Annotated in this window: 47 protein-coding genes and 1 tRNA gene (1 of these 48 running past the window's edge); 34 read left to right on the top strand and 14 right to left on the bottom strand. The window is 66.2% G+C overall.

Features of this window, described 5'->3' with window-relative positions; genetic code table 11:
* From G481_RS0120350 to G481_RS0120360, 3 genes are all read left to right on the top strand, one after another.
* Window positions 1-405: the 3' portion of a DUF192 domain-containing protein gene (locus G481_RS0120350; RefSeq protein WP_028031631.1), read on the top strand. 87 nt of this gene lie to the left of the window's left edge; only the last 405 of its 492 coding nucleotides appear in the window; the start codon falls outside the window, past its left edge; it ends in the stop codon at window positions 403-405.
* 40 nt (window positions 406-445) lie between these two features.
* Window positions 446-522 (top strand) — tRNA-Pro (locus G481_RS0120355).
* A 35-nt stretch (window positions 523-557) separates the two neighbouring features.
* Window positions 558-911: a YigZ family protein gene (locus G481_RS0120360; protein ID WP_028031632.1), complete on the top strand. Its 354-nt coding sequence runs from the start codon at window positions 558-560 to the stop codon at window positions 909-911.
* 11 nt (window positions 912-922) lie between these two features.
* Here the strand turns inward: G481_RS0120360 and G481_RS0120365 are convergent, their stop codons facing one another.
* On the bottom strand, window positions 923-1,306 hold the full coding sequence (locus G481_RS0120365; RefSeq protein WP_028031633.1) for a hypothetical protein: 384 nt from the start codon (window positions 1,304-1,306) through the stop codon (window positions 923-925).
* A 163-nt stretch (window positions 1,307-1,469) separates the two neighbouring features.
* On the opposite strand from G481_RS0120365, the gene glpD reads away from it, so the two are divergent.
* Together glpD and glpK are read left to right on the top strand one after the other, a co-directional pair.
* The gene (glpD, locus tag G481_RS0120370) at window positions 1,470-3,035 is read left to right on the top strand and encodes a glycerol-3-phosphate dehydrogenase (RefSeq protein ID WP_425402485.1); all 1,566 of its coding nucleotides are present in this window, start codon (window positions 1,470-1,472) and stop codon (window positions 3,033-3,035) included.
* Between the two features lie 58 nt (window positions 3,036-3,093).
* Window positions 3,094-4,578, top strand: coding sequence for a glycerol kinase GlpK (glpK, locus tag G481_RS0120375; RefSeq protein WP_028031635.1), 1,485 nt, complete (start codon window positions 3,094-3,096; stop codon window positions 4,576-4,578).
* A gap of 54 nt (window positions 4,579-4,632) precedes the next feature.
* On the opposite strand, the gene G481_RS0120380 is transcribed toward glpK, so the two are convergent.
* Window positions 4,633-5,697, bottom strand: a complete 1,065-nt coding sequence (locus G481_RS0120380) for an LLM class flavin-dependent oxidoreductase (RefSeq protein ID WP_028031636.1) — start codon at window positions 5,695-5,697, stop codon at window positions 4,633-4,635.
* Between G481_RS0120380 and G481_RS26175 the strand changes: the two genes are divergently transcribed.
* From G481_RS26175 to G481_RS0120420, 9 genes are all read left to right on the top strand, one after another.
* Window positions 5,696-6,046, top strand: coding sequence for a hypothetical protein (locus G481_RS26175; RefSeq protein ID WP_154664701.1), 351 nt, complete (start codon window positions 5,696-5,698; stop codon window positions 6,044-6,046). The genes G481_RS0120380 and G481_RS26175 overlap by 2 nt on opposite strands.
* A gap of 184 nt (window positions 6,047-6,230) precedes the next feature.
* On the top strand, window positions 6,231-7,865 hold the full coding sequence (locus G481_RS0120385) for a long-chain-fatty-acid--CoA ligase (protein ID WP_342666610.1): 1,635 nt from the start codon (window positions 6,231-6,233) through the stop codon (window positions 7,863-7,865).
* Between the two features lie 48 nt (window positions 7,866-7,913).
* Window positions 7,914-9,029, top strand: a complete 1,116-nt coding sequence (locus G481_RS0120390) for an acyl-CoA dehydrogenase family protein (RefSeq protein ID WP_028031638.1) — start codon at window positions 7,914-7,916, stop codon at window positions 9,027-9,029.
* 11 nt (window positions 9,030-9,040) lie between these two features.
* Entirely contained in the window at window positions 9,041-9,817 is a 777-nt protein-coding gene (locus tag G481_RS0120395) for an enoyl-CoA hydratase/isomerase family protein (protein ID WP_028031639.1), read from the top strand.
* Window positions 9,814-10,971: an acyl-CoA dehydrogenase family protein gene (locus tag G481_RS0120400; RefSeq protein ID WP_245595019.1), complete on the top strand. Its 1,158-nt coding sequence runs from the start codon at window positions 9,814-9,816 to the stop codon at window positions 10,969-10,971. Before G481_RS0120395 ends, G481_RS0120400 begins: the two co-directional genes overlap by 4 nt.
* A gap of 24 nt (window positions 10,972-10,995) precedes the next feature.
* Window positions 10,996-11,772, top strand: a complete 777-nt coding sequence (locus G481_RS0120405; protein ID WP_035026852.1) for an ABC transporter ATP-binding protein — start codon at window positions 10,996-10,998, stop codon at window positions 11,770-11,772.
* Window positions 11,762-12,475 (top strand): ABC transporter ATP-binding protein, encoded by a 714-nt coding sequence (locus tag G481_RS0120410; RefSeq protein ID WP_028031642.1) that lies wholly within the window; start codon window positions 11,762-11,764, stop codon window positions 12,473-12,475. Before G481_RS0120405 ends, G481_RS0120410 begins: the two co-directional genes overlap by 11 nt.
* Before the next feature lie 2 nt (window positions 12,476-12,477).
* Window positions 12,478-13,362 (top strand): branched-chain amino acid ABC transporter permease, encoded by an 885-nt coding sequence (locus tag G481_RS0120415; protein WP_154664702.1) that lies wholly within the window; start codon window positions 12,478-12,480, stop codon window positions 13,360-13,362.
* Entirely contained in the window at window positions 13,359-14,285 is a 927-nt protein-coding gene (locus tag G481_RS0120420) for a branched-chain amino acid ABC transporter permease (RefSeq protein WP_051294675.1), read from the top strand. Before G481_RS0120415 ends, G481_RS0120420 begins: the two co-directional genes overlap by 4 nt.
* Before the next feature lie 65 nt (window positions 14,286-14,350).
* Here G481_RS0120420 and G481_RS0120425 read toward each other — a convergent pair whose 3' ends face one another.
* A complete protein-coding gene (locus tag G481_RS0120425) occupies window positions 14,351-15,220 on the bottom strand; it encodes a hypothetical protein (protein ID WP_028031645.1) in 870 nt (289 codons plus the stop codon).
* Between the two features lie 115 nt (window positions 15,221-15,335).
* Here G481_RS0120425 and miaB point away from each other — a divergent pair, with 115 nt between their 5' ends.
* The 6 genes from miaB to G481_RS0120455 all read left to right on the top strand — a co-directional run bounded on the left by miaB (window position 15,336) and on the right by G481_RS0120455 (window position 20,398).
* A complete protein-coding gene (gene miaB, locus G481_RS0120430; protein ID WP_028031646.1) occupies window positions 15,336-16,652 on the top strand; it encodes a tRNA (N6-isopentenyl adenosine(37)-C2)-methylthiotransferase MiaB in 1,317 nt (438 codons plus the stop codon).
* 124 nt (window positions 16,653-16,776) lie between these two features.
* Window positions 16,777-17,352 (top strand): OmpA family protein, encoded by a 576-nt coding sequence (locus G481_RS0120435; protein ID WP_028031647.1) that lies wholly within the window; start codon window positions 16,777-16,779, stop codon window positions 17,350-17,352.
* 5 nt (window positions 17,353-17,357) lie between these two features.
* Entirely contained in the window at window positions 17,358-17,714 is a 357-nt protein-coding gene (locus G481_RS0120440) for a hypothetical protein (protein WP_245595020.1), read from the top strand.
* Window positions 17,715-17,880: 166 nt separating this feature from the next.
* Window positions 17,881-18,936, top strand: coding sequence for a PhoH family protein (locus tag G481_RS0120445; RefSeq protein ID WP_035026856.1), 1,056 nt, complete (start codon window positions 17,881-17,883; stop codon window positions 18,934-18,936).
* Window positions 18,920-19,423 (top strand): rRNA maturation RNase YbeY, encoded by a 504-nt coding sequence (gene ybeY / locus G481_RS0120450; protein WP_028031650.1) that lies wholly within the window; start codon window positions 18,920-18,922, stop codon window positions 19,421-19,423. The genes G481_RS0120445 and ybeY overlap by 17 nt, the downstream gene beginning before the upstream one ends.
* 39 nt (window positions 19,424-19,462) lie before the next feature.
* On the top strand, window positions 19,463-20,398 hold the full coding sequence (locus G481_RS0120455) for a CBS domain-containing protein (protein WP_028031651.1): 936 nt from the start codon (window positions 19,463-19,465) through the stop codon (window positions 20,396-20,398).
* A 97-nt stretch (window positions 20,399-20,495) separates the two neighbouring features.
* On the opposite strand, the gene G481_RS0120460 is transcribed toward G481_RS0120455, so the two are convergent.
* The 4 genes from G481_RS0120460 to aroC all read right to left on the bottom strand — a co-directional run bounded on the left by G481_RS0120460 (window position 20,496) and on the right by aroC (window position 24,070).
* Window positions 20,496-21,512, bottom strand: coding sequence for a threonine aldolase family protein (locus G481_RS0120460; RefSeq protein ID WP_028031652.1), 1,017 nt, complete (start codon window positions 21,510-21,512; stop codon window positions 20,496-20,498).
* Window positions 21,512-21,964: a YcgN family cysteine cluster protein gene (locus G481_RS0120465; RefSeq protein WP_028031653.1), complete on the bottom strand. Its 453-nt coding sequence runs from the start codon at window positions 21,962-21,964 to the stop codon at window positions 21,512-21,514. Before G481_RS0120465 ends, G481_RS0120460 begins: the two co-directional genes overlap by 1 nt.
* Before the next feature lie 281 nt (window positions 21,965-22,245).
* Entirely contained in the window at window positions 22,246-22,863 is a 618-nt protein-coding gene (locus G481_RS0120470; RefSeq protein WP_035026858.1) for a queuosine precursor transporter, read from the bottom strand.
* Between the two features lie 106 nt (window positions 22,864-22,969).
* Window positions 22,970-24,070 (bottom strand): chorismate synthase, encoded by a 1,101-nt coding sequence (gene aroC / locus G481_RS0120475; protein ID WP_028031655.1) that lies wholly within the window; start codon window positions 24,068-24,070, stop codon window positions 22,970-22,972.
* 210 nt (window positions 24,071-24,280) lie between these two features.
* Here aroC and G481_RS0120480 point away from each other — a divergent pair, with 210 nt between their 5' ends.
* From G481_RS0120480 to uvrC, 4 genes are all read left to right on the top strand, one after another.
* Window positions 24,281-25,090 (top strand): S49 family peptidase, encoded by an 810-nt coding sequence (locus tag G481_RS0120480; RefSeq protein WP_028031656.1) that lies wholly within the window; start codon window positions 24,281-24,283, stop codon window positions 25,088-25,090.
* Window positions 25,091-25,093: 3 nt separating this feature from the next.
* On the top strand, window positions 25,094-25,264 hold the full coding sequence (locus tag G481_RS26430; RefSeq protein ID WP_169728725.1) for a hypothetical protein: 171 nt from the start codon (window positions 25,094-25,096) through the stop codon (window positions 25,262-25,264).
* Window positions 25,265-25,266: 2 nt separating this feature from the next.
* The gene (locus tag G481_RS0120490) at window positions 25,267-25,815 is read left to right on the top strand and encodes a Rossmann fold domain-containing protein (protein WP_035026860.1); all 549 of its coding nucleotides are present in this window, start codon (window positions 25,267-25,269) and stop codon (window positions 25,813-25,815) included.
* A gap of 324 nt (window positions 25,816-26,139) precedes the next feature.
* Window positions 26,140-28,029 carry an excinuclease ABC subunit UvrC gene (gene uvrC / locus G481_RS0120495; protein WP_028031659.1) on the top strand — a complete coding sequence of 630 codons (1,890 nt, stop codon included), beginning with the start codon at window positions 26,140-26,142 and terminating at the stop codon, window positions 28,027-28,029.
* Between the two features lie 105 nt (window positions 28,030-28,134).
* Here uvrC and G481_RS0120500 read toward each other — a convergent pair whose 3' ends face one another.
* The 3 genes from G481_RS0120500 to carB all read right to left on the bottom strand — a co-directional run bounded on the left by G481_RS0120500 (window position 28,135) and on the right by carB (window position 32,962).
* Entirely contained in the window at window positions 28,135-28,791 is a 657-nt protein-coding gene (locus G481_RS0120500) for an RluA family pseudouridine synthase (protein WP_028031660.1), read from the bottom strand.
* Between the two features lie 18 nt (window positions 28,792-28,809).
* Window positions 28,810-29,433 (bottom strand): LysE family translocator, encoded by a 624-nt coding sequence (locus G481_RS0120505; RefSeq protein WP_035026863.1) that lies wholly within the window; start codon window positions 29,431-29,433, stop codon window positions 28,810-28,812.
* A gap of 199 nt (window positions 29,434-29,632) precedes the next feature.
* The gene (gene carB / locus G481_RS0120510; RefSeq protein WP_028031662.1) at window positions 29,633-32,962 is read right to left on the bottom strand and encodes a carbamoyl-phosphate synthase large subunit; all 3,330 of its coding nucleotides are present in this window, start codon (window positions 32,960-32,962) and stop codon (window positions 29,633-29,635) included.
* Window positions 32,963-33,133: 171 nt separating this feature from the next.
* On the opposite strand from carB, the gene G481_RS0120515 reads away from it, so the two are divergent.
* The 4 genes from G481_RS0120515 (at window position 33,134) to G481_RS0120530 (ending at window position 37,372) form a co-directional block, all read left to right on the top strand.
* Window positions 33,134-34,138: a hypothetical protein gene (locus G481_RS0120515; RefSeq protein WP_028031663.1), complete on the top strand. Its 1,005-nt coding sequence runs from the start codon at window positions 33,134-33,136 to the stop codon at window positions 34,136-34,138.
* A 209-nt stretch (window positions 34,139-34,347) separates the two neighbouring features.
* Window positions 34,348-34,995 (top strand): DUF1007 family protein, encoded by a 648-nt coding sequence (locus G481_RS0120520; protein ID WP_161630551.1) that lies wholly within the window; start codon window positions 34,348-34,350, stop codon window positions 34,993-34,995.
* The gene (locus tag G481_RS0120525) at window positions 34,980-35,918 is read left to right on the top strand and encodes a nickel/cobalt transporter (RefSeq protein ID WP_028031665.1); all 939 of its coding nucleotides are present in this window, start codon (window positions 34,980-34,982) and stop codon (window positions 35,916-35,918) included. The genes G481_RS0120520 and G481_RS0120525 overlap by 16 nt, the downstream gene beginning before the upstream one ends.
* A gap of 101 nt (window positions 35,919-36,019) precedes the next feature.
* Window positions 36,020-37,372, top strand: coding sequence for an MATE family efflux transporter (locus tag G481_RS0120530; RefSeq protein ID WP_028031666.1), 1,353 nt, complete (start codon window positions 36,020-36,022; stop codon window positions 37,370-37,372).
* A 357-nt stretch (window positions 37,373-37,729) separates the two neighbouring features.
* Here the strand turns inward: G481_RS0120530 and lipA are convergent, their stop codons facing one another.
* Complete coding sequence (gene lipA / locus G481_RS0120535; protein ID WP_154664703.1) at window positions 37,730-38,701, bottom strand: lipoyl synthase; 972 nt, start codon at window positions 38,699-38,701, stop codon at window positions 37,730-37,732.
* A gap of 181 nt (window positions 38,702-38,882) precedes the next feature.
* A complete protein-coding gene (locus G481_RS0120540; RefSeq protein WP_028031668.1) occupies window positions 38,883-40,619 on the bottom strand; it encodes a serine protease in 1,737 nt (578 codons plus the stop codon).
* Window positions 40,620-40,741: 122 nt separating this feature from the next.
* On the opposite strand from G481_RS0120540, the gene G481_RS0120545 reads away from it, so the two are divergent.
* The 3 genes from G481_RS0120545 to glyS are packed head-to-tail and all read left to right on the top strand — an operon-like array spanning window position 40,742 to window position 44,259.
* Window positions 40,742-41,674 (top strand): glycine--tRNA ligase subunit alpha, encoded by a 933-nt coding sequence (locus G481_RS0120545; protein WP_028031669.1) that lies wholly within the window; start codon window positions 40,742-40,744, stop codon window positions 41,672-41,674.
* Window positions 41,671-42,126 carry a DUF6446 family protein gene (locus G481_RS0120550; RefSeq protein ID WP_028031670.1) on the top strand — a complete coding sequence of 152 codons (456 nt, stop codon included), beginning with the start codon at window positions 41,671-41,673 and terminating at the stop codon, window positions 42,124-42,126. Before G481_RS0120545 ends, G481_RS0120550 begins: the two co-directional genes overlap by 4 nt.
* 3 nt (window positions 42,127-42,129) lie before the next feature.
* Complete coding sequence (glyS, locus tag G481_RS0120555) at window positions 42,130-44,259, top strand: glycine--tRNA ligase subunit beta (protein WP_028031671.1); 2,130 nt, start codon at window positions 42,130-42,132, stop codon at window positions 44,257-44,259.
* 175 nt (window positions 44,260-44,434) lie between these two features.
* On the opposite strand, the gene G481_RS0120560 is transcribed toward glyS, so the two are convergent.
* A complete protein-coding gene (locus G481_RS0120560; protein ID WP_028031672.1) occupies window positions 44,435-45,064 on the bottom strand; it encodes a DsbA family protein in 630 nt (209 codons plus the stop codon).
* Between the two features lie 13 nt (window positions 45,065-45,077).
* The gene (locus G481_RS0120565) at window positions 45,078-45,608 is read right to left on the bottom strand and encodes a DUF721 domain-containing protein (protein WP_028031673.1); all 531 of its coding nucleotides are present in this window, start codon (window positions 45,606-45,608) and stop codon (window positions 45,078-45,080) included.
* Between the two features lie 87 nt (window positions 45,609-45,695).
* Here G481_RS0120565 and mutY point away from each other — a divergent pair, with 87 nt between their 5' ends.
* The 3 genes from mutY to G481_RS26550 all read left to right on the top strand — a co-directional run.
* Window positions 45,696-46,733 (top strand): A/G-specific adenine glycosylase, encoded by a 1,038-nt coding sequence (gene mutY / locus G481_RS0120570; RefSeq protein WP_028031674.1) that lies wholly within the window; start codon window positions 45,696-45,698, stop codon window positions 46,731-46,733.
* A 104-nt stretch (window positions 46,734-46,837) separates the two neighbouring features.
* Complete coding sequence (locus tag G481_RS0120575) at window positions 46,838-47,995, top strand: alkane 1-monooxygenase (protein ID WP_051294677.1); 1,158 nt, start codon at window positions 46,838-46,840, stop codon at window positions 47,993-47,995.
* A gap of 310 nt (window positions 47,996-48,305) precedes the next feature.
* On the top strand, window positions 48,306-48,955 hold a 650-nt coding region (locus tag G481_RS26550; RefSeq protein ID WP_035026869.1), incomplete at its 3' end, for a BapA/Bap/LapF family prefix-like domain-containing protein.

The raw sequence follows: 48,955 nt of genomic DNA on the forward strand, positions 1-48,955 counted from the left end.
TGTGCGCCCGATGTGGCAGAGCTGCGCGGACCGCATGGGATCGCGCGGTTTTCGGTGGAACTGGCCGATACCGACGCCGAGCGGATGCAGGGCCTGATGTTTCGCGAAAAGCTGGCCAGCTCTGCCGGAATGCTGTTCGTCTATGACCGCCCTGGCCGCGCGATGTTCTGGATGAAGAACACGCTGATCCCGCTGGACATGATCTTTGCCGACCAGACCGGCACGGTGCAGCGCGTGCATGAAAATGCGATCCCCCATGATGAAACGCCCATTGATGGTGGGGACGGCATCTTTGCCGTGCTGGAAATCAACGGCGGCCTTGCGAAACGGCTTGGGATCGCGCCCGGTTCCGTGATGCGCCATCCGGCATTTTCGTCCGGTTCGCCCGCCTGGCCGTGCGAGTGACCTTTTCATCCGCGAAACCCTTCGTTAAAGAGAGCGCAGTCGGGGCGTAGCGCAGCCTGGTAGCGCGACGGTTTTGGGTACCGTAGGTCGCGAGTTCGAATCCCGCCGCCCCGACCATTTTGCCCGCCATCTGCCTGCTGGTCGGGGACCCGATGCGAATCATCGAGAACATCATCTCTGACCGCGGGTCGCGCTATGCTGTCTTGGGCGGCCCCTGCGCTTCCGAGACCGAAGCACGCGAGTTCCTCAAGGCCCTGAAGCGGAACAAGAAATTCGCCAAAGCCACCCATAACAGCTGGGGCCTGCTGACAGCGGACGGGCCGGTCAAGAACGACGATGGCGAATCCGGAGCCGGGGCAATCATCCTGCGGATGCTGGTATCGGCCGGTCTGGCGGACCATATCGTCGTCGTGACCCGGTGGTATGGTGGCAAGCACCTGGGCGGCGACCGTTTTCGCCATGTGCAGGATGCGGTGCGGATATACCTGGACGCCGCGCAGGACTAGGCCGCGCCCGTTCACCCGGCAGGCGGCGCCTTGCGAAACTCGATCCCGCAGTTCTTGCGGATGCTGGCCTGTTCCAGCGCATCCAGCTCCCCCTTGAGGCGCGCAAGTTCGCCGGCATTTTCGCCATTGCCCCGCACGAAGAACGCCGCCGGCCAGAACAGCACCAGCGCCACCCCCGTAGCGACCGCATCGTCCTGCGCCTTCTTGTCCTGCACGCCGGTCAGTCTGCTCGCCTGACCAGAGACGCGCTGCGCCTCTTCGGTGATCTGGCGGCAGGAAAATGACTGATATTGCAAGGGCGAGACATAGTGCGGCGCAATCTCTGTCGATTTCTGCGCACAGCCTGCAAGTGCCATACCACCTGTGGCAACCAACCCGACAAATCCCGAACGCATTTCACCCCCCTTGTAACATGTCATGTCATAGGGGTGACATGAATCCATGAACAAATGGCAAACATCGAAGCACGAGCCCGGGCAAAAATCGCGCAAAAACGAATGTCAACGTTGACAAAACGAACACTCGCCTGCTAGCTGAGAGCCAGCAACGGGGGATGATGTGGCGATTGCAACCGGGTCAGGGGTGGCGGACCTGTTCGTCATCGGCGGCGGCATCAATGGCTGTGGCATCGCACGCGATGCCGCAGGGCGCGGGCTTTCGGTCGTGCTGGCCGAACAGGGCGATCTGGCGCAGGCGACCTCGTCGGCCTCGACCAAGCTGTTTCATGGCGGGCTGCGCTATCTGGAATATTTCGAATTCCGCCTGGTCCGCGAGGCCCTGGAAGAGCGCGAGACCCTGCTGGCCGCGATGCCCCATATCAGCTGGCCGATGCGATTCGTGCTGCCGCTGCATCCGGGCATGCGATTCGATTCCGAAACGCCGGCCAGCCGCCTGCTGGCCCGTCTGATGCCCTGGATGCGCGGGCGCAGGCCCGACTGGATGATCCGCCTGGGGCTGTTTCTTTATGACACGATGGGCGGGCGCAAGATCCTGCCCCCGACGCGCAGGCTGGATCTGCGCACCGATCCGGCCGGGCGCGCGCTGAAACCCGAATTCACCCGCGCCTTCGAATATTCGGACTGCTGGGTGCAGGATTCGCGCCTTGTCGTGCTGAACGCCCGCGATGCCGCAGCGCGCGGGGCCACCATCCTGACCGGCACCCGCGTCACCAGGGCGAGCGCCGAAAACGGCCTTTGGCACGTCGAGACTCAGGGCGCCCGCGGGCGACAGACCTTTCGGGCGCGCGCTCTGGTCAATGCGGCGGGGCCCTGGGTTCAGCAGGTGATCCAGAACGTGGCCCATGCCGACAGCCATGCAGGGATCCGTCTGGTGCGCGGCAGCCATATCGTCACGAAACGGCTGTTCGATCACGACCGGTGCTATTTCCTGCAAGGCCGCGACGGGCGCATCGTCTTTGCCATTCCTTATGAGCAGGACTTTACCCTGATCGGCACGACGGATCAGGATTTCAGCGGCGATCCGGCCGAGGCCCGCTGTTCCGAGGCCGAGCGCGATTACCTGCTGGCCTTTGTCTCGGACTATCTGGCCCGTCCCGTGACGGCCAAGGATGTGATCTGGTCCTATTCCGGCGTTCGCCCGCTTTACAACGACGGGTCCAGTTCGGCGACGGCAGCGACCCGCGATTATGTGCTGCAGCTGGAACATCCGGACGGCGCGCCAATGCTGAACGTGTTCGGGGGCAAGATCACCACCTATCGCCGGCTTGCCGAATCGGCCATGGCGAAGCTGGCGCCGCTGTTTCCTGGCCTCGGCGGCGACTGGACGGCGCGGGTGCCGCTGCCCGGCGGGGATTTTCCGGTCGACGGGGTTGCGGCGCTGACATCGCGGCTGCGGGCAAGCTATCCGTGGCTGAGCGCCGATCATGCGGCGCGGCTGATCCGGCATTATGGCACCGACACCTTTGCGATATTGGGTGACGCGGCGGCGATGACCGATCTGGGCCGCGATTTCGGCGCCACCCTGACCGAGGCCGAAGTGCGCTGGCAGATGCAGCACGAATGGGCGCGCAAGGCCGAAGATGTGGTCTGGCGCCGCAGCCGGCTGGGCCTGCGCCTGACCCCGGGCCAGATTGCGGCACTGGATGCGTGGATGCAGCAGGCCTGACCCGGTTTACCCGCGCCGACCAAGCCGTCACAGTGCGCCCAGCGGAAGGGAGGATCCGATGCCGCATATCCTTGCCATAGATCAGGGCACCACCTCGACGCGGGCCATCGTGTTTGACGCGGCCTTGCGGCCGGTGGCATCAGCGCAGCAGGAATTTGCCCAGCACTTCCCTGCCCCCGGCTGGGTCGAACATGACCCGCTGGATCTGTGGTCCAGCGCTGCGGCAACGGCCCGGGCCGCGATCGAACGCGCGGGGCTGAGCGCCGGGGACATTTCCGCCATCGGCATCACCAACCAGCGCGAAACCACCCTGCTGTGGGACCGCGCGACCGGCAAGCCCCTGCACAACGCCATCGTCTGGCAGGATCGGCGCACCGCAGACGCCTGCGCCGCATTGGAGGGGGCCGGGCACGGGCCGATGATCGCCGCGCGCACCGGGCTGTTGCTGGACCCCTATTTCTCGGGCACCAAACTGGCGTGGCTGCTGGACACCATTCCCGGCGCGCGCGAACGGGCGGCGCGGGGCGAGCTGGCCTTTGGCACCGTGGACAGCTGGCTGATCTGGAACCTGACGGGCGGCACCGTCCACGCGACCGATGCCACCAACGCCGCGCGCACGATGCTCTATGACATCGGCGCCGGCCGCTGGGACGCCGACATCTGTGATCTGCTGCGCATTCCCATGGCCATCCTGCCCGAGGTGAGCGACTGCGCCGACGATTTCGGCAGCACCCGGCCCGACCTGTTCGGCCGGCCCATCCCGATCCGCGGCGTTGCAGGCGATCAGCAGGCGGCGACGATCGGGCAGGCCTGCTTTGAGCCAGGCATGATGAAATCGACCTATGGCACAGGGTGTTTCGCGCTGCTGAACACCGGCGGGCAGATGGTCATCTCGCAGCACCGTTTGCTGACGACCATCGCCTATCGGCTGGACGGGCAGACCACCTATGCGCTGGAAGGGTCGATCTTCATTGCCGGGGCCGTGGTGCAATGGCTGCGCGACGGGCTGCGGATCATCCGCGAGGCCGGCGAATCCCAAGCGCTGGCGCAGGCCGCCGACCCTGCACAAGGCGTGGTGCTGGTGCCGGCCTTCACGGGGCTTGGGGCGCCCTATTGGCGGCCCGACTGCCGCGGCGCGATCTATGGCCTGACGCGCAATTCGGGCCCGGCAGAGCTGAGCCGCGCCGCGCTGGAAAGCGTCGGCTATCAGACGCGCGATCTGCTTGAAGCGATGCGGGCCGACTGGGGCGCAGCAGCGCAGGGTGTGTTGCGGGTGGATGGCGGCATGACGGCCAGCGACTGGACCATGCAGTTCCTGTCCGACATCATCGGAGCCCCGGTGGACCGGCCCAGCGTCACCGAGACCACCGCGCTGGGTGCCGCCTGGCTGGCCGGTCACCGCGCCGGCCTTTATGGCGGCCCCGACGACTTTGCCCGGCAATGGGCGCTGGAGCGTCGATTTGAGCCGTCCATGGACGCTACGGCGCGCGAGGCGGCTTATGCCCGCTGGCAGCGCGCCGTGGCCGCCACCATGGCGTTCTGAAGAAGGGCGGGCCGCCCACCAGGGGCCGACCCGCCACAGGAAGCAACCCTTGCCTTATTGCGCCGCAACCAGCCGGGCGCCGGTTTCCTTTTGCAGCGCGGGGATGATCTTGTCGCCCCACAGCTCGATCTGTTTCAGCATGGTCTTCTGATCGAAGTTGCCCAGCTGGGTCTGGATCGCGACCTGATCGGGCTTGAGGATGCTGATTTCCTCGAGCATCCGGTCGATCACCTGATTGACGCTGCCCACCGGAAGGTTCTTGCGCAGCTGGTCCAGCGGCACGTCCTTTTCGGTCGGGGTTTCGGTCAGCAGATAGCCATCGGGCATCTGCTGGCGGCGCTTGTGCAGGGCCTCGGACAGGCGGCGCTGAAAACGGGCGCAATCCAGGTAATGTTCGATCTCGGCATCGTTGTCGCTGGCATAGGCGCAGCGCAGGAAGGCCACCTTGGCGTCCGTCACCTGCTTGCCGGCCGCCTCGGCCGATTGTTCCAGCTGGCCGCGCAGGTTGCGGATGGTGTCCAGCCCGTCCTGCAAGGCCGTGACGAACAGGTTGTGCCCGGCCCGATAGGCCCGGCCCATGCTGCGCGGGCTGCCCGCCGCGATCCAGATCGGCACATGCGGCTTTTGCACGTTGCGCACCGCAATGGCGGTGGGCGGGATGTCGATATGCTTGCCGTGATGTTCGAAAATGGTCTGCTTCAGACCCTTTTCGATGATCTCCAGATGTTCAAGGAACACCTCGGGCGCATCATCGACATCGACGCCGAACCGCTCGAATTCGAACTGCTGATAGCCAGAGCCGACCCCCAGATCCAGCCGCCCGCCCGTCACCACATCGGCAAAGCCGATCTCGCCCAGCAGGCGCTGCGGCTGATACAGCGGCAGAACGCAGACCGCCGTGCCAAGACGGATGCGGCTGGTGCGCCCCGAACAGGCCGCCACCATCTGCAGCGGCGAGGGGACCAGCGAATAGTTGTTGAAGTGATGTTCGGCAAACCACGCCGAGGCAAAGCCCGCCGCCTCGCAGGCCTGGGTCTGTTCGATCGAATTCAGGATGACCTGCTCTGACGGCTGATCGTAGCTGCGCTGCTGGGCCAGGATAAAGGCGCCGATTTCCATGTTCCGTTTCCTTTCGCTCGCCGTCGCCGGACGAGCCGAGCCGCCGCGCCGGCTGCCGGATGGCATCACGCGGCACGCCTCGAACCCTGCGGGCGAGACGCCGGGCCAGACAGTGCCGGACCGGACAGATTGGGGTTTCCTCCTGCAGCAAGGCCGCCGGCCCCGCACACCCGTCGAGAAGATCGTCAAGCCCGCCCGCAATCAAGGGCCACATCAATCCGAAGCGAAATTTCACATCTGTGATGCTTCTTCCATTTTCCGCCCCGCCAGATCGGGGGAAATCCACCCGCAAGGCACTGGGAAAATTCAGGAAAACCTCGACTCAACGCTTTGCATGCCATGCCGCTGACCATGGCGGCGCCCCCGGCCCCCGATCCGCCCCCAAGGGCCGGGCAGACCCGGGGCGCCAAATTCCTCATGAATGTGAAACTAAACTTCCACATACAGATTTGCTGGACAGCAACCGCCCCCTGCGCAGACTTTAGTTCATCGCGGCCCGCCGGGGAGGGCATGGCCGTGCGAGGGAGGATACCATGATGTTCGGTCTGATGCAGGATCGCCCCCTGCTCATTTCCAGCCTGCTCGACCATGCCGAGCAGTATCACTCCGCGACCGAGATCGTCAGCCGCACCTGCGAAGGACCTCTGGTGCGCGAGACCTGGTCCAGCCTCGCGGTTCGTGCACGCAAGATCGCGCAGGCGCTGATCCGGCTGGGGGTCAAGCCGGGCGACCGGGTGGCAACGCTGGCCTGGAACACGCATCGGCATCTGGAACTTTACTTCGCCGTTTCGGGCATGGGGGCCGTGCTGCACACGGTGAACCCGCGGCTTTATCCCGAACAGATCGGCTATATCGTCAACCATTCCGAGGCCAAGGTTCTGTGCTTCGACATCCCGCAGGCCGGGCTGGTCGCGGACCTGCTGCCCGAACTTGGCCATGTCCAGACCCTGATCGCCCTGACCGATGCCGCGCATCTGCCCGACCTGCCCGGCTGTCTGGCCTATGAAACCCTGCTGGGGGCCGAAGACGGCGCCTATGACTGGCCGGTGTTCGACGAACGGACGGCATCCTCGCTGTGCTATACGTCGGGGACGACCGGGAACCCCAAGGGGGTGCTGTATTCGCACCGCTCGACCGTCCTGCATTCGCTGATCGCCTGTCAGTCGGACGGGCTGCAACTGTCCAGCCGCGATTCAACGCTGCTGGTGGTGCCGATGTTCCACGTCAACGCCTGGGGCGTGCCCTATGCCTCGGCGCTGTGCGGGGCCAAGCTGGTGCTGCCGGGGCCAAAGCTGGACGGTGCCAGCCTGTGGGATCTGGCCACGACCGAGGGCTGCACCTTCTCGCTGGGGGTTCCCACGGTCTGGCTGGGGTTCCTCGCGCATATGGACCAGACGCCGGGTCTTGATGCCACTGCGCTGAAGCTGCGGCGCATCGTGGTCGGCGGATCGGCCGCCCCGCGCGCGATCATCGAGCGGATGCGCGATATGGGGATCTTCGTCATCCACGCCTGGGGCATGAGCGAGACCAGCCCGCTAGGCACCATCGGCAACCTGCTGCCCAAGCATGACGCGCTGCCCGTTTCGGAACAGGTCGATGTGCAGGTCAAGCAAGGCCGCGCCATCTGGGGTGTCAGCTTGCGGCTGGTCGATGACGACGGCGCGGTGCTGCCGCAAGACGGCTCGGTCTCGGGCAACCTGCAGGTGCGCGGGCCCTGGGTCACCTCGGGCTATTACCGGGCCGAAGGCGGGCCGGCCGTGGATGCCGAGGGCTGGTTCACCACCGGCGATGTCGCCCGGATCGACAGCGACGGCTATGTCCAGATCACCGACCGCGCCAAGGACGTGATCAAGTCGGGCGGCGAGTGGATTTCCTCGATCGACCTTGAAAATGCCGCCGTCGCCTTTCCCGGCGTGGCCGAGGCGGCGGTCATCGGGCTGCCGCATCCGAAATGGCAGGAACGCCCGCTGCTGGTGCTGGTGCGCAAGCCGGGGGCCGATCCCGATCCCGCCGATGTGCTGGAGTTCCTGTCGCACCGGGTGGCGAAATGGTGGCTGCCCGATGCCGTCGAATTCGTGGACGAGCTGCCGCACACCGCCACCGGCAAGATCCAGAAGACCAAGCTGCGCGACCAGTTCCGCGACTACGTGCTGCCCGATCACCACTGACGCGCCGCCCCGATCGCGCGTGCGCCGGAGCCACCGGAAGGACCATTCATGCCACAGACCCAGTTCGAAGACGAAGACGGCACCCTTGCCATGCTGCGCGACAGCGTGGCCGCCTTTGCCGAGCGTTTCCCGGGGGCCGAACGGCTGCGTTCGCGCCGCGCCTCGAACCATGACCTTGACCGCGAGGTCTGGGCGGCGATGGCCGAGGCCGGCTGGACCGGCCTTTTGTTGCCCGAGGATCTGGGCGGCGCGGGCCTTGGGTGCCGCGAACAGGCGGTGCTGTCGGAATCGCTGGGCCGCGCCCTGATCTCCGAGCCGCTGGTGCAACTGGCGGTGCTGTCGGGTGCGCTGCTGGCCGATGCCCCCGCCGGGGCCGAACGCAGCCGGCTGGCCCAGGGCTTGGCGGATGGCAGCCTGATCGTCAGCCCGGTCTGGCAAGACCTTGACGGCACCGAGGCCGACATGGTGGTGACGCAAACCGGCGACCAGCTGCGGCTGACCGGCAAGGCCCAGCTGGTCAGCGCCGCTGCCTCGGCCAGCGATTTCCTGGTCCGCGCCGCGCTGAAGGGCGAGCCCCTGCTGGTCAGCGTTCCGGCCGCCGGCGCCTCGGTCGCGCAGCGCCCGACGGTGGATGGCGCAGCACTGGGCAGCGTCACGCTGGATACGCTGGTCCCTGCCGCCAACGTGATCGCCCGGGGCGAGCGGGTCGCGGCCCTGTTCGACCGCGCGGTCGAGCTGGCCCGCCTGGCACTGGCGGCCGAGCTGGCAGGCCTTGCCAGCCGCGCGCTGGAAATCACCGTGGATTACACCAAGCAGCGCGTGCAGTTCGGCAAGCCCATCGCCAGCTTTCAGGCGCTGCAACACCGCATGGTGGACATGTGGGGCGAGGCGGAATTTGCCTGCTGCGCCGTGGTGAACGCGGCCGATGCGCTGGCCGAGGCACCGGACCGCGCGGCATCCCTGGCCGTGCTGGCTGCCAAGGCGCGGGCGGGCGATGCTGCCACCAGCGTCACCCGCAAGGCGATCCAGCTGCATGGCGCCATGGGCTTCACCGACGAATGCGACATCGGCCTTTACATGAAACGGGCCGTCGCCCTGAACGCGACGCTGGGCAATCCTGAATCCCTGCGTCTTCATTTCCTCGCGCTCGAACGCGCCGCCTGAGAGGACTGCCCATGCGCAACGAACTGATCAAGGTCACGATCCAGGACAAGGTCGCCATCGTCAAGATGGACAGCCCGCCCGTCAACGCCTGGTCGCTGGCCTTTACCGAAGAGTTCATCGAGGTCTTTGACGAGCTTTATGACACGCCCGAGGCGCGCTGCATTCTGGTCACCGGGCGCGAGAAGATGTTCTCGGCCGGCGCCGACATCAAGCAGCGCGGCGCAGTCGGGGCCAAGCCGGGCGATCGCACCCGGCACATGCGCCGGATGCGCGAGGTGGGCAACTGCATCATGGAATCAAACAAGCCGGTGATCGCGGCCGTCAATGGGCCCGCGCTTGGCGTGGGCATGGCGCCCATCGTGAATGCCGACATCATCCTGGCGTCCGACAACGCGTTCTTCTGCATGCCGGAAATCGACATCGGCCTGATGGGCGGCGCGCGCCACACCATGAAGATCTTCCCGCATTCGCTGGCCCGCCGGATGATCCTGACCGGCTATCGCCTGCCTGCGGCCGAGGCTTATCGGCGCGGCATCATCGAGGCCTGCGTCCCGCTGGAAGAGCTGATGCCCGCGGCGATGGAAATCGCGCTGAACATCGCCTCGAAAAGCCCCAAGGCGATTGGCCTCGCAAAGCGTGCCATCAATACCGTGGAAAACATGCCGCTGCGCGATGGCTACCGCTTTGAGCAGAACCTGACCAACGAGATGACGCAGCACGAGGATTCCAAAGAGGCGATGCGCGCCTTCCTTGAAAAGCGCAAGCCCGTGTTCAAGGATACCGAATGATGCAGCAGGACTGGAACGCCCTGCCGGATGACGAATTCCGGCGCATCTTCCGCGACTGGGTGGATGAGAACTGCCCGCAGCACCTGCGTTTCATGCGCAAGCAGCGCCCGCTGTTCGACGAAGTCGCCGAATGGTATCACGCGCTGGCCCGCAAGGGCTGGCTGTCGCCCGTCTGGCCCCAGGAATGGGGCGGCATGGGGCTGAACCCGGCCAAGCACATCATCTATGTCGAGGAATGGGCCCGCCTTGGTTGCCCGCGCATCCCCGATCACGGCATCGGGCTGGTCGGCCCCCTGCTGCTGCGCTACGGCACCGAGGAGCAAAAGGCCCATTACCTGCCCAAAATCCTGACCGGCGAACATGTCTGGTGCCAGGGCTATTCCGAACCCGGCTCGGGATCGGATCTGGCGTCCTTGCGCACCTCGGCGGTGCGCGAGGGGGACGAGTTCATCGTCAACGGGCAGAAAATCTGGACGACGCTGGCCCATTGCGCCAACTGGATCTTCCTGCTGGTGCGCACCACCAAGTCCGAGAAAAAGCAGAACGGCATCACCGTGCTGCTGGTCGACATGACCAGCCCCGGCGTGGTCGTCCGCCCCATCCCCAACCTGCGCGAAGAGGCGGATTTCTGCGAGGTGTTCTTTGACAACGTGCGCGTGCCGGTCAAGAACGTGGTGGGCGCGATCGACCAGGGCTGGACGCTGGCCAAGGCCGTTCTGGGGCACGAGCGCATCTTTCTTGGTGCCCCGTCGCGGCCAGATTACGCGCTGGCCCGGCTGGAAAAACTGGCCGAGGCGCGCGGGGCGTTCAACGACCCGGCGTTCCGGTCGCGTTTTGCGAAACTGCGGCTGGATCTGTATGACCTGTCCTCGGCCTTTGAACGCTTTGCCCGCGAGCTGCGCAAGGGCGGCGATCTGAGCGCGGATGTGTCCGTCCTCAAGCTGTTCACCACCGAGCTTTACCAGCGCATCACCGAGGAAATGCTGGACGTCGCCGGCGAGGAGGCGCGCTTTGCCGACGACCTGCCCGCAGGCGCCATCGACATCGACGCGATGAACCTGTTCCTCGACGCGCGCGCACCGGCGATCTTTGGCGGCTCGAACGAGATTCAGCGCAACATTCTGGCAAAGGCGGTGCTTGGCCTGCCAGGCTGAGCACCCACAAGGGAGGGGAGGGATATGGCAACCACAATAAGCCCCGCGCCGGATTATGCGCTGGAGGCCAGGGGCCTGACAAAGCGCTTTGGCGCCTTTGCGGCCGTGAACAACGTGAACCTCGCCGTCAGGCGGGGATCGGTCCATGCGCTGATCGGCCCGAACGGGGCTGGCAAGACCACCTGTTTCAACCTGCTGACCAAGACCTTGCAGCCGACCGAAGGCCGCATCGTCTATGACGGGCGCGATATTTCCAACATGCGCACCTCGGAAGTGGCGCGGCTGGGTCTGGTGCGATCGTTCCAGATCTCGGCCACGTTCCCGCACCTGACGGTGCTGGAAAACGTGCGGGTCGCGCTGCAATCGGGCAAGCCGACGCAATGGCAGTTCTGGCGCTCGCTATCGGCCATCGCGCCGCTGAACGCACGCGCGATGGAGTTGCTGGAAAAGGTCGGGCTGGCAGATGCCGCAAACCTGACTGCGGCCGAACTGTCCTATGGCAAGAAGCGCGCGCTGGAAATCGCCACGACGCTGGCGCTTGACCCCAAGGTCATGCTGCTGGACGAGCCGACGGCCGGCATGGGCCACGAGGATATCGAGCCGATCACCGACCTGATCCGCGAGGCCGCCGTGGGGCGCACCGTGCTGATCGTGGAACACAACCTGTCGGTCGTATCCACCCTGTGCGACCGCATCACCGTGCTGACCCATGGCGAGGTGCTGACCGAAGGCACCTATGCCGAGGTCTCGGCCAACCCCGAGGTGATCACCGCCTACATGGGAGGCGTCGATGACGAATGACACCGCGCCGCTGCTGAGCGTGCAGAACCTTTGCGCCTGGTATGCGGAATCGCAGGCGCTGCACGGCATGACCTTTGACCTGCGCCAAGGCGAGCTGCTGACGCTGATCGGCCGCAATGGCGCCGGCAAGACGACGACGCTGCGGTCCATCATGGGGATGCTGCGCAAGCGGCAAGGGTCGATCCGGTTCAAGGGCGAAGAACTGATCGCCCGCAAGACCTATGAGATCGCCCGCCGCGGCATCGCCTATTGCCCCGAGGAACGGGCGATCTTTGCCAGCCTGTCGGTCAAGGAAAACCTGTCGCTGCCCCCCGTTCTGCAACCGGGCGGCATGAGCGACGAGGCGCTGCTGGATGCCTTCCCCAACCTGCGCCGCAGGGCGGGCAGCATGGGAACCAAGCTGTCGGGCGGGGAACAGCAGATGCTGGCCATCGCGCGCATCCTGCGCACCGGATCGCGCGTTCTTCTGCTGGACGAACCCTCCGAAGGGCTGGCCCCTGTCGTCGTCAAGGAAATCGGCGCGCTGATCCGGCGGCTCAAGGAGCAGGGCTTCACCATCCTTCTGGTGGAACAGAACCTGCGCTTTGCCCGTTCGGTCGCGGATCGCCACGTCGTGGTGGAAAACGGCCGCGTGGTCGACGTGCTGACATCTGCCCAACTCGATGCCGACATGGCACGGGTTCAAACCTATCTGGGGGTGTGACGATGTTTGACAACATCTCTATCCAGTTGCTTGCCGGCCAGTTGCTGATCGGGCTTATCAACGGCTCGTTCTACGCCATGCTTTCGATGGGGCTGGCAATCATCTTCGGGCTGATGAACGTGGTGAACTTTGCCCATGGGGCGCAGTACATGCTGGGCGCCTTTGTCGCCTGGCTGCTGCTGAACTTCCTGGGCATCAACTATTGGGGGGCGCTGGTCCTGGCGCCCATCGTGGTGGCGCTATTCGGGCTTGTGACCGAAAAGCTGGTGCTCAAACCGCTGCAGAACCTTGATCACCTGTATGGCCTGCTGGCGACCTATTCCGTTGCCCTGATCGTCGAGGGGCTGGTGCGCCAGCAATACGGATCGACCGGCCTGCCCTATCCCTCGCCGCTGCCGGGGGGCGTGAACCTTGGGTTCATGTTCATGCCCTGGTATCGGCTGTGGGTCGTGGTGTTCTCGCTGGTGACGTGCCTGGGCACCTGGCTGTTGATCGAACATACGCGGCTGGGATCGTATCTGCGCGCCGCCAATGAACGGCCGCAGATGGTCGAGGCATTCGGCATCAACGTGCCGCGCATGGTGACGCTGACCTATGGTTTCGGTGTCGGCCTTGCGGCGCTGTCGGGCGTGATGGCGGCGCCGGTCTATCAGGTCTCGCCGTCCATGGGCTCTAGCGTGATGATCGTGATCTTCGCGGTGGTGGTGATCGGCGGCATGGGCTCGATCATCGGGGCGGTGCTGACAGGGTATCTGCTGGGCTTCCTCGAAGGGTTGACCAAGGTGTTCTACCCCGAGGCGGCGAACATGGTGGTGTTCGTCGTGATGATCTTTGCCCTGATCTTCCGCCCCAACGGCCTGTTTGCCGGATCGGAGAAATCCCGATGACCCGTATCGTCCTGTTGGCGGCGCTGGCCGCCGCGATGATCGCCGCACCGTTCTTTGTCTATCCGGTGCTTCTGATGACGGTGCTGTGCTTTGTGCTGTTCGCCTCGTCGTTCAACCTGCTGCTGGGCTATGCGGGCCTGCTGTGCTTTGGCCATGCCATGTTCTTCGGAACCGCCGCCTATGTCACCGGCTGGCTGCTGAAGACGACCGGCCTGTCGATCGAGCTGGGCATTCTGGCAGGCGGTCTGTTCGCTGCCGCCATGGGGCTGGTGGTCGGGCTGGTGTCGGTGCGCCGCTCGGGCATCCAGTTCGCCATGATCACCTTTGCCATCGCGCAGTTCGTCTATTTCGTGCTGCTGCAGGCCCCCTTCACCGGAGGCGAGGATGGCATGCAGGGCATTCCGCGCAGCGCCCTGTTCGGCGTGATCGACCTGAGCGGCAGCCTGGTGTTCTATTACTTTGTGCTGGGAGTGACGGCGCTGATGATCTGGCTGTTCTGGCGCATCGTTCATTCGCCCTTTGGCGAGGTGCTCAAGGCGATCCGCGACAACGAGGCACGGGTGGAATCCCTGGGCTTCCGGCCCGAGCGGTTCAAGCTGCTGGCCCTGACGCTGTCGGCCGGCATGGCAGGCGTTGCAGGCGGGCTGAAGGCAACCGTGTTCCAGTTCGCCACGCTGACCGATGTGTCGTGGAACATCTCGGGCGAGGTGATCCTGATGACGCTGCTGGGCGGCATCGGCACGCTGACCGGCCCGATGGTGGGCGCGGGCGTCATCATCTGGCTGAACGACCATCTGGCGCAGTTCGGCGAATGGGCGCTGATCTCGCAAGGCGCCATTCTGCTGCTGGTGATCATCTTCTTCCGGCGCGGGCTGGTGGGCGAATTGTCCGCCCTGCTGCGCCGGCGCAAGACCGGCCGCTGATCCGGGCCGTTGACTTCTCTCCCCGACTCACGCGGCTTCGGCCGCGTGTTCTTTTTTGCGAGGGGTCAGAACCACTGGCCGGGTTCCATCAACCCCAGATCCATCAGCTGCTGGCTGTGCCACTGAAACGGCACGGAATTTTGCCAGCGAAAGGTGTCGATATCGAACCGCGAGCCGGGATTGCTGCGCAGCGCCTTGGCCGTGCGAAAGGAACAGATCGTGGCCGTCAGGTTGTTGTGCCAGGGGCAGGCGTAGGTGTTGTATTCCTCGTCGCTGAAGGTGTGATCCTCGCGCAACGTCAGACCGGGGGCCGCGCGAAACAGGCCGATCCGGTCGATGCGGCGGCGGCTGGGCGGCACATGTTCCTCAAAGCGCCAGCGCAGGCCGCCAAAGAAATCCAGCTGCCGCTCCTTGGGGTAGTTGTGGTTCGCGGGATCGGGCCGCCCCAAGGCGTAATAGCCGGAACGGTCCATCATCGCCTCGGCCGGGGAAACGGCATCGGGATGCTTGCCAAGATCGCCGGCATAAAGGTCAATCACATAGGTGAGCATGGCGCTGCGGCGTTCCTCGGTATGGAAGGCCAGCAGATCGCCGATGGACCGCGTCTCGCAAAACGGAAAGAACAGGTATTCGGCATTATAGCAGTAATGCAGCCAGGCGCCCGGCGCGGCATCGATCACACGGTTCACGGCGGTTATCACCGCGCCGTCGCGGTGCATGTCCCATGGAATGCGGTGAACCCGCGCCTCCAGCGCCTCGGACAGGTGGATCTCGGGGCCCGCGAACAGCGCCACGGTGCCAAAACCCAGCTTCAGCAGATGCTCGAGCGTCGAGGCCACCTCGGTCCGGTCCTCGGCAAAGACCAGCGCGCCGGGCGTCTTGGGCAGCGCCGCCGCCGTCCGGTCGAGAAAGGCACTGATCGAACTGTGCTTCATGCGTGCTGGCCCCTGTCTTGCGCCGCCAGATTCGCGCAGGCCGATCACGGATGCAAGCGTTGCGGCAGAGGGCGCACGGGTGTAGAAGCGGCCCCCGTAACCCACGGGGGCCACCATGACCGGGCACAAACGGCTGTTCATCAAGACCTACGGCTGCCAGATGAACGTCTACGACAGCGAACGCATGGCCGAAACGCTGGGCGCGCAGGGCTATGTGCTGACCGACAAGGCAGACGATGCCGACATGGTGCTGCTGAATACCTGCCACATCCGCGAAAAGGCGGCGGAAAAGGTCTATTCGGATCTGGGCCGCCTGAAACCGCTCAAGGCGGAAAAGCCGGACCTGAAGATCGGCGTTGCCGGCTGCGTCGCCCAGGCCGAGGGGGCCGAGATTCAGCGCCGGATGCCGCTGGTGGATCTGGTCGTCGGCCCGCAGGCCTATCACCGGCTGCCAGAAATGCTGGCGCGGGTGGATGCCGGGGAAAAGGCGCTGGACACCGACTTCCCGCCCGAAGACAAGTTCGAACATCTGCCGAAACTGCGCACCCGGTCCGCGCCGTCGGCGTTTCTGACCGTGCAGGAAGGCTGCGACAAGTTCTGCGCCTTTTGTGTCGTGCCCTATACCCGCGGGGCCGAGGTCAGCCGCCCGGTGGACCGCCTGATGACCGAGGCCCGCGATCTGGCCGCGCGCGGGGTGCGGGAAATCACCCTGCTGGGCCAGAACGTCAACGCCTGGCATGGCGATGCCGCAGGGCGCGGACTTGGCTGGCTGATCCGCGAGATGGCAGGGATCGAAGGGATCGCCCGCATCCGCTATACTACCAGCCACCCCAATGACATGGACGACGACCTGATCGCCGCCCATGGCGATTGCGCCGCGCTGATGCCCTATCTGCATCTGCCGGTGCAGTCCGGGTCTGACCGCATCCTCAAGGCGATGAACCGCAAGCACACGGCCGAGCAGTATCTGCGCCTGATCGAGCGGATCCGCGCCGCACGGCCCGATATTGTGCTGACCTCGGATTTCATCGTCGGCTTCCCCGGCGAGACGGATACCGATTTCGAGGCGACGATGGATCTGGTGCGCGCGGTCGGCTATGGCATGGCCTATTCGTTCAAGTATTCCGCCCGCCCCGGCACCCCGGCGGCCGAGAAAACCCCCGTCGCCCCCGAGATCGCCGATGACCGGCTGCACCGGCTGCAAGCCCTGCTGACCGAACAGCAGCGCGCCTGCCAGGAATCCATGGTCGGGCGCGAGGTCGGCGTGCTTTATGAAAAGCCCGGCCGCCTGCCGGGCCAGATGTCCGGCAAGTCGGATCACCTGCACGCGGTGCATGTCGACGACCCCGACGGCAAGGTCGGCGAACTGGTTCGGGTGCGCATCACCGCAGCCGCGCCCAATTCGCTGGCAGCTGTGCGAATCGGTTCCTGAGCCGCAACAGATTGTAACCCCAACCCTGCAAACCGCAGAAACCGCTGGACTTTCGATACCCTCGGCGTCAATCCTGACGGCGGGGAATATGTGTCTGCAATAATTCCAAAGGGGGACATTTGACGTGAGACGGAGGATTTCCGAAACGCTGCGGCTGATGGCCGGGGCCTTGGTGCTGGCCGGCGGGCTGGCTGCCGGGTCCGAGGCCATGGCCAATCCGGACAAGCCGGCCCAGACCGGTCGCATCGACTGGGGCCTGTGGATCGACCCCGATGGCTGCATGCACTGGTGGGCCGATGGTGGGCTTGAAGGCTACATGGTTCCCCGCCGCGATCCCAAGACGGGCCGCGCCGTCTGCCTGAAAAAGAACACCTGTCTGGTCGAGAACACCGATACGCTGTTCGCCACCGACAGCGCGCGTCTGACCGCCAGCGGGCGCGCCCGTCTGGAACAGTTCTTCCGCAGCGCCGGTGCCTTTGGCTATGCCATTTACGGGCATACCGACAGCCGCGCCTCGGACGAATACAACATGCGCCTGTCCGAACGCCGCGCCAAATCGGTTGCCGCCGTCGCCCAGTCGGTTGGCGCCTCGGTCGAGCGCGTGGAAGGGTTCGGCGAGCGTCGGCCGCGTGCGACCAATGGCACCGCCGCCGGGATGCAGCAGAACCGCCGCGTCGAAGTCGTCTGCTACAGGTGGTGACCGTGATGATGATGAAACCCTTTGCAGGCGCCAGCCTCGTTCTTGCCCTCGCCCTGTCGGCCTGCGGCGTCACGCCGTATGACGGCGACCCGAACACGGTGATCGCGGTTGGCGCGGACGGCGGCATCGACAAGCTGCCGCTGCCCGATCAGCGCGCGGCCATCGCCTATGACCCCGACGGGTGCCAGAACTGGATCATCGACGATGGTGTCGAGGGCTATGCCAGCCCGCGCTTTGATCCGGCGACCGGCATGGCCAATGTCTGCAACAGCCATTTCCCGCCCGGCGCCGTGGTCAAGGACTATCAGTCCGGCAACCAGGGCATCCGCGACTATGTGCCGGTGGTCCGGCGCAAGCAGTGATGGGCTGGGGCGACAAACCAGCCAAGGGGGCCGCAGCCGATGCTGCGGCCCCTTTTGTCTGCAAACCAGGCAGAACTGTCGTAAATGATACGCAAACGCCAAACATTCTTGCAGCGCGCCCGAACGATTCCTTGCCGGTCGGTTCGCACAGGCGCAGACTGACCCCATGAGTGATCAACCCGACGATGACAAGGAGACACGTTTGGGCATCAGCGCGCTGACCCCCCCGCCCCGCTCCGACGACACGGTCGAGACGGTTCTGGAATTTCCCGACAACCGGCTTCTGATCGGGCTTTGCGGCGAATATGACCGCAACCTTGCCCAGATCGAACATGCGACCGGCGTGCATATCCTGCGACGGGGCAACCGATTGGCCGTGGTGGGCGAGGTAGCGGCGCGGGCACAGGCGGCAACGGTGCTGCAAGGGCTGTATGCGCGGCTGGAACAGGGCCGCACGGTTGGCGCCGGCGATATCGAAGGCGCGTTGCGGTTGGGCCTTGGCGGGATCGCCGCCCCGGTTCGGGCCGATGACCAGCTGGAAATGTTCAGCGCCACCGGATTCGAGCTGCGGACCCGCAAGAAGCCGGTCGAACCCCGGACCGAGGCGCAGAAGGCCTATGTGTCGAACCTGTTCAAGCACGAGCTGGCCTTTGGCATCGGCCCGGCCGGCACCGGCAAGACCTATCTGGCGGTCGCGGTCGGCGTGACCATGCTGATCGGCGGACAGGTCGAAAAGATCATCCTGTCGCGCCCGGCCGTCGAGGCAGGCGAGCGTCTGGGTTTCCTTCCCGGCGACATGAAGGAAAAGGTCGATCCCTACATGCAGCCGCTTTATGACGCGCTGAACGACTTCCTGCCGGCCAAGCAGGTGGAAAAGCTGCTGCTGGACAAACGGATCGAAATTGCCCCGCTGGCCTTCATGCGCGGGCGCACGCTGTCGAATGCCTTTGTCGTGCTGGACGAGGCGCAGAACGCCACCACCATGCAGATGAAGATGTTCCTGACCCGTCTGGGCGAAGGCAGCCGCATGGTGATCACCGGCGATCGCACCCAGATCGACCTGCCGCGCGGCGTCAATTCGGGGCTGGCCGATGCCGAGCGGATCCTCAAGGGGGTCAAGGGCGTCAGCTTCAACTATTTCGATGCCAAGGACGTGGTGCGCCACCCGCTTGTGGCCCGCATCATCGAAGCGTATGACCGCGCCGATGGAGAAGCTGGTTGATATCGTGATCGAAGAGCCCCGCTGGGAAACCGCGGGGCTTGAGGATTTGGCCGAACGCGCCGCCGGGGCCGTGCTGGCTGAACTTGGCCTGCCGGGCGAGGGGTTCGTGATGTGCGTCATGGGCTGCGATGATGATCGCATCGCTGCCTTGAACGCCGATTTCCGTGGCAAGCCAAAGCCCACCAACGTGCTGTCCTGGCCGTCCGAGGACCGCGCGCCCGAGGTGGCGGGCGCCACGCCCGACCTGCCGGAGCCGGGCGATTCGGACGATCCCGAGGAACTGGGCGACATCGCCATCGCCTGGGGCGTCTGTCAGGCCGAAGCGGCCGAGCAGGACAAGCCGTTTGCCGACCATGTCACCCACCTGGTTGCGCATGGGGTGCTGCACCTCTTGGGCTATGACCATGAAACCGATGAAGATGCCGAGCTGATGGAGGGAATCGAGATTCGTGCCCTTGCCAGACTGGGTATCGCCAACCCATATTGAAACCGGCGCGCGCAGGCGCCGGTTTTTCGGAAAGGACCGATGGGCAGTAGCACCGATGGCTTGACGGCAGCGCAGGGCGCGCCGGAAGCCGACCCCGACCAGAGACGCTCTGTCGGGCTTTTCGCTCGCCTGTTTCGCAAGGCGGCGCCTGAAACGCAGAACGACGAGGCAGTTTTCAGGCACGCTCCTGCACAGCCGCCCATGATCGGCCAGCCAGCCCCGATCGCCCTGCCTGGCATCGGCAACCTGCGCCGTCTTCGCGTGGATGATGTGGCGGTGCCCAAGGTCGATATCGTGGCTGTGCCGGTGACCATTGGCCGCGACGAGCTGGCCGAGGTGTTCCGCGAGCAAGGCTTCTCGCGGCTTCCGGTCTACAAGGGATCGCTGGATCATCCGGTCGGCGTGGTGACGCTAAAAGATTTGGCGCTGACCTATGGCTTTGGCAACAATGGCCGGTTCAGCCTGCGCAAACTGCTGCGCCCGCTGCTGTATGCCCCGCCCTCGATGCCGCTGACGGTGCTGCTGCAGAAGATGCAGACCGAACGGATGCATATGGCGCTGGTGATCGACGAATATGGTGGCGTCGACGGTCTGGTGACCATCGAGGATCTGCTGGAAACCGTCGTGGGCGACATTTCCGACGAACATGATACCGAGGAAAGCGCGCTTTGGGCCGAGGAAAAGCCGGGGGTCTGGCTGATTCAAGCCATGGCCCCGCTGGACGAGGTCGAGGCCGCGATCGGCCAGCGCCTGCGGGTGTCCGAGGAAGATCAGGACATCGACACGTTGGGCGGCCTTGTCTACCTGCGCGCCGGGCGGGTGCCTGCCCGCGGCGAGGTGGTTCCGCATGAAAGCGGCACGCAGATCGAGGTCGTCGATGCCGAACCGCGCCGGATCAAGCGGTTGCGCTTGCGGCTACCCAATGCGGCGCCTGCGCCGGTAAACGAGACCGAAGCGGCGGTTTCAGGCGGCTGAGGCCGGACGGGGGGCTGTCTGCCCCCCGGCTGCCATCCGGTGCAGGCACCGGCCGGCAGCTCCCCCCGAGGATATTTGGATCAAGGCGAAAGGTGGGTCAGCCCTGTGCAAGGCTTAGGAAGCTGTCCACCTCGGCCTCGGTGGTGGCCCAGCTGGTGACCAGGCGGGCGCGGCCCTGCCCCATGTCGTAATAGCGCGCGCCTGCGGCCTTGAGCCGGTCATGCGCCGCCTTGGGCAGCGTTGCAAAGACGATGTTCGCTTGCGTCGGGTGGACCAGCGCGGCGCCCGGGAACCCGGTGATCCCTGCGGCCAGCCGTGCCGCCATGGCATTGGCGTGGCGGGCAAGATCAAGCCAGAGCCCATCGGCCAGCCAGCCCTGGAACTGCGCCGCAAGGTAGCGGTGTTTCGAGAACAGATGCCCGCCGCGCTTGCGCCGCAGTTCAAATTCCCAGGCCTTGGCCGGGTCGAAGAACACCACCGCCTCGGCGCCCATCAGCCCGCCCTTGGTGCCGCCAAAGGACAGCGCATCGACGCCCGCCTTCCAGGTCAGCTCGGCCGGGGTGGCGCCGGTCGCCGCCAGCGCATTGGCAAAGCGCGCGCCATCCAGATGCACCGGAAGGCCATGGGAATGCGCGACACGGGCCAGGGCCGCGATCTCATCGGGGCCATAGACCGTGCCCGCCTCGGTCACATCGGTGATGGTGACTGCGCCGGGCTGGACGGAATGCACGACGCGCACACCCTGTCCCCGGATGCGGGCATCCAGCGCGGCCGGGTCCATGCGGGCATGATCGCCGCCGACGGTCAGCAGCTTGGCGCCACTGTAGAATTCGGGGGCTGCGCACTCGTCGTTCTGCACATGGGCGTCGTCATGGCAGAAGATCGCGCCCCAGGGCGGGCACAGCGTTGCCAGCGCCAAGGCGTTGGCGACCGTGCCTGTGGCGACCAGGTAAACGGCCGCCTGAGGCGCCTCCAGCACATCGCGGATCTGGCCTGCGACCTCGGCTGACAGCGGATCGTTGCCATAGGGCATCGCGGGCCCTTCGTTGGCGCGCAGCAAGGCCTGAATCACGGGCGCCGGACAGGGGGCACCATTGTCCGAGGCAAAGAACATCAGGGCGTCTCCTCGATGATGTAATCTTCCCAGTCGTCTTCCGGCACCTCGTATTCGGGCACCGTCCAGCCCTGCACCGAGGCCCCGGCACGATGCACCGATTCGGGATCGCCGGACACCAGCGGATGCCAGGGGAACAAGGCGTTGCCTTCGTGCAGCAGCCGATAGGCGCAGGTCCGGGGCAGCCAATAGGCGATGTCCGGCAGCCGCGCCGGGGTCAGCGACACGCATTCCGGCACGAACTGGTGACGGATCGGATATTGCGTGCAGCGGCAGGTCTCGCCATCCAGCAGGCGGCAGGCCACGCGGGTAAAGGCGACCTCGCCGCTATCCTCGAATTCCAGCTTGTTCAGGCAGCACTTGCCGCAGCCATCGCACAGCGCCTCCCATTCTTCGGGGGTCATGCGATCCAGCGGGACGGTTTCCCAGTATCGGGGGCGAAGGCGCGGCATGACCGTGTTGTGCCTGTGCGCGGCGCGAATGGGAAGGGGCAAAAGAGAAAGGGTTGCGCCTGGGCGCAACCCTTTCCGAGATCTACGGAGATGGTCCGGTTAGGGCGCTTGGCGAAACCGTCCCAGCCAGGGTTTACGACCCTTGGGGTTGCCCTCAGGCCACGGCCCCCCTGACTGTCCCGACACCTCTCTCCAATATCACTCTCGACACTGGACCACCTCCTTTCATTGCGTTGCCGTTGGGTTCAGGCTGCCACAGATCTGGTGGTTGTCAAATGAAATTACGCTACCCCTGCGCGCAGACGCCCAAGAATGAGGCGAAACGGCACAAGCGCGATGAAGGCAAGGGCGAGTTTCACCCCCCAGTCCGCAAAGGCCAGCGAAACCCACAGCGGCGCCATCGGGCCGGCGCCCAGCAGGGGCAGAACCTCGTTCGCCCAGGACACGTCATTGCCGGGTTCGATGAACGCAAGCCCGGTCGAGAAGGCGACCGAGAAGAACACCGCCGTATCCAGCGCCGAGCCGATCAGCGTAGACACCAGCGGCGCGCGCCACCAGCTGCCCTGCCGCAGGCGATCAAAGATTTCCACATCGACCATCTGCGCCAGAAGGAACGCAAGGCCCGAGCCAAGCGCGATGCGCCAGGTGACCAGCGGGCCGAAGTCGCCCATGATCTGCGTGCCGATCACCGAACAGACAAGCCCAGTGGCAAAGCCGGCCAGCACGACCTTGCGCGCAGCTGCGGCGCCATGAAGACGGTTGGTCAGGTCGGTGATCAGGAAGGCGATGGGATAGGTGAAGGCGCCCCAGGTCAGCCACTGGCCGAACAGGAATTGCACCAGGATGTTCGAGGCCACCACAGTGGCGGCCATGGCAAGGATGCCGGGCAGAAGTCGCATGGATCTGATCCGTTTTGACAAGGTAGCGGAGACTTGGCCCCCGACCCTCGGGGACGGCGCGTGATACGCCTGCGCGCCTTGCACCGCAAGTCCCTTGTCAGGCGGGTCAGCCGATCCTGCCGCGTGCCCCGCCGGTCTGACCCCTGTCCATGAGCAGGTGATCAAGCAGGACGCAGGCCATCATCGCCTCGCCCACCGGCACGGCGCGGATGCCGACGCAAGGGTCGTGGCGTCCCTTGGTGATCAGCTCGATCTCTTGCCCGGCCTCGTTGACGGTGCGGCGCGGGGTCAGGATCGACGAGGTGGGCTTGACCGCAAAGCGGCAGATGACCGGCTGGCCGGTGGAAATCCCCCCAAGGATGCCCCCCGCATGGTTCGACAGGTAGATCGGCCCGTCATTGCCCATGCGGATCTCGTCGGCGTTGTCCACCCCGGTCAGCGCGGCGGCGGCCATGCCATCGCCAATCTCGACCGCCTTCACCGCATTGATCGACATCATCGCCGCCGCCAGATCACTGTCCAGCTTGGCATAAAGCGGCGCGCCAAGGCCCGCGGGCACACCTTCGGCCACCACTTCGATCACCGCGCCCACCGAATTGTGCGACAGGCGCAGCTCGTCCAGATAGACGGCCCAATCGGCCGCTGCCACCGGATCGGGGCACCAGAACGGATTGCGCGCGATCTCGGCGCCATCGAACCGCGCCCGGTCGATCGCGCGCGGCCCCATCTGCACCATGTAGCCGCTGATCCGCAGCCCCGGCACCAACGCGGCCAGCACCGCCCGCGCGACCCCTCCGGCCGCAACCCGCGCCGCCGTCTCGCGCGCACTGGACCGCCCGCCCCCGCGATAATCCCGCAGGCCATATTTCTGGTGATAGGCAATATCGGCGTGGCCGGGCCGAAAGCTGGTGGCGATATCGCCATAATCCTTGGACCGCTGGTCGGTGTTCTCGATCATCAGCTGGATCGGCGTGCCGGTCGTGCGGCCCTGAAACACGCCAGACAGGATGCCCACCGCATCTTCCTCGCGCCGCTGGGTGGTGAATTTCGACGTTCCGGGCTTGCGCAGATCCAGCCAGGGCTGAATGTCGGCTTCGCTCAGCGCGATTCCAGGCGGGCAGCCGTCCACGGTGCACCCCAGCGCCGGCCCGTGGCTTTCACCCCAGGTCGTCACACGAAACAGATGGCCGAAGGTATTGAAGCTCATGCGCGCCTCCCGATGCTTGCCGCTTCCTAACGCCTGCCGCGCCCCGGTGAAAGCGCTTTGCCCCTTTCGCCTTGAGACAAATATCCTCCAGGGGGTGCGGGGGATGGAAAATCCCCCGCCGCGACGGCAGCCACCTTGCGCGGCGCAGGGGCCACGACAGTTTGCGCGGCGAACTTGCTCTGCTGGGGGCGGACGCCTACATCGGAAAGCATGAAATATCTCATCCCCTTCCTGCCTTCGCCGCCGCGCGTCTCTGTTGTCCGTCTGACTGGCGCCATCGGGGCGGCCGGCCGCTTTGGCGGCGGGCTGAACGATGCGGCCCTTGCCCCGGTGCTGGAGCGCGCCTTCAAGGCGGGCAAGCCGCGCGCGGTCGCGCTGGTGATCAACTCGCCCGGCGGCTCTCCGGTGCAATCCTCGCTGATCGCGGCGCGGATCCGGCGGCTGGCCGACGAAAGGAAGCTGCCCGTCCACGCCTTTGTCGAGGATGCGGCAGCCTCGGGCGGCTATTGGCTGGCCTGTGCCGCCGATGACATCTGGGCCGACGACAGTTCCATTCTGGGCTCGATCGGGGTGATCTCGGCCAGCTTCGGCTTTCCCGACTTCATCGCCCGCCACGGGATCGAGCGGCGGGTGCATACCGCCGGCCGGTCGAAAAGCACCGCCGACCCGTTCCGCGCGGAAACGCCCGAGGATCTGGCCCGCCTGCGCAGCATTCTGGATCCGATCCATCAGGCCTTTATTGCCCATGTGACCGCGCGCCGGGGCGATCGGCTGGCCAAGGATACCCCCGACCTGTTCGAGGGCGCCTTCTGGGCCGGGCAACAGGCCGTTGCCCTGGGGCTGGCCGATGGTATCGGCCATCTGGTGCCCAAGATGAAGCAGATCTACGGCGACAAGGTGCAGCTGGTCCCCTATGGTCCGCGGCGCGGCTGGCTGTCGCGCTTTGGCCTGCGCGCAGGCGCCGAGGCGGTGGCCGAGGTGGCCGAGGAACGCGCGCTGTGGTCGCGGATCGGGATGTAGATGATGATCAAGGGCGCGCTTTTCCTGCTGGTGGCACTTGCGGTGCTGGGTATCTTTGGCGGCCTGCGGATCGGACGGCGCAAGCCGCGCCGGCTGGGCGCCAACTGCCCGCGCTGCGGCCGGCCCCGGATCGGCAAGGGCCCTTGTGAATGCGGCGCCACCGGAAAGGGATGACGATGGGACAGGCACTGGTTACGGGCACAACCTCTGCGGCAGAGGCCGCAGCCTTGGCGCTGTCGGCGCAAGGCTGGCAGGTTCGCCGCGCCGCGCAGGCATCCACTGCCGCGCTGTCGGAGGGCGAATCGTTGCTGGTCATCGCCACCCCGGCCGATGACACGGACGGCGCCGGGGCGCTTGACGACCTTACACAGGCCCCTGCCCGGCTGGCCAGCGCAATGGCCGAAGCCCTGCCGCCCGCCAGCCTGGATTCCAGCGGCGAACAGCGGGCCAGCGGGCAGGTCATCCTGATCCTCGATCCCTCTGCCCTGACGCCCGGCGCGGCCAGCCCCGCGCGGGTCGCGGCCCAGGCAGCCGCGCTTGGCTGGATGCGCGGCGCCTGCCTGTCGCTGGCGCCGGGGCTGCGCCTGAACGCCATCGCCTGCGCGCCGTCGCAGGGCGCGCAGATGGCGCCCGTGCTGGACTGGCTGACGACGGCCCATGCCGTCACCGGGCAGATGCTGCGGCTTGGGGACGAGGCGCGGCCGCCAACGGAATGGCGGCGCTGAGCGGCCACTGAGCGGTGTGCGAACCCGGCTTTACCTGACGTCCGGTCTTGACTTGTCCACCTCTGGCCTTGGCGTAACCCTTTGGTAACGATTCTGTCATGCGGATCAACCGCTTGATGCCCAGCAAGAAAAAAATCTCTTGCATTCAATGCCTTATATTGTTGCCCATTTTTTGGGCAACTCAACGAAGCAGGCTGAAAACAAGGGAAAAACGGCGCTCAGGAAAACTTCTCCGCAGAGTTATCCACAGAAACCGTGGACAGCTTTGCCCTTGAATCCGCGCGCTGGAAGGGGCAGCCCGAACGCAAGCCAACGGGAATCACCATGCAGGACGACACCGCCGATTTCCCCGCATCCGATAACGGCCATTCGGAGACCGGACACGCGCTGATCTCGCGGCTGGTCAAGGGGCTGGACAGCTCGCCCGGCGTCTACCGGATGCTGAATGCGGCAAACGAAGTGCTGTATGTCGGCAAGGCGCGCAACCTCAGGGCGCGGGTGTCGAACTATGCCCGGACCTCGGGCCATTCGGTGCGGATCGCCCGAATGATCCATGAAACCACCAGCATGATGTTCCTGACCACGCGCACCGAGCTTGAGGCGCTGCTGCTGGAACAGAACCTGATCAAGCAGCTCAAGCCGCGCTACAACGTGCTGATGCGGGATGACAAGTCATTCCCGAACATCCTGATCACGGGCAATCACCCCTTTCCCCAGATCACCAAGCATCGTGGCAGACGCTCGGCGCCGGGCAGCTACTTCGGGCCGTTTGCCAGCGCGGCCGCGGTCCACCGCACGTTGAATCAGCTGCAAAAGGTGTTCCTGCTGCGGAACTGTTCGGATTCGATGTTCGAAAGCCGGTCGCGGCCCTGTCTGCAGTTCCAGATCCGCCGCTGTTCTGCCCCTTGCACCGGAGAGATCAGCCAATCCGATTATGCCGGCCTTGTTCAGGACGCCAAGCGCTTTCTGGAAGGCAAGTCCACCAACGTTCAGGCCGAGTTGGCCGAGCAGATGCAGGCGGCCTCGGACGCGATGGAGTTCGAACGGGCGGCGGCGCTGCGCGACCGGATCAAGGCGCTGACCGCCGTGCAATCGGCCCAGGGCATCAACCCGCGCGGTGTCACCGAGGCGGATGTGATCGCCGTGCATCTGCAAGGCGGGCTGGCCTGCGTTCAGGTGTTCTTCATCCGGGCGCATCAAAGCTGGGGCAACAGCGATTTCTACCCGCGCACCGGCGCTGGCGCCGAAGAGGCCGAGATCCTTCAGGCATTCATGGCCCAGTTCTACAGCGACAAGGAACCGCCCCGGCTGATCTTGCTGTCGCATCAGGTCGAGGATCCCGATCTGCTGGCCGAGCTGCTGTCTGACCGTGCAGGGCGCAAGGTGGAACTGACCGTGCCGCAACGGGGCGAAAAGGCCGAGCTGGTCGAGAACGCGGCGCGCAATGCCCGCGAAAGCCTTGGCCGCCGCCTGGCGGAAACCACCGCGCAGACCCGGCTGCTGGCCGGTCTGGCCGAGGCCTTTGGGCTGGAGACACCGCCGAAGCGGGTCGAGGTCTATGACAACTCGCATATCATGGGCGCCCATGCCGTCGGTGGCATGATCGTTGCCGGCCCGGACGGGCTGATGAAGGGCGAATACCGCAAGTTCAACATCAAGGGCGATGGCCTGACACCCGGCGATGACTTTGCCATGATGAAAGAGGTCCTGACCCGCCGGTTCGAGCGCCTGTTGAAGGACGATCCCGACCGGACGTCGCCGGCATGGCCTGATCTTCTGCTGATCGACGGCGGGGCGGGCCAGGTTTCAGCGGTGCAAGAGGTGATGGAGCAGATGGGGGTCGAGGACATTCCCTTCATCGGCGTGGCCAAGGGGGTGGACCGCGACGCGGGCAAAGAGGAATTCCACCGCCCTGGCAAGCCCGTCATGGCGCTGCCGCGCAATCACCCGGTGCTGTATTTCATCCAGCGCCTGCGCGACGAGGCGCACCGCCATGCCATCGGCGCCCACCGGGCCAAGCGCGCCAAGGCGTTGACCGCAACCCCGCTGGACGAGGTGCCGGGCGTCGGCGCGGCGCGCAAACGGGCGTTGCTGGCGCATTTCGGCTCTGCCAAGGCGGTGTCACGGGCGGGGGTGCCCGATCTGATGGCGGTAGACGGCATCTCCGAGGCGCTGGCCCAGACGATCCACGACTTCTTTCACGCCAAGGGATAGGCCCCACGGCCCGGACGGGCCTGCGTCACCCCAAGGCGGCAGGTGTTGCCCCCAAAGGGGATATTTATAGACAGGTGAACGGGCAGGTTCCGCGCAGGTCGCCTGTCAGAACGGACAGGGCGCCGAAAAGGTCATGGTCACACCCGTGTCCGGGTGGCGGAACCGCAGCGATTCGGCATGCAGCATCAGCCGCGGATGGTTGCGCGCCGCGCCCGTCGCATACAGCGGATCGCCAAGGATCGGGTGGCCGATTTCCGCCATGTGAACGCGCAACTGATGGCTGCGCCCCGTCTGCGGCATCAGCCGGGCACGGGTTTCGCCCTGCCCGACCTTGACCGCGCGCCAGTCGGTGACGGCGGGCTTGCCGGTTTCATGGTTCACATGCTGGCGCGGCCGGTTCGGCCAGTCGACGATCAGCGGCAGATCCACCCGCCCCTGCTTTTCGGCCATCTCGCCATCAAGGCGCGCGATATAGACCTTTTTCACCGTCCGCGCCTCGAACTGCTTGCCAAGGGCGCCTTGCGCCGCGCGGGTGCGGGCAAAGACCATGACCCCCGAGGTATCCAGATCCAGCCGGTGGACGAGCAGCACATCGGGAAAATCCGCGCGCAGCCGGTTGATCAGGCAATCCGCGCGATCCTCGCCCCGGCCCGGCACCGACAAAAGGCCCGACGGCTTGTCGACGATCAGGATCGAGTCGTCGGCATACAGCACCCGAGGCGGGTCGGGCGGCGGGGCATAGGTAAAGGGCGTCTCGCTCATGGGCCCGTCATACGCCGTTCAGCTGTCAAGTGCGAGGCGCACGGCAAGGCCTGCGAACAGCACCGAGGCAAGGCGGTTCAGCCCGCCCATCCGCCGCGACAGGGCCTGACCGGCGTAACCGGCCGCCACGCCATAGCCCATGGTGACCAGCGTGCCGGTAAAGGCAAAGACCAGTCCCAGGGTAACGATCTGCTGCCAGACCGGCGGGCCGCCTTGCACGACGAACTGCGGCAGGAACGCCATGACGAACAGCACCGGCTTGGGGTTCAGGATATTGGTCAGCGCCCCTTTGCGAAAGGCGCGCCACAGGCCGGACTGACCCTGCGCAGGGCCGGAGGGCCCTGCCGTCCACGCCTTGACCGCCAGCCAGACCAGATAGGCCGCCCCCGTCCAGCGCAAGGCCTCCAGCGCGCCGGGATGCGCCGCGATCAGCGCTGCCACCCCGGCCGCCGCCAGCGTGACATGCCACAAGACACCACAGCCTGCCCCGAACCCCGAGGCAGCCCCCGCCCTTGGCCCGCCCTGAATGCCGCAGGCAGTCGCCAGCACCACATCGGCGCCCGGCACCACATTCACCACCAGTCCGCCCAGAAGGAAGGTCAGGAACTGATCGGCGGTCAGAAAGCCGAGAACCTCGGGCATGGGGCACCAATGATGGCCAGAGCACTGCCCCGGCGGATGGACGGGCAAGACATGGCGTCAGGTGCCAGCACGGGCATCGCCTTGCATGCACACCCGGGGGAAGGCGGGTTGAAACCCGCCCTACCATAGAGACAGGTTCTGCACCTGCCATCGGCACAGGGACTGCAGGCGGGGTTTCCCCCGCCATGCCAGGGGGCGATCACCCTTGCAGGGTGCGCACGCCATAGCCTTCGCTGCGGGCCTTCATCGCCTCGACCACGGCGATGGCGGCGGCGGCGGTGGTGAAATAGGGGATCTTGTCCATCAGCGCCACGCGGCGGATGTCGCGGCTGTCGGTGATCGACTGGGCGCCCTCGGTGGTATTCATCACCACGGCGATCTCGCCGTTCTTCAGCGCATCCACGACGTTCGGGCGCCCCTCATAGACCTTACCGGCGGGAATGGCCTGCACGCCTTCGGCGGCCAGCCATTTCGCCGTGCCGCGGGTTGCCGTGATCTCGAAGCCCAGTGCCACCAGATCGCGGGCCGCCGCCGCCAGCGCGGCGGTCTTGTCGGCATCCTTGATCGAGATGAACACGCGGCCGGTTTCCGGCAGCTGCACCCCGGCGCCCATCTGCGCCTTGAGGAAGGCCAGCGCAAAGGTGCGATCCCAGCCCATCACCTCGCCGGTCGAGCGCATTTCCGGCCCCAGCAGCGGATCGACGCCGGGGAAGCGGGCAAAGGGCAGCACCGCCTCCTTGACCGAAAACCACGGGGTTTTCGGATCGGCCAGCGTCAGCGGATCGGCCAGCGGCAGCGGCGAATCCGGGCCGACACCGGCCGGATAGGGCGCGCGCTGCGGGAAGGCCGACAGCTTTTCGCCCGCCATCACCCGCGCGGCAATCGAGGCAATCGCGCTGTCGGTCGCCTTGGCGACAAAGGGCACGGTGCGAGACGCACGCGGGTTCACCTCGAGCACATAGATCACGCCATCCTTGATGGCGAACTGCACGTTCATCAGACCGACGACGTTCAGCGCCTTGGCCATCAGCACGGTCTGGCGCTTCAGCTCGTCGACCGTCTCGGCCGACAGCGAATGCGGCGGCAGACAGCAGGCGCTGTCGCCCGAGTGAACGCCAGCTTCCTCGATATGTTCCATGATGCCGGCGACATGCACCGCCTCGCCATCGCACAGCGCATCGACATCCACCTCGATGGCGCCGGTCAGGTAGCTGTCCAGCAGCACGGGGTTCTTGCCCGAAACCTGCACGGCGGTGGTGATGTAGCGTTTCAGCTGTTCGGTATCGCGCACGATTTCCATCGCGCGGCCGCCCAGAACATAGGACGGGCGGATCACCAGCGGATAGCCGACCCGTTCCGCGATCTGGAAGGCCTCGGCATCGGAATGGGCAATGCCGTTGACCGGCTGTTTCAGCCCCAGATCGTTCAGCAGTTTCTGGAACCGCTCGCGGTCCTCGGCCAGGTCGATGGCGTCGGGGGTGGTGCCCAGGATCGGGATCCCCTCTTCTTCCAGCGCATTGGCCAGCTTCAGCGGGGTCTGGCCGCCGAACTGCACGATCACGCCATGCAGCGTGCCGTTCGACTGTTCCACCCGCAGGATTTCCAGCACATGTTCCAGCGTCAGCGGTTCGAAATACAGCCGGTCCGAGGTGTCATAGTCGGTCGACACCGTTTCCGGGTTGCAGTTGACCATGATCGTCTCATAGCCCGCGTCGGTCAGCGCATAGCAGGCATGGACGCAGCAATAGTCGAATTCGATCCCCTGGCCGATCCGGTTGGGGCCGCCCCCCAGGATCACGACTTTCTTGCGATCGCTCGGCCGCGCCTCGCATTCCACCTCGCCCATCGCGGGGGCCTCGTAGGTGGAATACATGTAGGGCGTCTGCGCTTCGAATTCGGCGCCGCAGGTGTCGATGCGCTTGAAGACGGCGGTGACACCCAGATTGCGCCGCGCGCGGCGGACCTGATCCTCGTCGCGCCCGGTCAGCGTGGCCAGGCGGGCATCGGTGAAGCCCATCATCTTGAGCTTGCGCAGCCCGGCCTCGGTCAGCGGCAGACCATCGCGGCGGATTTCGGCCTCGGTCTCGACGATCTCGCGGATGCGGGCCAGGAACCACGGATCAAAGGCGGTGATCGCCTGAATCTCGTCGTTCGAGAACCCTTCGCGCATCGCCTGGGCGATCACGCGCAGGCGGTCCGGGGTGGCCTGGCTCAGCGCCTTGGAAATGGCGGCCTTGTCGGGCGCTCCGGGAATCGCGATCTCGTCAAAGCCGCTCAGGCCGGTTTCCAGGCTCGCCAGCGCCTTTTGCAGCGATTCGTGGATGGTGCGGCCGATCGCCATGGCCTCGCCCACCGATTTCATGGCGGTGGTCAGGAAGGGTTCAGATCCGGGGAACTTCTCGAATGCAAAGCGCGGGATCTTGGTCACGACATAGTCGATGGTCGGTTCAAAGCTGGCGGGCGTGACCTTGGTGATGTCGTTGTCCAGCTCGTCCAGCGTATAGCCCACGGCCAGTTTCGCGGCGATCTTGGCAATCGGGAAGCCCGTCGCCTTGGACGCCAGCGCCGAAGACCGCGACACCCGCGGGTTCATCTCGATGACGACCATGCGGCCGTCCTTGGGATTGATCGCCCACTGAACGTTCGACCCGCCGGTTTCCACCCCGATCTCGCGCAGCACGGCAATCGAGCCGTTGCGCATGATCTGGTATTCCTTGTCGGTCAGCGTCAGCGCCGGGGCCACGGTGATCGAATCGCCAGTGTGAACGCCCATCGGGTCCACGTTCTCGATGGAACAGACGATGATGGCGTTGTCGGCGCGGTCGCGCACCACCTCCATCTCGTATTCCTTCCAGCCCAGCAGCGATTCGTCGACCAGCACCTGCGCCACGGGCGAGGCTTCCAGCCCCGAACGCACGATGGCCTCATAGTCGTCGCGGTTGTAGGCGACGCCGCCGCCGGTGCCGCCCAGGGTAAAGGCCGGGCGGATGATCGCCGGCAGGCCGATATGTTCCAGATCGGCCATCGCCTGCCGGATACCGGCCGCGATGTCATATTTGCCGTTCGCCAGCTTGGGCGCGGCCACGATGGTGGCCTTGGGGTTTTCCAGGCCGATCCGGTCCATCGCCTCGCGGAACAGCTTGCGATCCTCGGCCATTTCAATGGCTTCGCGGTTCGCACCGATCAGTTCCACCCCGAACTTGTCCAGCACCCCCATGTCCGCCAACGCCAGCGAGGTGTTCAGCCCGGTCTGCCCGCCCATCGTGGGCAGCAAGGCATCGGGGCGTTCGATCTCGATGATCTTGGCGACGACTTCCGGGGTGATCGGCTCGATATAGGTGGCGTCGGCCAAGCCCGGATCGGTCATGATCGTCGCAGGGTTCGAGTTGACCAGGATGACCCGGTAGCCTTCCTCGCGCAGGGCCTTGCAGGCTTGGGCGCCGGAATAATCGAACTCGCAGGCTTGCCCGATCACGATGGGCCCCGCGCCGATGATCATGATGGACTTGATATCGGTTCTCTTCGGCATGTCAGACCCCTCGGCGCAAATTGTCCGGCGTTATAGCCATGGACGTCCCGCGCGCAAGACCGAATGGCATTTGCGCAGCCGATTGCGCATGGCCGCAGGTCCGCCCAAGCGCCTCTTGCGCGGCGATGCGGCCCCGCGCAGTATCCGCGCCAGCTCAACCGGGGTCATTTCATGCCATCGCTGTCCAGACTTGCAACCCTTCTTTTGCCGCTCGCCCTGCTGGCGATCCCGGCCGGTGCCGCATCGCTTGACGGTGTCGCCGTGGACGTCATCAACGAAAGCGAGCCGGTGCTCTGCGCCGAAAAGGACAACGTGGCGCTGTCCTTCGCCTCGCCTCAGGTCCGCGCCTTCCGCATCGAGGCCGCGCACCCCGTCTATCTGGCCCCCGGAATGCGCGACAACTGGGAAGCCGACTGGACCGCCTGCGACATGTCGGGCGATCCGGCCTATGCGCCGGTGGCCCCGCCGGGCCGGTTCACCCTTTATGAACAGCCCGACATGTGGCTGGTCGGCTGGCGCTATGGCAGCTTCTGGCGCCCGGCCACGGCCACCGTGCGCATCGGCGATCAGGTCCACGAGGGGCTGCATCTGATCCAGCTGTGGCTCTTGCGCACCGATGGATCCGAAGAGGTGCTGGTGTTCTACCCGCAAGATGGCTACTGGCGCGCCCGCCCGCTGGCGCCGCGTCCGATGCGCAACACGGCCTATGGCTCGTCGTTTCTGGTCGGCCCGGTCGAGGTCGAGGGCCGCCCCATCGTCAACATCAAGGAAGTCGCCTTTGACCCGGCCGCGCGCCGGTTCGATCTGGCCTTTACCCGCGGCGGCTCGGCGTCGGTCAGCGTGGTGAACGCCGATGAAAACCGCATCGCGCTGGACGTGGCCTTTGATGCGCCGATCAAGGACGTGCCCTTTGCCATGCTGCGGTCCATGTATATCACCGAGTTCAACAACGATGCCGCCCGCGTCGCCGTGCGCGAGGCCGGCGCCAATGCCTGGCGCGAGGCGCCGGTCATGGGCTTTGACCGCGCCAGGGCAACCGATATCTGGATCGGCCGCCTGGCCCCCTCGCAGCACAACAAAAGCTCGCCCGACTTCGTGTTCAACAGCTTCTCGGACGGCCCTACCCCCAAGCGGCCCAAGAACGAACCCCCGGCCTCTGCGCCAGTGGTGCAATAGGATGGGCCGACCTTCAATCAACCGGAGGAGCGGATGACCTTGCAAGCCCGGTCTGCCTTGCATCGCCTTGCCGGAACCACCCCACGGGGAGCGCCGGTTGGTCCGCCATTGGTTCAAGAACCAACTGGCGCGGAGGGGTGTGAACCCCCTCCAGCGACCAGCCATCGGCGCGGTCCCATCCGGGTGTCGATCTGCCCCGGGCCATGCTGATGCGGGCGGGCCGGATCGGGGCGGCGGTTCTTGCGCTGTCGGCGGGCGCGGCGCAGGCCCATCCGCATGAATTCATCGACGCGGGGATCGAGCTGCGGTTCGATGCGGGCGGCGCCCTGACCGCGCTGCGCATCGTCTGGGTCTATGACGATCTGACCTCGCTGATGATCCTGTCGGATCGCGGGCTGGACCCGGACGGCGACGGCACGCTGACCGAGGCCGAGGCGGCAACCCTGTCAGGCTTTGACATGGACTGGGCCGAGGGCTTCGCGGGCGATACCTATCTGCTGCACGGCGATGTGCCGCTGCCCCTTGGCCCGCCGCAGGACTGGACCGCCCGGGTGGTCCAGGGGCGCATCATCACCACCCATCTGCGCCAGCTGGCCGCGCCCATAGCCCCCGGCGCGGCGCCGATGGTGGTTCAGGTCTATGACCCGGGCTATTACACCGCCTATACCATCGCCACGACCCCGCTGATCCGTGGCCGCAACGATTGCACCGCCGAGGTCTATGGCCCCGACGTGGCCGCCGCCGATGCCGCCCTGACCGCGGCGATCGAGGAACTGTCGGGCGATGCCGAGGCGGACTTCCCCGCCGTCGGTGCCGCCTATGCCGAGGAGGTGCGCCTCATATGTCCGCAGGACTGACCCGCTGGCTGGGATTGGCCGCGCTGGCCCTGGTGGCCGGGCTGCTCGCGCTCTGGGCGCTTGGCGGCTTTGACGCGCTGGTGGCGCAGGGGCTGGCGGCGCAGCGGGCCTTTCGCGATTCGCTGGCCACCAGCTTGCGCGCCCTGCGCGGCGGCGATGCGGGGGCAATCTGGGGGCTGGTGGCGCTGTCCTTCGGCTATGGTGTGCTGCATGCGGCAGGGCCGGGCCATGGCAAGGTGCTGATCGGCGGCTACGGGGCTGGCCGCCGCGTGCCACTGCTGCGGCTGGTGCTGATTGCGCTGATCTCCAGCCTTGCCCAGGCCAGCGTGGCGATTGCGGTGGTCTATGGCGGGCTGGGCCTGTTCGGCCTGACCCGCGATGCCGTCGGCGCGGCGGGCGAGGGCTGGATGATGGTCACGGGCCATCTGCTGACCCTGGCCATCGGCCTGTGGCTGGTCTGGCGCAGCCTGCGCGCCCTGCCCCGGCGCGGCGCGGCGCACCACGACCACGACCCGATGGTCGGGCATCCGGCGCACGACCATGCCGGCCACAAGACCTGCGCCGTATGCGGCCACCGCCATGGCCCCACCCTCGACGAGATCGAGGCCACCACCACCTGGCGCGAGGCGCTGGCCCTGATTGCCGGCATCGCCATTCGTCCGTGCACCGGGGCGCTGATGCTGCTGGTGCTGACATGGCAACTGGGGCTGATCTGGGCCGGCATCGCGGGGGCCTATGCCATGGGGCTGGGCACGGCGCTGATCACCTCGGGCGTGGCCATCCTGTCGGTCACGGCGCGCGAGGGGGCCTTCGCCAGCCTGCCGGGCCTGGACAAGGCCCGGATCGCGCTGCCGGTTACCGGAATTCTGGCCGGGCTGGTCATTGCCGGCGCCGCGCTGGCCATGCTGATCCGCGGTGTCTGAAAGGCCACAATCGCCGGTTGCCGGGATTCGCGTCTTGCCGCATTTCCGGGCAAACGCTAGACATGGCGCTTTCGTGCAATTCCGCCGTGCCCCGGTTTCCCATGTCCACAGTCCCGCTTTCCCCCATAGCCCATGCCCGCGCCCTGATGGTGCTGGCGCTGCCGCTGATCGGTAGCCACGTCGCGCAACTGCTGCTGCAGGTGACCGATACCATCATGCTGGGCTGGTATGGGGTCGAGGAACTGGCCGCCGGCGTTCTGGCCACCTCGTCGTTCTTCATGGTGTTCATGCTGGGCTCGGGCTTTGCCCATGCCGTCATGCCGATGGTCGCCGCCGCGATGGGCCGGCGCGACGAAACCCAGGTGCGCCGGGACACCCGCATGGGGATGTGGCTGTCAATTGCCTATGGCATCGCCATGATGCCGGTGTTCTGGTGGTCGGGCCCCCTGCTGCTGGCGCTTGGCCAACGCCCCGAGATCGCGGCGCTGGGGCAGGATTACATGCGCATTGCCGGGCTGGGGCTGATCCCCGCGTTGCTGGTCATGGTGCTGAAAAGCTTCCTCGCCGCGATGGAGCGGGCGCAGGTCGTCCTTTGGGTGACAATTGCCGGGGTCGCGGTGAACGCGGGGCTCAACTGGCTGCTGATCTTCGGCAACCTTGGTGCGCCGGAACTGGGCGTGCGCGGGGCGGCCATCGCCTCGGTCATCGTGCAGGTGTTCAGCCTGCTCCTGCTGGCGCTGTGGGCCACCTTGCACCGCGATTTCCGCCGCTTTCGTCTGTTCCAGAACTTCTGGCGCCATGATCCTGCGCTGAAACAGGTCTGGCGGCTGGGCTGGCCCATCGGCCTGACCTCGTTGATGGAGGGCGGGCTGTTCCACGCCGTCGCGCTGATGATGGGCTGGATCGGCACTGTGGAACTGGCGGCCCACGGCATTGCCCTGCAGATCACGGCGGCCACCTTCATGGTGCATGTCGGCCTGTCGAATGCGGCGACGGTGCGCGCAGGCAGGGCCGAGGGCGCAGGCGATGCGCAAGGCCTGCGCACCGGGGCATGGGTCGCGCTGCTGGTCAGCCAGGGGCTGGGCGTCTTTGTCATCGCCGCCTTCCTGCTGATGCCCGAGCCGCTGGTGCGCCTGTTCCTCGATGCCGGAAACCCGCGGGCGACGCAGATCATCGCCTATGGCAGCGTGCTGCTGGGCATGGCGGCACTGTTTCAGGTGGCGGATGCAGCGCAGGTCATGGCGCTGGGGCTGCTGCGCGGTATCCGCGACACGCGGGTGCCCATGGTCATCGCCATCGTCTGCTATTGGGGGATCGGGATGCCCGCGGCCTATCTGCTGGCCTTCAAGGTCGACATGGGCGGTGTCGGGCTGTGGACCGGCCTGGTGATCGGCCTGTCACTGACCGCCGCCGCGCTGCTGGTGCGCTTCTGGCGCCGCGCGCCGCAGCCCTGAGGGCACCAGATCGCCGCGGCACGCGCCGGGCTGCCTGACCCATCGCGCAACGGGCGCCGGCACGCTCGGTGCTTGCGCGGCCCGCACCGCGGCCACCTCCGATCCGGCTTCCCTCAAACGCGGCCCGTTGGCCCCTCGGATCGGCAAAGCAACAGCCGGCGCCCTCCGGGCCGCGTCAGGGCAGGTCCAAACGCGGAAGGCGCCGCCGCGCCGCAGGACCTGGCCGAAGTCCGGAAGACGCCCGCCGGCCCGCCTGCGCACGGCAGCCCGCGCGCACGACTGTATTTTGCCTTTTTCCAAATACCCAACCACGGCAGGGGCCAGGCTCCGCCCCCTGAATGTGGTGCGGCCGGGACGTCAGGCGCGGCCCAGCTTGGCCTCGCGCGCCGCGCGCATGCGGGCGAAATCGTCGCCGGCATGATAGCTCGACCGCGTGAGCGGGGTGGCCGAGACCATCAGGAAGCCCTTGTTGCGGGCGCTCTTCTCGTAGGCCTCGAATTCCTCGGGCGTGACAAAGCGCGCCACGGCATGGTGCTTGGGGGTCGGCTGCAGATATTGCCCGATGGTCAGGAAATCGACATCTGCGCTGCGCATGTCGTCCATCACCTGCAAGACGGCCTGCCGATCCTCTCCCAGGCCGACCATGATGCCGGATTTGGTGAACATGCCAGGGTCAAGTTCCTTGACCCGCTGCAACAGCCGCAGCGAATGGAAATACCGTGCGCCGGGCCGCACCTCGTGGTAAAGACCAGGCACGGTTTCCAGATTGTGGTTGAACACATCGGGCCGTGCCTCGACCACCGTTTCAAGGGCAGACGGCGGGCAGCGCAGGAAATCGGGCGTCAGAATCTCGATGGTGGTGTCCGGCGCGCGGTGGCGGATCGCGCGGATGGTCTGAGCGAAATGTTCCGCCCCGCCATCTTCCAGATCGTCGCGATCGACCGAGGTGATGACCACATGGTTCAGCCCCAGTTTCTGGACGGCATGGGCAACGCGGCCGGGTTCGAACGCATCCAGATCCTGCGGCTTGCCGGTGGCGACGTTGCAGAAGGTGCAGCCACGGGTGCAGATCTCGCCCATGATCATCATGGTGGCGTGGCCCTGGCTCCAGCATTCGCCGACGTTGGGACAGCCCGCTTCCTCGCAGACGGTGACAAGGCGGTTGGCCTTGAGCAGATCGCGCGTGGCCTTGTAGCCTTCGGAGGTGGGCGCCTTGACGCGGATCCACGAAGGTTTCTTGGGCTGGGCGTTGTCCGGGCGGTGCGCCTTTTCCGGGTGGCGCTGGTCGGGCAGCTTGAGATCGCGCACGGGAAGTCCCCCTGACGGCATGGCTTGATCCGAAATAGGATGAAACAGCCGCGGACGCAACGGCACTCCGGCACCGGCATCTGCGCGGGGCGGAGGATGCGGAGCCTCCGGCGGGGATATTTTCTTCAAGGCGAAAGGGGGGCGGCGCCTTGCATGCAAGGCGAGAGGCGCCGGCCCGTTCGGGGCAGGCCGGCGCCGTGGGTCATTTCCAGCACGAGACCTGGACGGCCATCGCGGTTCCGATCGCGGTCAGATCCTCGGGTGCCATGATGCCAGGGGCGGGGCTGGCGGCGTCGGCCATCAGGCCCTCGGCGGTCAGCAGCGCGGCAAGGGCGGGCGCGGGGGTCAGGTAGAACACGCCCTCGGGCAGCACCCTGGCCGGATCGGCCTGAGCCGGTTGCAAGATGCCGATCACAAGGCCGTCAGCCGACAGGACTGGGCCACCGACATCGCCCGCCAGCGCGGGCAGATCCAGCCGGGCGCGCGACTCGCTGCCATCAAGGGCGGTCGCGGATTCGAACCGGCCGAAGGTCATGGTGGGCAAGGGCAGATCGCCGCCATAGGAATAGCCGGCCACCGCAACATCCGTGCCTAGCGCGGGCAGCGCGCCGGCAAGCCGGGCGTGGCCCGCAGGGGCCAGAGCGGCCGCCGGGCGCAGCAGGGCCGCCCCGCTGGCCGCATCGGTCGCGACGATGGTTGCCTCGGTCCCGGCATCCAGCGTGATCCGCCCGCAGCTTGCGACATTGGCCGCCGCTGTCAGCACATGGCCCGCATCATCGGCATAAAAGCCCGACGCGGTGCGTTCGGGCTTGCGCACCTCGACCCCGCTGAGCAGCCCTGCCTTGGTCGCATCATCCAGCGGAACAAGACCAGGATCGAGCACGCGATCACCGAACGGGCGGAAGCTGGCCTTCATCGCCTGAAGCACGCGGGTCGTGCGCGCGGCATCCGCCGTGCGGGCCGTGATCAGAAAGCCGCGGATCGTGCCGCGATCCAGATCGGCCTGGGCCCAGGCTTCGACATCGGCATTGCGGCCCGAAATCTCGAAGCCGCGCGGATGGCGGTTGCGCGGCCCTTCGGGGGGCATCAGGGCCAGCGACTGGATCAGATCGTAAAGCCCATACAATGCCGCCTGATCGCCCGGCTGGCTGATCAGCCAGACCTGGACGCCGCTGTCATCCTTGGCCGCATACTGCGCAAAGGGCGGGGTGTAGCGGTCAAAGGCCACCAGGCCGAGCGGCATGGCGATCTCGATCCCGGCCTCGTCGTCGCGCAGGGTTTCAAGCCCGATCCTGGCCAGATCGGCCTGCCAGCCGTCGATCAGCGCGCGGTATTCGCCGGACAGCAGAACCCCCGTGCCCTCGGCCCCCCGGCCGGCTTGCCAGGCCGCGATCGCACCGCGTGTTCCGGCGCCGAAGGCCCCGTCGATGGCCGCGGAATAGACGCCGTTCCATTGCAGGGCGCGCTGGATGTCCATGCGTTCCTCGCGGCTCAGCGCCGCCTCGGCCCGGCGGGCATCGGCGAGCGTTTCTGCCGGTGCCGGCGCGGGGTCTGCCGGCGCGGCCACCGTGGGCGCAGCCGGCTCGGCCCGGGCAGCCGCCCCCTCGGGCGGCCAGAACTGCCCGCGATACAGCCGGCCATCGGCGATGAAACTGTCGCGCGGAATGCGCCCCGTGGCCCGCAGATCGGACAGCCGGGCGGCTGCCTCCTCGGGCGCATAGGGGCCAAGCGCAATGGCGAACCAGCCCGACGCCAGCGCATGGCCGCTGACATCGGCCAGCCCCAGCGCCCAATCGCGCGCGCGATCTTCGGCGGCGGATTGCGCATTCTTCGCCTCGATCTGGATCCAGACCTGCGCCTGAGCGCGCCCTGCACCAAGCCAGATTGCTGCCAATGCGGCAAAAATCACCGCCACGACCGTTCCCGAAATTCTTTTCATAAGCCCTTCCGTCCTGCTTGCCGGCGGCGCCCAAGGCGCCCTTGGGGCCATTCTCGCAGATGCGGCGATTGACCCTTCCTTGCCTCTTGCCTATGAGACAATGGCTTTTCAAGAGGTCTGCCATGGCTGAAAGCCCCGCGAAACCCCGCAGTTTCCAGGAAGTGATCCTGCGCTTGCAGAATTACTGGGCCGCGCGCGGCTGCGCGGTGCTGCAACCCTATGACATGGAAGTGGGCGCAGGCACCTTCCATCCGGCCACCACCTTGCGCGCGCTGGGGTCGCGTGCCTGGGCGGCCGCCTATGTGCAGCCCAGCCGCCGCCCGACCGACGGGCGCTATGGCGAGAACCCGAACCGGCTGCAGCACTATTATCAATTTCAGGTGATCATCAAACCCTCGCCCCCCGATCTGCAGGAGCTGTACCTGGGATCGCTGCGGGCGATCGGGCTGGATCCCGCGCTGCACGACATCCGCTTTGTCGAGGACGACTGGGAAAGCCCCACGCTGGGCGCCTGGGGCCTTGGCTGGGAGGTCTGGTGCGACGGGATGGAAGTCAGCCAGTTCACCTATTTCCAGCAAGTCGGCGGGCATGACTGCAAGCCCGTCTCGGGCGAGCTGACCTATGGGCTCGAACGTCTGGCGATGTATGTGCTGGGGGTGAACCATGTCATGGACATGCCGTTCAACGACCCGCAATCGCCCATTCCGCTCAGCTATGGCGACATCTTCCGTCAGACCGAACAGGAATACAGCCGCCACAACTTTGATGGCGCCACCACCGACATGCTGCTGCGCCATTTCGAGGATGCCGAGGCAGAGTGCGAACGCCTGCTGGCGTTCGAGCCGGTGGACCCGAAATTCCACGGCCGCGCGAATGTGATGGTCCATCCGGCCTATGACCAGTGCATCAAGGCCAGCCACCTGTTCAACCTGCTGGATGCGCGCGGGGTCATCTCGGTGACGGAACGCCAGGCCTATATCGGCCGCGTCCGCGCGCTGGCCAAGAAATGCGCCGATGCCTTTGTCGGCACCGAAGCTGCCGGGGCCGTCCTGTGACCGGACGCACCGCCGCGATTGTCATCGTCGTTTCGGCCGTCCTTGCAGGCGTGCTGATGTATTGGCTGCAAGTCTATGCCTATTATAATCGGCTGCCGGAAACCACGGTTCTGCGCGTGACCACCGAGACCGGCGTTCAGCCGCTGTCGCTGGCCGAGTTCGAAGGGATCGACGCCAGTTCCTCGCCCTTGCGGTTCCGCGCCTGCGCGCAGCTGGCCGAGATGACGGAAATCACCCATGCCGTGCCTGCCACGAACCCCGACCCGCTGACGGCGCCCGGCTGGTTCGATTGCTTCGATGCCGAACTGATCGGCACCGCGATCAAGCGGGGCGAGGCGATGGCCTATCTGTCGGAACGCGAAATCCATCGTGGGGTGGACCGCATCATCGCGGTTTTCCCTGACGGCCGGGCCTATGCCTGGCAGCAGCTCAACGGCACACTGGAGGATTGATCCATGCCGGACCTTCTGATCGAGCTTTTCTCTGAAGAGATCCCGGCCCGGATGCAGGCCCGCGCGCGCCAGGATCTGAAAAAGCTGGTGACCGACGGTCTGGTCGAGGCCGGGCTGACCTATGCCAGCGCGGGCGCCTTTTCGACGCCCCGCCGCCTGACGCTGACCGTTCAGGGCCTCAGCGCCGAATCTCCCACCCTGCGCGAAGAACGCAAGGGCCCGCGCACCGACGCCCCCGAGGCGGCGCTGGCCGGCTTCCTGCGCTCGACCGGCCTGTCGAAAGACCAGCTGGAGATCCGCGACGACAAGAAGGCGCAGGTCTGGTTCGCCATTGTCGAAAAGCCGGGCCGCAAGGCCGCCGCCATCGTGGCCGAGGTGCTGGAAAAGACCATCCGCACCTTCCCCTGGCCCAAGTCGATGCGCTGGGGTTCGGGCAATCTGCGCTGGGTGCGTCCGCTGCATTCCATCCTGTGCATCCTGGGCGATGAGGCGGGCACCGAAGTCGTCGGCCTGGACATCGACGGGATCAAGTCGGGCAATACGACCGCCGGGCACCGCTTCCTTGCGCCGGGCCGCTTCACCGTGTCGTCCTTCGACGATTATGCCGCCAAGCTGCGCGCCTCCAAGGTGATGCTGGACGCCGCCGAACGCGCCGATCACATCTGGAACCACGCGACCCAGACCGCCTTTGCCCAGGGGCTGGAGGTGGTCGAGGATGCAGGCCTGCTGGCCGAGGTCTCGGGCCTGGTCGAATGGCCGGTGCCGCTGATGGGGCAGATTGCCGATCAGTTCCTGCACCTGCCGGCCGAGGTTCTGCAAACCTCGATGCGCGAGCATCAGAAGTTCTTTTCGGTGAAAAACCCGAAAACCGGCCGGATCGAGAAGTTCCTGACCGTCGCCAATACCGAAACCGCCGATCATGGCGCGACCATCCTTGCCGGCAACGGCAAGGTGCTGGCCGCCCGCCTGTCGGATGCCCGCTTCTTCTGGGACAACGACCTGCGCGAGGCCAAGGCGGGGATGGCGAAATGGGCCGAAGGTTTGCGGTCGGTGACCTTCCATAACAAGCTCGGGTCTCAGGCCGACCGGATCGAGCGGATCGCGGCACTGGCCCGTGACCTCGCCCCGGTGATCGGCGCCGACGAGGTGCTGGCCGAACGCGCCGCCCGCATCGCCAAGCTGGATCTGCGCTCGGCCATGGTGGGGGAATTCCCCGAACTGCAAGGCACCATGGGCCGCTATTACGCGCTGGAATCGGGCGAGGATCCGGCCGTCGCCGATGCGGCGCGCGACCACTATTCGCCCCTTGGCCCGTCGGATGACGTGCCGACCGCGCCGGTCTCGGTCGCCGTGGCGCTGGCCGACAAGCTGGATACGCTGGCCGGCTTCTGGGCCATCGACGAAAAGCCGACGGGGTCCAAGGATCCCTTTGCGCTGCGCCGCGCCGCGCTGGGGGTGATCCGGCTGGTGCTGGCCAATGATGCGCGCCTGTCGCTGATGGCCGCCCTGCGCGCCGGGCTGCGGGGCAATCTGGATGCCATCGCCGGGGTCAATGCCGCGCTGGAAACGCCGGTCGTCGCCGTGTCCAATTCGCCCGAGGCGACGGCGGCGGACCTTTTGTCCTTCATCCATGACCGGCTCAAGGTCTTCCTGCGCGACAAAGGCATCCGGCACGACATCATCGACGCCTGCCTGGCCATGCCGGGCAATGATGACCTGACGCTGCTGGTCAAGCGCGCCCGCGCGCTGTCCGCGATGCTGGCGACCGAAGATGGCGCGAACCTGATCCAAGGCTTCAAGCGGGCGAACAACATCCTGACCCAGGCCGAGGCCAAGGACGGCGTGGAATATTCCTACGGCGCCGAGGAGAAATTCGCCGAAGGCCCCGAGGAACTCGCGCTGTTCGCCGCCCTTGACGCGGCCGAGGCAAAGATCGCCCCCGCCATGCAGGCCGAGGATTTCGCCGCCGCCATGGCCGCCATGGCCGCCCTGCGCGCCCCGGTCGATGCCTTCTTCACCGCGGTTCAGGTCAACAGCGACAACCAGATCGTGCGCCGCAACCGGCTGAACCTGCTCAGCCGCATCCGCGGCATCTGCGGTCAGGTGGCCGACCTGTCGCGGATCGAAGGCTAGGCGCGGCCCCGACACACGCCCCTGGCATCCGCCACGGCAGATATGGAAAAGGCCGCCGGAACACACTCCGGCGGCCTTTTCGCCTTGTTCAAATATCCTCCGGGGCGCCGGTTGGTGCGCCATTGGTTCGAGAACCAACCGGCGCGGGGGCGGAAAACCCCCGCTGCCGACGCCCCTAGCCGGCCAGCAGATCGTCCAGCACCTTGGCGAAATCGGCATAGCCCATGTTGCTGTGCTTCTTGCCGTTGATCACGAAGGACGGTGTGGAATCGATCCCGTCGGCCGCGCTGTCGGCCTGGAACTTGGCGACCATCGCCTCGGCCATGGCACCGTCCTGCAGGCAGGCGTCCAGAGCCTCGTTGGTCAGCCCGGCCTTGAGCCCGATCTTGCGCAGCGCATTCACCACATCGACCGCACCGCCTGCGCCCGACCAGTCCTTCTGTTCGGCATAGAGCATGTCCTGAATGCCGAAATAGCGCATGTCGCCGCCGCAGCGCGCGACCATCGCGGCCCACAGGCCATAGCGGTCGAAATACACCTCGCGGTAGACGAACTTGATCTTGCCGGTGTCGATATAGTTCGCCTTGAGATCCTTGAACACGCGCGCGTGGAAGTTCGCGCAATGCGGGCAGGTATACGAGGCATATTCCACCACCGTCACCTTGGCATCCGGGTTGCCGATGACCATGTCGGGCACTTCGGGCTTGGCGGGGTCCGTCTCGGCCAGCGCGGGGCGGATCAGGCCCGGCATCCCGGCGGCAAAGGCGGACAGCGCCACGGCGCCAAGCAGCGTTCTGCGGTTCATCGACATTCCTCTCTCAGGTGCGCTTTCGGGTTAGGACATTCTGCGCCAGTTGTTCAAGGGCGCGGCGCAGGCCATCGTCGGCCACATCGCGCGCGACCGCCTGCGCCTCGGGGCCCGGACGGGGCAGATCGCGCCCCGCATCGGCCCGCGGCGCCGGGGTAAAATCCGCCTGACCTTCGGCAAATCCGGTGGCGGCGGTCTGGGTGATATGGATGCGCGCGATCGCGTTATAGCCATAAACGGCGTTCACCCGCTCGCGCAGGCGTTCCTTGCGCATCTCGACCATCGGCGCATGGGCGGGCGAGACCAGCAGCGTCAGCGTCGCCCCCATGCCCTCGCGTGTGTAGCCCACCTTGACCGGGCGGGTGATCGCGGCCAGATCGGCCCCCGCCACCTCGGGCCAGTGGGTCAGCAGGCGCGTCACCGCAAAGCCGCGCGACTCGCCGGCCTTCTGGATGCGCCGGGCCATCAACCCGCCAGCCGCCTCGAACCCGCGCATCCGGCGCGAGGGAGGGGTATCGGGGGATTGCGGCTTGCGCGCCATGGGCGGGGTTTTCCTTGCGGTTTCAGCAGCTATTGTAGCCGCGCCTGCGGCTTGTGCCACACCGCAGCGCGAAAGGGCACTTGAATTATGCGTGACAGTTTCGCCAATGACCTGCTGAGCTGGTATGACCGCCATGCCCGCGTGCTGCCATGGCGCATCGCGCCGCAGGACCGGGCGGCGGGGGTGCAGCCCGATCCCTACCGCGTCTGGCTGTCCGAGGTGATGCTGCAACAGACGACCGTGGCGGCCGTGAAGGCCTATTTCGCCCGTTTCACGGACCTGTGGCCGACGGTTCAGGCGCTTGCCGCGGCGCCGGATGCCGATGTGATGGCCGAATGGGCGGGCCTTGGCTATTACGCCCGCGCCCGCAACCTGCTGGCCTGTGCCCGCGCCGTCGCCGCACAGGGCGGCTTTCCCCAGACCGAATCTGGCCTGCGCGCCCTGCCCGGCATTGGCCCCTATACTGCCGCCGCTGTCGCCGCCATCGCCTTTGATCGCCCCGCCGTGGTCGTGGATGGCAATGTGGAACGCGTGATCAGCCGTGTCTTTGCCGTCGAAGACCCGCTGCCCAAGTCGAAACCCCGCCTTGCCGCGCTGGCTGCCACCGTCACGCCCGACCAGCGCCCCGGCGATTTTGCGCAGGCCATGATGGATCTGGGCGCCACGATCTGCACCCCGCGCAAACCGGCCTGCGGCATCTGCCCGGTGATCGCCCATTGCCAGGGGCGCCGCGCCGGCATTGCCGCCGATCTGCCCCGCAAGGCCGCCAAGGCCGCCAAGCCCACCCGGCGCGGCATTGCCTATGTCGCCCGCCGCGCCGATGGCGCCATGCTGCTGGAACGCCGCCCCGATCGCGGCCTTTTGGGCGGAACGCTGGGCTGGCCAGGCAGCGACTGGACCGATGCGCCCGCGCACACCCCACCGATGGATGCGACCTGGACCACGCTGAACACCGAGGTGCGGCACACCTTCACCCATTTCCACCTGATCCTGACGGTTCAGGTGGCACATGTGCCGACAGATGCCGAGGCGGCGCAGGGAGGTTTCCTGCCTGACTTCGCCCCTTCGGCCCTGCCAACCGTCATGCGCAAGGTATGGGAGGCTGCGGCCCCGCATTTCGACTGATCTGCGGCCGCCTGTGCCATGGTCCGGCCGCGTTCCGCTGCTATGATCGCGCCAGACCGGCCACCAGCCAGACCGCGCCGCATCGGATTGCGAAAGGACCACCCATGCCCGCCCCACCAACCCGTGGTGCCGAAGACATCCGCCAGCTGCGCAATGCCCTGCCGTTCTGGATCTCGCTTCTGCTGCTGCCGGTGGCCTGGATCGCGGCCACGGTCGGCAGCTGGGCCGTGCTGCTGTTGCCGCTGTTCGGCTGGGGCATGGTCACGGTGCTGGACATCGCGGGCGGGCTGGACGAGACCAACCCCGACCCGCAAGTGTCCGAGCGCGATCTGGTCTGGTATCGGCTGATCACCATGATCTGGTTCCCCATCCAGTTCATCGTGGTCTATGCCTGCCTTTGGTGGGCCACCCATGGCGGCATGGATGGCACGCTGGAAAAGATCGGCCTGTTCTTTGGCCTTGGGGTCATTTCGGGCACCGTCGGCATCGTCTATTCGCACGAGCTGCTGCACCAGAGGAACCGCGTCGAACGCTGGCTGGGCGATCTGTTGCTGGCGATGGTGCTCTATTCGCATTTCCGGTCCGAACATCTGCTGGTGCATCACCGCTATGTGGCGACCCCGCGCGATCCGGTGTCGGCCCGCTACAACGAAGGGTTCCACCGCTTCTTTCTGCGCGTGCTGCTGACCTGCCCGCCCTCGGCCTGGCGGGCCGAGGCGCAGATGCTGGCGCGCAAGGGGCGGGGGCCGTGGCACCTGTCCAACCCGTTCTGGAAATATGCCGCGCTTCAGGGGCTGATGCTGGGGCTGGCGCTGGCGATCGGCGGCTGGGCCGGGCTGGGGCTGTTCGTGGTGCAGGCCTTCAGCGCGATCTGGCAGCTCGAGCTGACCAACTACATCGAACATTACGGCCTGACCCGCCGCCATCTGGGCGAGGGGAAATACGAACACGTCCTGCCCCGCCACAGCTGGAACGCGGCGCACAAGGTTTCCAACTGGTTCCTGATCAACCTTCAGCGCCACTCGGATCACCATTACAAGCCCGACCGCCGTTTCCCCCTGCTACAGACCTATACGGCCGACGAGGCCCCGCAGCTGCCCTATGGCTATCCGGCAATGACCACGCTGGCGATGATCCCGCCGGTGTGGCGGCGGGTGATGAACCCGCGCGTGCGCGCCTGGCGCCGGCAATTCTACCCCGACATTGCCGACTGGAAGCCCTATAACCGCGGCCAGCTGCCCAAACCGCGCGGCGCGTCCTGACGCCACGGCATTGCCCGCAAATCGCCACATTTCCATGATCGGCCCGGCGCGTCCTACGGGCCAGCATCGGAACAGGCCGCATCGCAGCATGGCCAGCGGCGCCCAGATCGGCACAATTTGAATGGCTGAAAGCACATAATGTGGCACGGGCGACACGAAACAGGCTGTGATTCGCTGCTCTGCCGAAAAATCCGCAACATGATGCCAGCGCCGGAAAATCCTTCTGGCGAATGTGGCAATCCTTGGCTATCTTCAAGGCAATAACAGAAAAAGCAGCGCATATGCTGCACCCTGAGGCGGAGTAGTTATTATGGCGAAGGCGATTGATTTCGTCCTGCGCTCGCGTGCGGGCGCAATCAGGAATGGTACCGTTTCGAGCGAGGACAAGGCGGCAGGAATTGACCTGACCAGCGGCGGCGATGTGTCGCTGAACCTCAAGCCCGCAGATGTGCTTGGCTATGTGCGCGATGGCAGCAACCTGAACATCACCCTGGCCGATGGTCGTGTCGTGACCGTCAAGGGCTATTTCAACGGGTCCGAACCGCCGAGCCGGCTGTTCCTGTCCACCGATGGCGACATCACCATGGTGACGCTGACCGAAGGGCCCGAACATACGCTGGCCCCCGGCTATGGTCGCACCGAAGCCTGGGGCAAATGGAGCCCGAACGACGCCCTCACCTTCCTGAACGATGGCGATATCGCCCCGGCCGACGATGACATCGCGGGAATGGGGCCCTTTGCCCCCGCGCTTCTGGGCGGGATCGGCGGCAGCGCCGGCACCGCAGCCGCCGCCATGCTGGGCGGCGCGACCCTGCTGGCCGCCTCCAGCTCGGGCGGGACGGCCGGGACGGACCCCACCACGCCCACGGAGCCGACCGAACCCACGGAACCGACGGAGCCGACCGAGCCCACGGAACCGACCGAGCCCACGGAGCCGACCGAACCCACGGAACCGACCGA

Origin of the sequence: Gemmobacter nectariphilus DSM 15620, assembly GCF_000429765.1 — a bacterium.
Lineage (GTDB): Bacteria > Pseudomonadota > Alphaproteobacteria > Rhodobacterales > Rhodobacteraceae > Wagnerdoeblera > Wagnerdoeblera nectariphila.

Excerpts from the sequence above, each read along its gene's own strand:
- G481_RS0120360 (WP_028031632.1), top strand. The coding sequence starts at position 558 with ATGCGAATCATCGAGAACATCATCTCTGACCGCGGGTCGCGCTATGCT.
- G481_RS0120365 (WP_028031633.1), bottom strand. The coding sequence starts at position 1,306 with ATGCGTTCGGGATTTGTCGGGTTGGTTGCCACAGGTGGTATGGCACTT.
- glpK (WP_028031635.1), top strand. The coding sequence starts at position 3,094 with ATGCCGCATATCCTTGCCATAGATCAGGGCACCACCTCGACGCGGGCC.
- G481_RS26175 (WP_154664701.1), top strand. The coding sequence starts at position 5,696 with ATGTTCCGTTTCCTTTCGCTCGCCGTCGCCGGACGAGCCGAGCCGCCG.
- G481_RS0120380 (WP_028031636.1), bottom strand. The coding sequence starts at position 5,697 with ATGGAAATCGGCGCCTTTATCCTGGCCCAGCAGCGCAGCTACGATCAG.
- G481_RS0120385 (WP_342666610.1), top strand. The coding sequence starts at position 6,231 with ATGATGTTCGGTCTGATGCAGGATCGCCCCCTGCTCATTTCCAGCCTG.
- G481_RS0120390 (WP_028031638.1), top strand. The coding sequence starts at position 7,914 with ATGCCACAGACCCAGTTCGAAGACGAAGACGGCACCCTTGCCATGCTG.
- G481_RS0120395 (WP_028031639.1), top strand. The coding sequence starts at position 9,041 with ATGCGCAACGAACTGATCAAGGTCACGATCCAGGACAAGGTCGCCATC.
- G481_RS0120400 (WP_245595019.1), top strand. The coding sequence starts at position 9,814 with ATGATGCAGCAGGACTGGAACGCCCTGCCGGATGACGAATTCCGGCGC.
- G481_RS0120405 (WP_035026852.1), top strand. The coding sequence starts at position 10,996 with ATGGCAACCACAATAAGCCCCGCGCCGGATTATGCGCTGGAGGCCAGG.
- G481_RS0120410 (WP_028031642.1), top strand. The coding sequence starts at position 11,762 with ATGACGAATGACACCGCGCCGCTGCTGAGCGTGCAGAACCTTTGCGCC.
- G481_RS0120415 (WP_154664702.1), top strand. The coding sequence starts at position 12,478 with ATGTTTGACAACATCTCTATCCAGTTGCTTGCCGGCCAGTTGCTGATC.
- G481_RS0120420 (WP_051294675.1), top strand. The coding sequence starts at position 13,359 with ATGACCCGTATCGTCCTGTTGGCGGCGCTGGCCGCCGCGATGATCGCC.
- G481_RS0120425 (WP_028031645.1), bottom strand. The coding sequence starts at position 15,220 with ATGAAGCACAGTTCGATCAGTGCCTTTCTCGACCGGACGGCGGCGGCG.
- miaB (WP_028031646.1), top strand. The coding sequence starts at position 15,336 with ATGACCGGGCACAAACGGCTGTTCATCAAGACCTACGGCTGCCAGATG.
- G481_RS0120440 (WP_245595020.1), top strand. The coding sequence starts at position 17,358 with ATGATGATGAAACCCTTTGCAGGCGCCAGCCTCGTTCTTGCCCTCGCC.
- G481_RS0120445 (WP_035026856.1), top strand. The coding sequence starts at position 17,881 with ATGAGTGATCAACCCGACGATGACAAGGAGACACGTTTGGGCATCAGC.
- ybeY (WP_028031650.1), top strand. The coding sequence starts at position 18,920 with ATGGAGAAGCTGGTTGATATCGTGATCGAAGAGCCCCGCTGGGAAACC.
- G481_RS0120455 (WP_028031651.1), top strand. The coding sequence starts at position 19,463 with ATGGGCAGTAGCACCGATGGCTTGACGGCAGCGCAGGGCGCGCCGGAA.
- G481_RS0120460 (WP_028031652.1), bottom strand. The coding sequence starts at position 21,512 with ATGTTCTTTGCCTCGGACAATGGTGCCCCCTGTCCGGCGCCCGTGATT.
- G481_RS0120465 (WP_028031653.1), bottom strand. The coding sequence starts at position 21,964 with ATGCCGCGCCTTCGCCCCCGATACTGGGAAACCGTCCCGCTGGATCGC.
- G481_RS0120470 (WP_035026858.1), bottom strand. The coding sequence starts at position 22,863 with ATGCGACTTCTGCCCGGCATCCTTGCCATGGCCGCCACTGTGGTGGCC.
- aroC (WP_028031655.1), bottom strand. The coding sequence starts at position 24,070 with ATGAGCTTCAATACCTTCGGCCATCTGTTTCGTGTGACGACCTGGGGT.
- G481_RS0120480 (WP_028031656.1), top strand. The coding sequence starts at position 24,281 with ATGAAATATCTCATCCCCTTCCTGCCTTCGCCGCCGCGCGTCTCTGTT.
- G481_RS26430 (WP_169728725.1), top strand. The coding sequence starts at position 25,094 with ATGATCAAGGGCGCGCTTTTCCTGCTGGTGGCACTTGCGGTGCTGGGT.
- G481_RS0120490 (WP_035026860.1), top strand. The coding sequence starts at position 25,267 with ATGGGACAGGCACTGGTTACGGGCACAACCTCTGCGGCAGAGGCCGCA.
- uvrC (WP_028031659.1), top strand. The coding sequence starts at position 26,140 with ATGCAGGACGACACCGCCGATTTCCCCGCATCCGATAACGGCCATTCG.
- G481_RS0120500 (WP_028031660.1), bottom strand. The coding sequence starts at position 28,791 with ATGAGCGAGACGCCCTTTACCTATGCCCCGCCGCCCGACCCGCCTCGG.
- G481_RS0120505 (WP_035026863.1), bottom strand. The coding sequence starts at position 29,433 with ATGCCCGAGGTTCTCGGCTTTCTGACCGCCGATCAGTTCCTGACCTTC.
- carB (WP_028031662.1), bottom strand. The coding sequence starts at position 32,962 with ATGCCGAAGAGAACCGATATCAAGTCCATCATGATCATCGGCGCGGGG.
- G481_RS0120515 (WP_028031663.1), top strand. The coding sequence starts at position 33,134 with ATGCCATCGCTGTCCAGACTTGCAACCCTTCTTTTGCCGCTCGCCCTG.
- G481_RS0120520 (WP_161630551.1), top strand. The coding sequence starts at position 34,348 with ATGCGGGCGGGCCGGATCGGGGCGGCGGTTCTTGCGCTGTCGGCGGGC.
- G481_RS0120525 (WP_028031665.1), top strand. The coding sequence starts at position 34,980 with ATGTCCGCAGGACTGACCCGCTGGCTGGGATTGGCCGCGCTGGCCCTG.
- G481_RS0120530 (WP_028031666.1), top strand. The coding sequence starts at position 36,020 with ATGTCCACAGTCCCGCTTTCCCCCATAGCCCATGCCCGCGCCCTGATG.
- lipA (WP_154664703.1), bottom strand. The coding sequence starts at position 38,701 with ATGCCGTCAGGGGGACTTCCCGTGCGCGATCTCAAGCTGCCCGACCAG.
- G481_RS0120540 (WP_028031668.1), bottom strand. The coding sequence starts at position 40,619 with ATGAAAAGAATTTCGGGAACGGTCGTGGCGGTGATTTTTGCCGCATTG.
- G481_RS0120545 (WP_028031669.1), top strand. The coding sequence starts at position 40,742 with ATGGCTGAAAGCCCCGCGAAACCCCGCAGTTTCCAGGAAGTGATCCTG.
- glyS (WP_028031671.1), top strand. The coding sequence starts at position 42,130 with ATGCCGGACCTTCTGATCGAGCTTTTCTCTGAAGAGATCCCGGCCCGG.
- G481_RS0120560 (WP_028031672.1), bottom strand. The coding sequence starts at position 45,064 with ATGAACCGCAGAACGCTGCTTGGCGCCGTGGCGCTGTCCGCCTTTGCC.
- G481_RS0120565 (WP_028031673.1), bottom strand. The coding sequence starts at position 45,608 with ATGGCGCGCAAGCCGCAATCCCCCGATACCCCTCCCTCGCGCCGGATG.
- mutY (WP_028031674.1), top strand. The coding sequence starts at position 45,696 with ATGCGTGACAGTTTCGCCAATGACCTGCTGAGCTGGTATGACCGCCAT.
- G481_RS0120575 (WP_051294677.1), top strand. The coding sequence starts at position 46,838 with ATGCCCGCCCCACCAACCCGTGGTGCCGAAGACATCCGCCAGCTGCGC.